53 protein-coding genes and 1 tRNA gene (1 of these 54 running past the window's edge) are annotated in these 56571 nt (G+C 71.7%); 36 read left to right on the forward strand and 18 right to left on the reverse strand.

Annotated elements, in window-relative coordinates:
- Positions 1-51: 51 nt before the first annotated feature.
- From ACFV46_RS18765 to ACFV46_RS18795, 7 genes are all read left to right on the forward strand, one after another.
- Positions 52-1203: a uroporphyrinogen-III synthase gene (locus ACFV46_RS18765; RefSeq protein WP_376726796.1), complete on the forward strand. Its 1152-nt coding sequence runs from the start codon at positions 52-54 to the stop codon at positions 1201-1203.
- A 219-nt stretch (positions 1204-1422) separates the two neighbouring features.
- Positions 1423-2022 (forward strand): CGNR zinc finger domain-containing protein, encoded by a 600-nt coding sequence (locus ACFV46_RS18770; RefSeq protein ID WP_385498912.1) that lies wholly within the window; start codon positions 1423-1425, stop codon positions 2020-2022.
- A 319-nt stretch (positions 2023-2341) separates the two neighbouring features.
- On the forward strand, positions 2342-2863 hold the full coding sequence (locus tag ACFV46_RS18775; RefSeq protein ID WP_010039908.1) for a sigma-70 family RNA polymerase sigma factor: 522 nt from the start codon (positions 2342-2344) through the stop codon (positions 2861-2863).
- 59 nt (positions 2864-2922) lie between these two features.
- Entirely contained in the window at positions 2923-3705 is a 783-nt protein-coding gene (locus ACFV46_RS18780) for a zf-HC2 domain-containing protein (RefSeq protein WP_361924460.1), read from the forward strand.
- A gap of 84 nt (positions 3706-3789) precedes the next feature.
- Positions 3790-6147: a HelD family protein gene (locus tag ACFV46_RS18785; protein ID WP_385498913.1), complete on the forward strand. Its 2358-nt coding sequence runs from the start codon at positions 3790-3792 to the stop codon at positions 6145-6147.
- Between the two features lie 318 nt (positions 6148-6465).
- On the forward strand, positions 6466-7887 hold the full coding sequence (locus tag ACFV46_RS18790) for an NAD-dependent malic enzyme (RefSeq protein WP_361924464.1): 1422 nt from the start codon (positions 6466-6468) through the stop codon (positions 7885-7887).
- A gap of 352 nt (positions 7888-8239) precedes the next feature.
- The gene (locus ACFV46_RS18795; RefSeq protein ID WP_007498188.1) at positions 8240-8521 is read left to right on the forward strand and encodes an HU family DNA-binding protein; all 282 of its coding nucleotides are present in this window, start codon (positions 8240-8242) and stop codon (positions 8519-8521) included.
- An 84-nt stretch (positions 8522-8605) separates the two neighbouring features.
- Here ACFV46_RS18795 and murA read toward each other — a convergent pair whose 3' ends face one another.
- Complete coding sequence (gene murA, locus ACFV46_RS18800) at positions 8606-9952, reverse strand: UDP-N-acetylglucosamine 1-carboxyvinyltransferase (protein WP_062665259.1); 1347 nt, start codon at positions 9950-9952, stop codon at positions 8606-8608.
- Positions 9953-10249: 297 nt separating this feature from the next.
- Here murA and ACFV46_RS18805 point away from each other — a divergent pair, with 297 nt between their 5' ends.
- The 10 genes from ACFV46_RS18805 (at position 10250) to ACFV46_RS18850 (ending at position 22421) form a co-directional block, all read left to right on the forward strand.
- Entirely contained in the window at positions 10250-10822 is a 573-nt protein-coding gene (locus tag ACFV46_RS18805; protein ID WP_164492302.1) for a YqgE/AlgH family protein, read from the forward strand.
- Between the two features lie 29 nt (positions 10823-10851).
- Positions 10852-11139, forward strand: a complete 288-nt coding sequence (locus tag ACFV46_RS18810; protein WP_361924466.1) for a DUF3039 domain-containing protein — start codon at positions 10852-10854, stop codon at positions 11137-11139.
- A 216-nt stretch (positions 11140-11355) separates the two neighbouring features.
- Positions 11356-12669, forward strand: coding sequence for an extracellular solute-binding protein (locus tag ACFV46_RS18815; RefSeq protein ID WP_385498914.1), 1314 nt, complete (start codon positions 11356-11358; stop codon positions 12667-12669).
- Complete coding sequence (locus ACFV46_RS18820) at positions 12666-13571, forward strand: sugar ABC transporter permease (RefSeq protein WP_361924468.1); 906 nt, start codon at positions 12666-12668, stop codon at positions 13569-13571. The genes ACFV46_RS18815 and ACFV46_RS18820 overlap by 4 nt, the downstream gene beginning before the upstream one ends.
- Positions 13572-13576: 5 nt before the next feature.
- Entirely contained in the window at positions 13577-14419 is an 843-nt protein-coding gene (locus ACFV46_RS18825) for a carbohydrate ABC transporter permease (RefSeq protein WP_385498915.1), read from the forward strand.
- Between the two features lie 10 nt (positions 14420-14429).
- A complete protein-coding gene (locus ACFV46_RS18830; RefSeq protein WP_385498939.1) occupies positions 14430-16085 on the forward strand; it encodes a beta-N-acetylhexosaminidase in 1656 nt (551 codons plus the stop codon).
- Between the two features lie 224 nt (positions 16086-16309).
- Positions 16310-17203, forward strand: a complete 894-nt coding sequence (locus ACFV46_RS18835; protein ID WP_376726791.1) for an FAD binding domain-containing protein — start codon at positions 16310-16312, stop codon at positions 17201-17203.
- A complete protein-coding gene (locus tag ACFV46_RS18840; RefSeq protein WP_385498916.1) occupies positions 17200-18663 on the forward strand; it encodes a 2Fe-2S iron-sulfur cluster-binding protein in 1464 nt (487 codons plus the stop codon). Before ACFV46_RS18835 ends, ACFV46_RS18840 begins: the two co-directional genes overlap by 4 nt.
- Positions 18660-20969, forward strand: coding sequence for a xanthine dehydrogenase family protein molybdopterin-binding subunit (locus tag ACFV46_RS18845; protein WP_385498917.1), 2310 nt, complete (start codon positions 18660-18662; stop codon positions 20967-20969). Before ACFV46_RS18840 ends, ACFV46_RS18845 begins: the two co-directional genes overlap by 4 nt.
- A gap of 264 nt (positions 20970-21233) precedes the next feature.
- Positions 21234-22421: an SUKH-4 family immunity protein gene (locus ACFV46_RS18850; protein WP_385498918.1), complete on the forward strand. Its 1188-nt coding sequence runs from the start codon at positions 21234-21236 to the stop codon at positions 22419-22421.
- Positions 22422-22564: 143 nt separating this feature from the next.
- Here ACFV46_RS18850 and ACFV46_RS18855 read toward each other — a convergent pair whose 3' ends face one another.
- The 6 genes from ACFV46_RS18855 to ACFV46_RS18880 form a co-directional block, all read right to left on the reverse strand.
- Positions 22565-23794, reverse strand: coding sequence for an LPXTG cell wall anchor domain-containing protein (locus ACFV46_RS18855; protein ID WP_385498919.1), 1230 nt, complete (start codon positions 23792-23794; stop codon positions 22565-22567).
- Between the two features lie 169 nt (positions 23795-23963).
- Positions 23964-24620, reverse strand: coding sequence for a hypothetical protein (locus tag ACFV46_RS18860; RefSeq protein ID WP_385498920.1), 657 nt, complete (start codon positions 24618-24620; stop codon positions 23964-23966).
- Between the two features lie 165 nt (positions 24621-24785).
- The gene (locus ACFV46_RS18865; protein WP_361924483.1) at positions 24786-25058 is read right to left on the reverse strand and encodes a hypothetical protein; all 273 of its coding nucleotides are present in this window, start codon (positions 25056-25058) and stop codon (positions 24786-24788) included.
- 21 nt (positions 25059-25079) lie between these two features.
- Positions 25080-25766 (reverse strand): DUF6313 family protein, encoded by a 687-nt coding sequence (locus ACFV46_RS18870; RefSeq protein ID WP_385498921.1) that lies wholly within the window; start codon positions 25764-25766, stop codon positions 25080-25082.
- Positions 25767-26075: 309 nt separating this feature from the next.
- Positions 26076-26360 (reverse strand): hypothetical protein, encoded by a 285-nt coding sequence (locus ACFV46_RS18875; protein WP_385498922.1) that lies wholly within the window; start codon positions 26358-26360, stop codon positions 26076-26078.
- Positions 26361-26860: 500 nt separating this feature from the next.
- A tRNA-Cys gene (locus ACFV46_RS18880) sits at positions 26861-26935 on the reverse strand.
- 221 nt (positions 26936-27156) lie between these two features.
- Here ACFV46_RS18880 and ACFV46_RS18885 point away from each other — a divergent pair.
- From ACFV46_RS18885 to ACFV46_RS18910, 6 genes are all read left to right on the forward strand, one after another.
- Positions 27157-28611 (forward strand): MFS transporter, encoded by a 1455-nt coding sequence (locus tag ACFV46_RS18885; RefSeq protein ID WP_385498923.1) that lies wholly within the window; start codon positions 27157-27159, stop codon positions 28609-28611.
- Positions 28612-28788: 177 nt separating this feature from the next.
- A complete protein-coding gene (locus ACFV46_RS18890) occupies positions 28789-30579 on the forward strand; it encodes a DEAD/DEAH box helicase (protein WP_361924488.1) in 1791 nt (596 codons plus the stop codon).
- Positions 30580-30962: 383 nt separating this feature from the next.
- Entirely contained in the window at positions 30963-31604 is a 642-nt protein-coding gene (locus ACFV46_RS18895; RefSeq protein ID WP_055624649.1) for an IclR family transcriptional regulator, read from the forward strand.
- A gap of 72 nt (positions 31605-31676) precedes the next feature.
- Positions 31677-32459: a chorismate synthase gene (locus ACFV46_RS18900; RefSeq protein ID WP_385498924.1), complete on the forward strand. Its 783-nt coding sequence runs from the start codon at positions 31677-31679 to the stop codon at positions 32457-32459.
- Entirely contained in the window at positions 32456-33565 is a 1110-nt protein-coding gene (gene menC / locus ACFV46_RS18905) for an o-succinylbenzoate synthase (protein WP_385498925.1), read from the forward strand. The genes ACFV46_RS18900 and menC overlap by 4 nt, the downstream gene beginning before the upstream one ends.
- A gap of 101 nt (positions 33566-33666) precedes the next feature.
- Entirely contained in the window at positions 33667-34458 is a 792-nt protein-coding gene (locus ACFV46_RS18910) for a S16 family serine protease (protein ID WP_361924496.1), read from the forward strand.
- 11 nt (positions 34459-34469) lie between these two features.
- Here ACFV46_RS18910 and ACFV46_RS18915 read toward each other — a convergent pair whose 3' ends face one another.
- From ACFV46_RS18915 to ACFV46_RS18935, 5 genes are read right to left on the reverse strand one after another with little or no spacing between them, the layout of a single operon-like run.
- Complete coding sequence (locus ACFV46_RS18915) at positions 34470-35429, reverse strand: glycine betaine ABC transporter substrate-binding protein (RefSeq protein WP_376726783.1); 960 nt, start codon at positions 35427-35429, stop codon at positions 34470-34472.
- 35 nt (positions 35430-35464) lie between these two features.
- Positions 35465-36295 (reverse strand): ABC transporter permease, encoded by an 831-nt coding sequence (locus ACFV46_RS18920; RefSeq protein ID WP_376726782.1) that lies wholly within the window; start codon positions 36293-36295, stop codon positions 35465-35467.
- Positions 36292-37530, reverse strand: coding sequence for a betaine/proline/choline family ABC transporter ATP-binding protein (locus tag ACFV46_RS18925; RefSeq protein WP_361924500.1), 1239 nt, complete (start codon positions 37528-37530; stop codon positions 36292-36294). Before ACFV46_RS18925 ends, ACFV46_RS18920 begins: the two co-directional genes overlap by 4 nt.
- Complete coding sequence (locus ACFV46_RS18930; RefSeq protein ID WP_361924502.1) at positions 37523-38170, reverse strand: ABC transporter permease; 648 nt, start codon at positions 38168-38170, stop codon at positions 37523-37525. The genes ACFV46_RS18925 and ACFV46_RS18930 overlap by 8 nt, the downstream gene beginning before the upstream one ends.
- Positions 38171-38198: 28 nt before the next feature.
- Positions 38199-38678 carry an Lrp/AsnC family transcriptional regulator gene (locus ACFV46_RS18935; protein WP_283293047.1) on the reverse strand — a complete coding sequence of 160 codons (480 nt, stop codon included), beginning with the start codon at positions 38676-38678 and terminating at the stop codon, positions 38199-38201.
- 126 nt (positions 38679-38804) lie between these two features.
- On the opposite strand from ACFV46_RS18935, the gene hppD reads away from it, so the two are divergent.
- Complete coding sequence (hppD, locus tag ACFV46_RS18940) at positions 38805-39950, forward strand: 4-hydroxyphenylpyruvate dioxygenase (protein WP_361924504.1); 1146 nt, start codon at positions 38805-38807, stop codon at positions 39948-39950.
- Between the two features lie 22 nt (positions 39951-39972).
- Here the strand turns inward: hppD and ACFV46_RS18945 are convergent, their stop codons facing one another.
- The gene (locus ACFV46_RS18945) at positions 39973-41409 is read right to left on the reverse strand and encodes a tetratricopeptide repeat protein (protein ID WP_385498940.1); all 1437 of its coding nucleotides are present in this window, start codon (positions 41407-41409) and stop codon (positions 39973-39975) included.
- A 102-nt stretch (positions 41410-41511) separates the two neighbouring features.
- On the opposite strand from ACFV46_RS18945, the gene ACFV46_RS18950 reads away from it, so the two are divergent.
- Positions 41512-42918 carry an FAD-binding oxidoreductase gene (locus ACFV46_RS18950; RefSeq protein WP_385498926.1) on the forward strand — a complete coding sequence of 469 codons (1407 nt, stop codon included), beginning with the start codon at positions 41512-41514 and terminating at the stop codon, positions 42916-42918.
- A gap of 19 nt (positions 42919-42937) precedes the next feature.
- Here ACFV46_RS18950 and ACFV46_RS18955 read toward each other — a convergent pair whose 3' ends face one another.
- Entirely contained in the window at positions 42938-43354 is a 417-nt protein-coding gene (locus ACFV46_RS18955; RefSeq protein WP_385498927.1) for an SsgA family sporulation/cell division regulator, read from the reverse strand.
- A gap of 260 nt (positions 43355-43614) precedes the next feature.
- On the opposite strand from ACFV46_RS18955, the gene ACFV46_RS18960 reads away from it, so the two are divergent.
- Positions 43615-45048: an RDD family protein gene (locus ACFV46_RS18960; RefSeq protein ID WP_385498928.1), complete on the forward strand. Its 1434-nt coding sequence runs from the start codon at positions 43615-43617 to the stop codon at positions 45046-45048.
- 89 nt (positions 45049-45137) lie between these two features.
- The gene (locus ACFV46_RS18965; protein ID WP_385498929.1) at positions 45138-45866 is read left to right on the forward strand and encodes an RDD family protein; all 729 of its coding nucleotides are present in this window, start codon (positions 45138-45140) and stop codon (positions 45864-45866) included.
- 7 nt (positions 45867-45873) lie between these two features.
- Here the strand turns inward: ACFV46_RS18965 and ACFV46_RS18970 are convergent, their stop codons facing one another.
- Positions 45874-46125, reverse strand: a complete 252-nt coding sequence (locus tag ACFV46_RS18970) for a hypothetical protein (protein WP_385498930.1) — start codon at positions 46123-46125, stop codon at positions 45874-45876.
- 395 nt (positions 46126-46520) lie between these two features.
- Here ACFV46_RS18970 and ACFV46_RS18975 point away from each other — a divergent pair, with 395 nt between their 5' ends.
- Both ACFV46_RS18975 and ACFV46_RS18980 read left to right on the forward strand, forming a co-directional pair.
- Positions 46521-48866 (forward strand): immune inhibitor A domain-containing protein, encoded by a 2346-nt coding sequence (locus ACFV46_RS18975; protein ID WP_376726778.1) that lies wholly within the window; start codon positions 46521-46523, stop codon positions 48864-48866.
- 158 nt (positions 48867-49024) lie between these two features.
- A complete protein-coding gene (locus ACFV46_RS18980; protein ID WP_361924518.1) occupies positions 49025-49390 on the forward strand; it encodes a hypothetical protein in 366 nt (121 codons plus the stop codon).
- A gap of 24 nt (positions 49391-49414) precedes the next feature.
- Here the strand turns inward: ACFV46_RS18980 and ACFV46_RS18985 are convergent, their stop codons facing one another.
- Positions 49415-50005 carry an isochorismatase family protein gene (locus ACFV46_RS18985; RefSeq protein WP_062665208.1) on the reverse strand — a complete coding sequence of 197 codons (591 nt, stop codon included), beginning with the start codon at positions 50003-50005 and terminating at the stop codon, positions 49415-49417.
- Positions 50006-50140: 135 nt separating this feature from the next.
- On the reverse strand, positions 50141-51499 hold the full coding sequence (locus ACFV46_RS18990; protein WP_361924522.1) for a nicotinate phosphoribosyltransferase: 1359 nt from the start codon (positions 51497-51499) through the stop codon (positions 50141-50143).
- 91 nt (positions 51500-51590) lie between these two features.
- Here ACFV46_RS18990 and clpS point away from each other — a divergent pair, with 91 nt between their 5' ends.
- The 7 genes from clpS (at position 51591) to ACFV46_RS19025 (ending at position 56462) form a co-directional block, all read left to right on the forward strand.
- Positions 51591-51908 carry an ATP-dependent Clp protease adapter ClpS gene (clpS, locus tag ACFV46_RS18995; RefSeq protein WP_055623360.1) on the forward strand — a complete coding sequence of 106 codons (318 nt, stop codon included), beginning with the start codon at positions 51591-51593 and terminating at the stop codon, positions 51906-51908.
- A gap of 12 nt (positions 51909-51920) precedes the next feature.
- The gene (locus ACFV46_RS19000; protein ID WP_361924524.1) at positions 51921-52529 is read left to right on the forward strand and encodes a DUF2017 domain-containing protein; all 609 of its coding nucleotides are present in this window, start codon (positions 51921-51923) and stop codon (positions 52527-52529) included.
- Between the two features lie 351 nt (positions 52530-52880).
- Complete coding sequence (locus ACFV46_RS19005) at positions 52881-54320, forward strand: amino acid permease (protein ID WP_361924526.1); 1440 nt, start codon at positions 52881-52883, stop codon at positions 54318-54320.
- 159 nt (positions 54321-54479) lie between these two features.
- Positions 54480-54902, forward strand: a complete 423-nt coding sequence (locus tag ACFV46_RS19010; RefSeq protein ID WP_151784224.1) for a Mov34/MPN/PAD-1 family protein — start codon at positions 54480-54482, stop codon at positions 54900-54902.
- A gap of 116 nt (positions 54903-55018) precedes the next feature.
- On the forward strand, positions 55019-55114 hold the full coding sequence (locus ACFV46_RS19015; protein WP_309544746.1) for a putative leader peptide: 96 nt from the start codon (positions 55019-55021) through the stop codon (positions 55112-55114).
- 113 nt (positions 55115-55227) lie between these two features.
- A complete protein-coding gene (locus tag ACFV46_RS19020; RefSeq protein WP_361924530.1) occupies positions 55228-55506 on the forward strand; it encodes a MoaD/ThiS family protein in 279 nt (92 codons plus the stop codon).
- Positions 55507-55511: 5 nt separating this feature from the next.
- Positions 55512-56462: a cysteine synthase gene (locus tag ACFV46_RS19025; protein ID WP_361924532.1), complete on the forward strand. Its 951-nt coding sequence runs from the start codon at positions 55512-55514 to the stop codon at positions 56460-56462.
- Between the two features lie 12 nt (positions 56463-56474).
- On the opposite strand, the gene ACFV46_RS19030 is transcribed toward ACFV46_RS19025, so the two are convergent.
- On the reverse strand, positions 56475-56571 hold the 3' end of the coding sequence (locus tag ACFV46_RS19030; protein ID WP_385498931.1) for a type II toxin-antitoxin system PemK/MazF family toxin. It continues 371 nt past the right edge of the window; only the last 97 of its 468 coding nucleotides appear in the window; its start codon lies off the right edge, out of view; the stop codon is at positions 56475-56477.

Raw genomic sequence — 56571 nt, forward strand, 5'->3', positions numbered from 1 at the left:
CTGTGCGGGCGTCCGGCGCAGGCACCACGACTCGAGTGCGGAACGAGAGTTATGTACGACGAACAGCAGCAACCCGAACACGGACCCCTCGCCGGGTTCACCGTGGGCGTCACCGCCGCGCGCCGTGCCGACGAGCTCGGGGCGCTGCTCCAGCGGCGCGGCGCCGCCGTCGTGCACGCCCCTGCGCTGCGCATCGTGCCGCTGTCCGACGACAGCGAACTGCTCGCCGCCACCAAGGAGATCATCCAGCGGCACCCGGACGTCGTGGTCGCCACGACCGCGATCGGCTTCCGGGGCTGGATCGAGGCCGCCGACGGCTGGGGCCTCGGCGAGGACCTGCTGAACCGGCTGCGCGAGGTCGAACTGCTCGCGCGCGGGCCCAAGGTGAAGGGCGCGGTGCGGGCGGCCGGACTGACCGAGGAGTGGTCGCCGTCCAGCGAGTCCATGGCCGAGGTGCTGGACCGGCTGCTGGAGGAGGGCGTCGACGGCCGCCGGATCGCCGTCCAGCTGCACGGCGAGCCGCTGCCCGGCTTCGTGGAGGCGCTCAGGGCGGGCGGGGCGGAGGTGCTCGGCGTGCCCGTGTACCGGTGGCTGCCGCCGGTGGACATCGGCCCCGTGGACCGGTTGCTGGACGCGGCCGTCTCCCGTTCCCTGGACGCCGTGACCTTCACCAGCGCCCCGGCCGCCGCGTCCCTGCTGACGCGGGCCGGGGAACGCGGACTGCTCGACGAACTGCTGGCCGCGCTCGGGCACGACGTCCTGCCGGCCTGCGTGGGCCCGGTCACCGCCCTGCCGTTGCAGGCGCGGGGGGTCGACACCGTGCAGCCCGAACGCTTCCGGCTCGGCCCGCTCGTGCAGTTGCTCTGCCGCGAACTGCCGGGCCGCGCGCGGACGTTGCCGATCGCCGGGCACCGGGTGGAGATCCGCGGCCACGCGGTACTGGTGGACGGGGAGCTGCGGCCGGTGCCGCCCGCCGGGATGTCCCTGCTGCGGGCCCTGGCCCGGCGGCCGGGCTGGGTGGTGTCCCGCGCCGACCTGCTGCGCGCGCTGCCCGGCGCCGGGCGGGACGAGCACGCCGTGGAGACGGCGATGGCACGGCTGCGTACGGCGCTGGGGGCGCCGAAGCTGATCCAGACGGTGGTGAAACGGGGGTATCGGCTGGCGCTGGATCCGGCCGCCGATGCGAAGTATGGGGGCGAGTGAGGGCGTTCTGGTTGCCCTCAGTCGGGCTGCACTCGGCGTACAGGAGCCGTCCTTCGGGGGCTGGCCGCCCCCGGACCCCCGCTGTCGGCCCTGGACGGGCCTCGTCCTCAAGCGCCGGACGGGCTGGATGTGCCCGGCACGAGGGGTTCCGGAGCCGGGCCTCTGCGGGCACTGTGAGAGGGAACGGTTCCCCAGCCTCCGCTAGGCGGTGACAGGCACATGGCACCGGGTACGGCCACGGTCGCGTACGACCTGCGCTTCGGCGCGGGGCGGGTGAGTCTCGACCTTCTCGCGACCGCGCATCCCTGTGAACGGATCGTGTCCGTCGAGGTGTTGTGCGCGTGGATCGGCGGGAGCGGGCTCGTGCCGCCGCACACGCCGCTGGGGCACGCCGACGCCTCCTGGGTCGCCGGGTTCCGTGAAGTACGCGCTTGCTTGGATCAGTTGGTGCGGGGGGCGCTGGCGGGGCCGGCGCCCCGGCCGTCGTACGACAGGGCGCTGGAGCGGGTGAACGACCTCGCCCGTGCCGCGCCGCCCGCCCCGCGGGCCGTGCGAGGCGGGGACGGCACGCTGGTGAGGCGGCTGGAGCGGCCGCCCGCTTGCGCGGAGTTGCTCGGCGCCCTCGCGCGGGACGTGCTGGAGCTGCTCACCGATCCCGTCGCGCGGGCGGGGCTGAGAGAGTGCGAAGGGGACAATTGCCCTCTCGTGTACCTCGACACCTCCCGGGGCCGCCGGAGGCGCTGGTGCTCCAGCGAGGTCTGCGGGAACCGCGAAAGAGTGGCCCGGCACCGCCGCCGTGCGGCCCTCACGCGGACCTGACCGCCCGTTATGCCCCTTACGTGTCACGGTCGTCGAAGTGATTTCGATTACACGTTGTTTACCTACGCCACCGTAGGGAAGCGTGAAGACGATCTTGCCGATGTGACGGAAATGTAAAGATCGCACGGTGGGAATGTGGCGCCATGTCCCCCTCGTCACGTCACTCCGAAGAAAACTGTCGCCTCACGTTGAACACGCAACGCGCCGTCTGCGTACGGGTGGTCGAGCGACCGACTGGGGGAACCCCCGGACATCGGAGGTGGGCGTGCGCAAGGATTCCGTCGTGGCCAATGAACGTGGATCGAGGGCCCGACATCGCATGTCCCAGCCCTCGGAACCTGATGAGGAGCTGATGCGTGCGCTGTACAGAGAGCACGCCGGACCCCTCCTTGCGTATGTCCTCCGTCTGGTCGCCGGTGATCGGCAACGAGCAGAGGACGTCGTGCAGGAGACGCTCATCCGTGCCTGGAAGAACGCCGGACAGCTCAATCGAGCGACCGGATCGGTACGCCCCTGGCTGGTGACGGTCGCCCGGCGCATCGTCATCGACGGCCACCGCAGCCGGCAGGCCCGGCCGCAGGAGGTCGATCCGTCGCCGCTGGAGGTCATCCCCGCGGAGGACGAGATCGACAAGGCGCTGTGGTTGATGACGCTGTCGGACGCGCTCGACGACCTGACCCCCGCCCACCGGGAGGTGCTCGTCGAGACGTACTTCAAGGGGCGTACGGTCAATGAGGCGGCCGAGACTTTGGGCATACCCAGCGGAACCGTCCGCTCAAGGGTTTTCTACGCCTTGCGGTCGATGAAGCTGGCTCTGGAGGAGCGGGGGGTGACGGCGTGATGAGCGGGTACGGGGGAAACCAGGGATTCGGCATGGGCGGGTCGGGTATGTCTGGGTCCATGAGCCCCACGCAGGGACGACCGGGCCCCAGTGAGCACGAGACCGTCGGCGCCTACGCCCTCGGGATTCTCGACGACGCCGAGGCAACCGCTTTCGAGGCTCATCTGGCCACCTGCGAATGGTGCGCCCAGCAGCTCGACGAACTCGCCGGAATGGAACCGATGCTGGCCGCCCTCGCGGACCTGCCCGGTGCCGGCACACCCGCCATCGGCGACTCGCTGTCGGCGAAGCCCAGCCCGCGTCTGGTGAACAAGCTGGTCGACGAGGTCGCCGAGCGCCGCGCCCAGAAGCGCCGGCGCGGCTTCTACCTGGTGGCCGCGGCCGCCGCGCTGATCATCGGCGGTCCCGTCGTGGCCGTCGCGACGAACGGCGACGGCGGAGGCGGCGGCACCGAGGGGAACCGGACCGTGCAGGCGGCCAACCCCGCCAAGGAGCTGTTCGCCGGCATCAAGGACAAGGTCACGGGCACCGACTCGTCGACCGGCGTCACCGCGACCGTCGGCCTGAGCGAGAAGCTCTGGGGCACGGAGACCGGCCTGGAGCTCAAGGGCGTCAAGGGCCCGCTGAAGTGCTCCATGGTCTTCGTCAGCAAGGACGGCGCGCGCGAGACGGCGGCCTCCTGGTCCGTGCCGAAGTGGGGCTACGGCCTCCCGGACGCGAAGACCGAGCAGGCGAAGAACCCGCTCTACGTCAGCGGCGGAGTCGCCATGTCCCCGGACAAGATCGACCACGTCGAGATCATCGACTTCGACGGGAACAAGCTCGTCCAGGTCGACGTGTAGGAGACATCCGCCAGGCCCGTCGTAGCGCCACGGGCCCCCTTCGCGTACGGTTGACGGCTGCCCAGCACGTCAGAAGGGGGCCCGGTGGCCGCTCAGGCGCAGGACAGTGCGCTCGACTCCCTGCGAGACCGAGAGATCGGCGTCGAACAGGAACACCTCGACCGGGTGTACCGGCGTCTCGAGGAGAAGATCCACGAGGCCGAGTTCCTCATGAACGACGCGGCCCAGCGCGGCCAGGTCGGCACACCCGGAGCGCTCGCCGAACGGGACGCGCAGGTCTTCCGGGCCGGCGTCCACCTCAACCGGCTCAACAACGAGTTCGAGGACTTCCTCTTCGGCCGGATCGACCTGCTCCTCGGCAAGGACGGCAAGAAGGGGCCCGACGGCGCCTACACCGCGGTCGAGCCCGCCGAGGGCGCGGTGCGCGAGGACAACACCGCCGACATCGCCGAGACCCTGCACATCGGGCGCATCGGCGTGCTCGACCAGGACTACGCCCCGCTGGTCATCGACTGGCGGGCCCCGGCCGCCGCGCCCTTCTACCGCTCCACGCCGGTCGACCCCGGCCGGGTCGTACGGCGCCGCGTCATCCGCTCCAAGGGCCGCAAGGTCCTCGGTGTCGAGGACGACCTGATGCGCCCCGAACTCACGGCGCACCTCGACGGGCGGGAGCTGCCCGTCATCGGCGACGGCGCCCTCATGGCCGCCCTCGGCCAGGCCCGCACCCACACCATGCGGGACATCGTGGCGTCCATCCAGGCCGAGCAGGACATGGTGATCCGCGCCCCCGCCGCCTCCGTCACCTACGTCGAGGGCGGCCCCGGCACCGGCAAGACCGCCGTCGCCCTGCACCGCGCCGCCTACCTGCTCTACCAGGACCGGCGCCGGTACGCGGGCGGCATCCTCATCGTCTCGCCGACCCCGCTGCTGGTGGCGTACACCGAGGGCGTGCTCCCGTCGCTCGGCGAGGAGGGCCAGGTCGCCATCCGCGCGATCGGCTCCCTGGTCGACGGCGCCGAGGCCACGCTGTACGACTCCCCGGCCACCGCCCGCGCCAAGGGCTCGTACCGGATGCTCAAGGTGCTGCGGAAGGCGGCGCGCGGCGCACTGGAGCTGGGCGCGGGCTCCCGCGCGGGAGGCGGCGACCGCGGCGGGCAGCTGGCGTTCGGCGACGACCCCGCCCCGGTGCCCGCGGGCCCCCCGACCCGGCTGCGCGTGGTCGCCTTCGGGCGCCGGCTGGAGCTGGAGGCCGACGCCCTCGACCGCGTCCGGCGCACCGCGCTCGGCGGGACCGCCCCGGTGAACCTGCTGCGCCCGCGCGCCCGCAAGCTGCTGCTCGACGCCCTCTGGGAGCAGTCCGGCGGCGCCAAACGGCACAGCGACCCCGAGCTCGCCGCCGAGCTGCGCTCCTCCTTCGACGAGGACGTGACCTCGGAGGACAGCTTCATCGCGTTCCTGGACGCCTGGTGGCCCGAGCTCACCCCGGCCGCCGTCCTCACGGCGATGGCCGACGAGCGCCGGCTCGGCCGCTGGGCCCGCCGGGTCCTCAACCCCGGCGAGGTCCGCAAGGTCGCCCGCTCGCTGCGCCGCGACGGCCTGTCCGTGCACGACATCGCCCTGCTGGACGAGCTCCAGGCGATCCTCGGCACCCCGGCCCGCCCCCGCCGCAGACGCGAACTGGACCCGCTCGACCAGCTGACCGGCCTCGAGGAGCTGATGCCGGTGCGCGAGGAGTCGCAGCGCGAGCGCGCCGAACGGCTGGCGGCCGAACGCACCGAGTACGCGCACGTCATCGTCGACGAGGCGCAGGACCTCACGCCGATGCAGTGGCGCATGGTCGGCCGCCGCGGCCGGCACGCCACCTGGACGGTCGTCGGCGACCCGGCGCAGTCCTCCTGGTCCGACCCGGACGAGGCCGCCGAGGCCCGTGACGAGGCCCTGGGCAGCCGGCCCCGCCGCCGCTTCCAGCTCACCGTGAACTACCGCAACCCCGCCGAGATCGCCGAGCTGGCCGCGAAGGTGCTCGCGCTCGCCATGCCGGGCTCCGCCTCCCCGTCGGCGGTGCGTTCGACCGGTGTCCGGCCCCGCTTCTCGGTGGTGGAGGACTCCCTCGCCGGGACGGTCCGCGCGGAGGCGGCCCGGCTGCTGGAGCAGGTCGACGGCACCGTCGGCGTGGTCGTCGCCATGCAGCGGCGCGAGGAGGCGGCCCGCTGGCTGGCCGGGCTGGGCGACCGGGTCGTCGCGCTCGGCAGCCTGGAGGCCAAGGGCCTGGAGTACGACGCCACGGTGGTGGTCTCCCCGGCGGAGATCGCCGACGAGTCCCCGGCCGGACTGCGCGTGCTCTACGTGGCGCTGACCCGGGCGACGCAGCAGCTCACGGTGGTGTCGGGGGAGCGCGACGAGCCGGACGCCGCCGGCGTGCCGGACCTGCTGAGGGACTGATGAGAAGGAACACCGCCGGAGGGAATGGCCTCACGGCATCCGTTTGTTAGCCTGGACGTGACACCGGCTCGATCCAAGCCCCCGGGCCCAACCTTCGTCGCTACGAGCGACCACTTGCCGCGAGGCGAGCATGGCGGGTCGGTGTCACCTACGTAGGGGAGAGGCCCGCGTCACGGATGTGACGCGGGCCTCTTCTCCTTTTGAAGACGTGGCGAACAAAACGTTCGCAATCCCGGCCCGGCTAACTCCTACTCGACGGTAGGTGCGACGATCGGACGGCAGATCGCAGCTATACGGTGAAAGCAGAGGAAGTCGGCCATGGCAACGGCGCCCAGCGTCTCCTACTCGATGACGGTCCGGCTGGAGGTGCCCGCGAGCGGAACCGCGGTCTCCCAGCTCACCACGGCCGTGGAGTCCCACGGAGGCTCGGTGACCGGCCTCGACGTGACCGCGTCCGGCCACGAGAAGCTCCGGATCGACGTCACCATCGCCGCGACCTCCACCGCGCACGCCGACGAGATCGTCGAACAGCTGCGCCAGATCGAGGGTGTCACGCTCGGCAAGGTCTCCGACCGTACGTTCCTGATGCACCTCGGCGGCAAGATCGAGATGGCGTCCAAGCACCCCATCCGCAACCGTGACGACCTCTCCATGGTCTACACGCCCGGCGTGGCCCGGGTGTGCATGGCGATCGCCGAGAACCCCGAGGACGCCCGCCGGCTGACCATCAAGCGCAACTCCGTCGCGGTCGTCACCGACGGCTCCGCGGTCCTCGGCCTCGGCAACATCGGCCCGAAGGCCGCGCTGCCGGTCATGGAGGGCAAGGCGGCCCTGTTCAAGCGGTTCGCGGGCATCGACGCCTGGCCGATCTGCCTGGACACCCAGGACACCGACGCGATCGTCGAGATCGTCAAGGCGATCGCCCCCGGCTTCGCGGGCATCAACCTGGAGGACATCTCCGCGCCCCGCTGCTTCGAGATCGAGGCGCGGCTGCGCGAGGCCCTGGACATCCCGGTCTTCCACGACGACCAGCACGGCACGGCGATCGTCGTCCTGGCGGCGCTCACCAACGCCCTCCGGGTCACGGGCAAGGCGATCGAGAACATCCGCGTGGTGATGTCCGGCGCCGGCGCCGCCGGTACGGCCATCCTCAAACTGCTGCTCGCGGCGGGCGTGAAGAACGCCGTCGTGGCCGACATCCACGGTGTCGTGCACACGGGCCGTGAGGACCTGCGTGAGGCTCCCGCGGACTCGCCGCTGCGCTGGATCGCCGACAACACCAACCCGGAGAATCTGACCGGCACCCTCAAGGAGGCCGTGCGCGGCGCCGACGTCTTCATCGGTGTCTCGGCCCCCAACGTGCTCGACGGGGACGACGTGGCCGCCATGGCCGAAGGCGCGATCGTGTTCGCGCTCGCGAACCCGGACCCCGAGGTCGACCCCGCGATCGCCCGTCAGACGGCGGCAGTTGTGGCCACCGGCCGCTCGGACTTCCCGAACCAGATCAACAACGTGCTGGTCTTCCCCGGTGTGTTCCGCGGCCTGCTCGACGCGCAGTCCCGCACCGTCAACACGGACATGATGCTCGCGGCCGCGAAGGCGCTGGCGGACGTGGTGACGGAGGACGAGCTCAACCCGAACTACATCGTCCCCAGCGTCTTCAACGACAAGGTGGCGGGCGCCGTCGCCGGCGCGGTCCGTGAGGCCGCGAAGGCGGCGACCGCCGCCGAAGGGGCGTAAGCCCCGTGCGGCGGGGTAACCGGCACAGGTGACCGGGCTGTGAGGATCGCCACGGCAAGCCCTTGTGACGGCGCGTCGCGGAACCTGGCGCCTGTTTTCGCCGTTTATCGTGACGGCCAGGCTCAGGCCCTCTCTTCGTGTGACTCCCAAGGGTGTTCTCACGACTCCTCCGGGTGCCGGATTGGCTTTCCCGCCGCAGGTAGGGGCAGGATGCGTCCCTGGGCGCGAGGGTCTGGCCACGGACCCGGTCCGGGGACCGACCGAGGACCCTGGCAGCATCGACACCGCTGTGCCCGACATGCGGCTCCGCCGCGTGGCACGCCTCAAGGCAATTGAACACGGGAGTAAGAACATGAACCGCAGTGAGCTGGTGGCCGCGCTGGCCGACCGCGCCGAGGTGACCCGCAAGGACGCCGACGCCGTGCTGGCCGCGTTCGCCGAGACCGTCGGCGAGGTCGTCGCCAAGGGCGACGAGAAGGTCACCATCCCTGGCTTCCTGACCTTCGAGCGCACCCACCGTGCCGCTCGCACCGCCCGCAACCCGCAGACCGGCGACCCGATCCAGATCCCCGCCGGCTACAGCGTGAAGGTCTCCGCGGGCTCCAAGCTCAAGGAAGCCGCCAAGGGCAAGTAAGCGCTCCGCCTCGAGCGAGAGACGCCGAAGGGGCGGTCACCCGATTCCGGGTGACCGCCCCTTCGCCATGAGCCTCGGAGGGCGTCAGCCGAGCGCCTTGCCCGGCAGTTCGACCTTCGCGCCCAGCTCCACGAGCTTCTCCATGAAGTTCTCGTAGCCGCGGTTGATCAGTTCGATGCCGTGGACCCGGGACGTGCCCTGGGCCGCCAGCGCGGCGATGAGGTACGAGAAGCCGCCGCGCAGGTCGGGGATGACCAGGTCGGCGCCCTGGAGCTTGGTGGGGCCCGAGACGACGGCGGAGTGCAGGAAGTTGCGCTGGCCGAAGCGGCAGTCGGAGCCGCCCAGGCACTCGCGGTACAGCTGGATGTGCGCGCCCATCTGGTTCAGGGCGGACGTGAAGCCGAGCCGGGACTCGTAGACCGTCTCGTGGATGATGGACAGGCCCGTCGCCTGCGTCAGCGCGACCACCAGGGGCTGCTGCCAGTCGGTCTGGAAGCCCGGGTGCACGTCGGTCTCCAGCGCGATGGACTTCAACTGGCCGCCGGGGTGCCAGAAACGGATGCCCTCGTCGTCGATCTCGAAGGCCCCGCCCACCTTCCGGTAGGTGTTGAGGAACGTCATCATCGAACGCTGCTGAGCGCCGCGGACGTAGATGTTGCCCTCGGTCGCGAGCGCCGCGGACGCCCAGGAGGCGGCCTCCAGGCGGTCCGGCAGGGCGCGGTGGGCGTAACCGCCGAGCTTGTCCACACCGGTGATGCGGATCGTGCGGTCGGTGTCCATCGCGATGATGGCGCCCATCTTCTGCAGGACGCAGATGAGGTCCTCGATCTCCGGCTCGACGGCCGCGTTCGAGAGCTCGGTGACACCCTCCGCGAGGACGGCCGTCAGCAGCACCTGCTCGGTGGCGCCGACGGACGGGTACGGCAGCCGGATCTTGGTGCCGCGCAGCCGCTGCGGGGCCTCCAGGTACTGCCCGTCGGCCCGCTTCTCGATCCGCGCGCCGAACTGCCGCAGCACCTCGAAGTGGAAGTCGATGGGCCGGCCGCCGATGTCGCAGCCGCCGAGGCCCGGGATGAAGGCGTGGCCGAGGCGGTGCAGCAGCGGGCCGCAGAACAGGATCGGGATGCGGCTCGATCCCGCGTGGGCATCGATGTCAGCGACGTTGGCGCTCTCGACGTGCGACGGGTCCATCACCAGCTCGCCGGGCTCCTCGCCCGGTCGGACGGTGACACCGTGCAGTTGGAGCAGGCCGCGGACGACCCGGACGTCCCGGATGTCGGGGACGTTGCGCAGTCGGCTGGGGCCACTGCCCAGGAGGGCGGCGACCATGGCCTTCGGTACGAGGTTCTTCGCACCGCGGACACGGATCTCGCCCTCGAGCGGGGTTCCGCCGTGGACAAGCAGTACATCGTCATTGCCGTTGACGGTCATGTATCTCGCGTTCCGATGAGTTGGGCAGGGGCCAGAAGGGAAAGGGTAATCGCCGCGCACCCCCCTGGAGTAAGCCCGAGCGGGGCTCAGCAACGTCATAGTCGTGTCACAACACGAACGGTTCCGTGCCGGGCACGAGCGGTCACCGGACCGGCCCTCGCGCGGGGGCCGGCCCCCGCGCCCCAGGGGCCCCGCCGGACCCGGCCCCACCAGGACGCTCGCTCCCGCGCGGCCGCGTTCCCCCGCGAAGCGGCATTGCCTCCCCACACGGGGGGAAGATGCGGGATCATGTCTGGCATGACCGAGGTGTCCTCGCTCACAGGGCGGCTGCTCGTGGCCACGCCCGCCCTGGCGGACCCGAACTTCGACCGCGCGGTGGTGCTCCTTCTCGACCACGACGAGGAGGGCTCCCTCGGTGTCGTCCTCAACCGGCCGACCCCCGTCGACGTGGGCGACATCCTGGAGGGCTGGGCGGATCTCACCGGTGAGCCGGGTGTCGTCTTCCAGGGCGGCCCGGTGTCGCTGGACTCGGCCCTCGGCGTCGCCGTGATCCCGGGCGACGCGGCCGGGGACAGCGCGCCGCTGGGCTGGCGCCGGGTGCACGGCGCGATCGGGCTGGTGGACCTGGAGGCGCCGCCGGAGCTGCTGGCCTCCGCCGTCGGATCGCTGCGGATCTTCGCCGGGTACGCCGGCTGGGGCCCCGGCCAGCTGGAGGACGAACTGGTCGACGGCGCCTGGTACGTCGTCGAGTCCGAGCCCGGTGACGTGTCGTCCCCGGCGCCGGAGCGGCTGTGGCGGGAGGTGCTGCGCCGCCAGCGCAACGAGCTGGCGATGGTGGCGACGTATCCGGACGACCCGTCGCTCAACTGATGGCTGTGAGCTTCAGTACCCTTGGCGGTATGAGCACTCTCGAGCCCGAGCGCGGGACTGGTACGGGGACCCTCGTCGAGCCCACGCCGCAGACTTCCCACGGCGACGGCGACCACGAGCGCTTCGCCCACTACGTCCAGAAGGACAAGATCATGGCGAGCGCCCTCGACGGCACCCCCGTCGTGGCGCTCTGCGGCAAGGTGTGGGTGCCCGGCCGCGATCCCAAGAAGTATCCCGTGTGTCCCATGTGCAAGGAGATCTACGAGTCCATGGGCGCCGGCGGCGACGACAAGGGCAAGGGCAAGGGCGACCAGTAGGACCGTCCTCCCCGGGCCGGCGTGACCGAGGCCCCCAGGTGTGTTTCGCGCACCTTGGGGGCCTTTGTGCTGTCCGGGCGTTGCACGGAGTGCGTCCGCCGGTCACAGAGTGGTTGAGACCTCTTGTGGTCGTGTTCATGAACTCCCTAGCCTCCCGGTGTTGTGCACAGCGAAACCGTCATTGCGCATGATGCAACGCCTCATCGGAGGAGTGCCATGAACACCCGGAAGCCAGCTGTCCGTGCCCTCGGGGCCACGGCCCTCGCGGCCGCCACCCTGATCGTCTCCGCCTGCGCCCCCCAGACCACCGGCGACTCCTCCTCCGACAAGGACGAGAAGACCGGCACCCTGCGGGTCTGGCTGTTCCAGGAGGTCGGCAACAAGCCCAAGGAGAAGGTCGTCGACGCGGTCGTCGCCGGCTTCGAGAAGGAGCACGAGGGCACCGAGGTCGACGTCGAGTACATCCCCGTCGAGACCCGCGCCCAGCGCGTCAAGGCCGCCTTCAACGACCCGAAGTCCGCCCCGGACCTCATGGAGTACGGCAACACCGACACCGCCGGCTATGTGAAGGACGGCGGACTCCTCGACGTCAGCGAGGAGTTCGCGGCCTGGGACGAGGCGAAGGACACCGACCCCACCGCCCGCCAGTCCGTCACCGTCGACGGCAAGGTCTACGGGGCGCCCTTCTACGTCGGCGTCCGCGCCCTGTACTACCGCACCGACGTCTTCGACGAGCTCGGCCTGGAAGTGCCGAGGACGATGGACGAGTTGGCGTCCACCGCCCGCAGGATCCGTGCCGAGAAGCCCGAGTTGTACGGCCTGGTCGTCGGCGGCGCCTACACCTACGGCGCCATGCCGTTCGTGTGGGCCAACGGCGGGGAGCTCGCCGAGGGCAAGGGCGGCTCGTACGCCTCCGCGATCGACAGCGCCCAGGCCCAGAAGGGCATCAAGGCCTACACCTCCCTCTTCTCCGACGACAACTGCCCCGCCGCCAAGTGCGCCGGCATGGGCGGCAACGACACCGTCACCGCGTTCGCCGCCGGCAAGGCGGGCATGGCCATCGGCGGCGACTTCAGCCACGCCGCGGTCGAGGCCGGCAAGGTCAAGGGCAAGTACGGCGTCGTCCCCCTGCCCGGCGTGAAGGCCGGCACGGTCGCACCCGCGTTCGCGGGCGGCAACAACATCGGCGTCCTGAAGAGCACGTCCCACCGCACGCTGGCCGTCGAGCTGATGGAGCGGCTGGCCGCGAAGGACACCCAGGAGTCGATGTTCGAGGCGATGGGCTTCCTGCCGACGTTCGCCGACGTGCGCCGGCAGGCCGCGGCGAAGAAGCCGTACGTGAAGCCGTTCGTCGAGACGCTGGCCGCCGGGACCAAGTTCGTGCCCGCCTCGCCCGCCTGGGCCCAGATCGACTCGTCGCTGGTCCTGCCGACCATGTTCCAGGAGGTCATCAGCGGCAAGAAGGACGTCGCCGGGGCCTCGCGCGACGCGGCGAAGAAGATGGACGCGGCGTTCGGCTCCGCCGGATGACAGCGCCCGCCCGGCCGCGGGCCCGCCGCCCGCGGAGCACCACACCCTGGCTCTACCTGGCCCCCGCCCTCGTCGTCATCGGCGGACTGCTCGTCTACCCCGTCTACCAGCTCGGCCTGATCTCGTTCTTCGAGTACACCCAGGCCCAGGTCAGCGGCGGCGAGCCGACCACGTTCCAGGGGTTCGGGAACTACACGGAGCTGTTCTCCGACGAGCAGTTCTGGCAGGTGCTGCTCGCCACCGTCGCCTTCGCGGCGGCCTGCGTCCTCTCGACGCTGGCCGTCGGCTGCGCCCTCGCCGTCCTGCTCACCCGGGTGCGGGCCGTGCCGCGGCTGGCGCTCATGCTGGCCGCGCTCGGCGCCTGGGCCACCCCCGCCATCACCGGCTCCACGGTCTGGCTGTTCCTGTTCGACCCGGACTTCGGGCCGGTGAACCGCCTGCTCGGGCTCGGCGACCACTCGTGGACGTACGGCCGCTTCAGCGCCTTCTTCCTGGTCCTGCTCGAAGTGGTGTGGTGCTCCTTCCCGTTCGTGATGGTGACGGTCTACGCCGGCATCCGGGCCGTCCCGGCCGAGGTGCTGGAGGCCGCCGCCCTGGACGGCGCCTCGCAGTGGCGGATCTGGCGCTCGGTGCTCGCGCCGATGCTGCGGCCGATCCTCGTGGTCGTCACCATCCAGTCGGTGATATGGGACTTCAAGGTCTTCACCCAGATCTACGTCATGACGGGCGGCGGCGGCATCGCCGGCCAGAACCTGGTGCTGAACGTGTACGCCTACCAGAAGGCCTTCGCCTCCTCGCAGTACAGCCTGGGCTCGGCGATCGGCGTCGTGATGCTGCTGATCCTGCTGGCGGTCACGCTCGTGTACCTGCGGCTGCTGCGGCGGCAGGGAGAGGAACTGTGAGGCCGATGAACGCGACGCGCCTCGTACGGCGTCCCTGGCGGCTGCTCGCGGAGGCCACCGCGCTGCTGATCGCCGTGCTGGTCGCCTTCCCGCTGTACTGGATGGTGCTCGGCGCCTTCAAACCGGCCGGGGAGATCGAGTCCACCGAACCGCGGCCGTGGACCCTGTCGCCCTCCCTGGATTCCTTCCGGAGGGTCTTCGAGCAGAACGAATTCGGCCGCTACTTCGTCAACAGTCTCGTCGTCGCGTGCACGGTCGTGGTCGTCTCCGCGCTCATCGCGTTTCTCGCCGCCACCGCGGTGACACGATTCCGGTTCCGCTTCCGCACCACCCTGCTCATCATGTTTCTGGTGGCCCAGATGGTGCCCGTGGAGGCCCTGACGATCCCGCTGTTCTTCCTCATGCGGGACTTCGGCCAGCTGAACACGCTCGGGTCGCTGATCCTGCCCCACATCGCCTTCTCGCTGCCCTTCGCGATCTGGATGCTGCGGGGGTTCGTGAAGGCCGTTCCGGAGGCCCTGGAGGAGGCGGCCTACATGGACGGCGCGAGCCGGTCGCGATTCCTGTGGCAGATCCTTTTCCCGCTGGTCTTCCCGGGCCTCGTGGCCACGAGCGTGTTTTCCTTCATCTCCGCCTGGAACGACTTCCTGTTCGCCAAGTCGTTCATCATCAGCGACACCTCCCAGTCGACCCTTCCGATGGCCCTGCTCGTCTTCTACAAACCCGACGAGCCGGACTGGGGCGGCGTGATGGCGGCGTCCACGGTGATGACGATTCCGGTGCTGATCTTCTTCGTCCTCGTACAGCGGCGACTCGTGTCGGGGCTGGGCGGGGCGGTAAAGGAATGACGTGACTGATCTGACTTCCGCGAGGGAACTGATTCCGGCGCCGCGCGTGGCCGAGGGCCCGGGAGGCGGCCCCGGAGAGGCACCGGGGGAGCGCACCCTCACCCTCGACGCGGACACCACCCTGTGGGCGGCCGACGGCACCGGCACCACGGAACGCTGGCTGCGCGCCACCCTCGGCGCGGCGTTCGGCCTGCCCCTGCGACCTGGGTCGCCGGACGCGCCGGGCGCCGTCAGGCTGCTGCTCGACGGCACCCTGGACGCGGAGGCGTACCGGCTCACCGCCGGCCCGGACGGCGGCGTGGAGATCCGCGGAGGCGACGGCGCCGGCGTCTTCTGGGGCGCCCAGACCCTGCGTCAGCTCCTCGGCCCCGACGCGTTCCGCCGCGCCCCGATCCGGCCCGGCGCCCTTCCCGTCCTCGCGCCCGGGACCGTCGAGGACGCCCCCCGATTCCGCTGGCGCGGCCTCATGCTCGACGTGGCACGGCACTTCATGCCCAAGGACGGCGTCCTGCGCTACCTGGACCTGATGGCCGCCCACAAACTCAACGTCTTCCACTTCCATCTGACGGACGACCAGGGCTGGCGCGTCGAGATCAGGAAGTACCCGGGGCTCACCGGGACCGGGTCCTGGCGGGCGCGCACCAAATTCGGCCACCGCGCCTCCCCGCTCTGGGAGGAGAAGCCGCACGGTGGCTTCTACACCCAGGACGACATCCGGGAGATCGTGGCGTACGCCGCCGAGCGGCATATCACCGTCGTCCCGGAAATCGACGTCCCCGGCCACTCGCAGGCCGCGATCGCCGCGTACCCGGAACTCGGCAACACCGACGTCGTCGACACCAGCGCCCTCTCCGTCTGGGACTCCTGGGGGATCTCCCCGAACGTACTCGCCCCCACCGACACCACCCTGCGCTTCTACGAGGGGGTGTTCGAGGAAGTCCTGGAACTGTTCCCGGGCGAGTTCGTGCATGTCGGCGGTGACGAATGCCTCAAGGACCAGTGGCGGGGCTCACCCGCCGCGCAGGAACGCATCCGGGAACTCGGCCTGAAGGACGAGGACGGTCTCCAGGCGTGGTTCATCGGCCATTTCGACCGGTGGCTGTCCGCGCGCGGGCGCCGGCTCATCGGCTGGGACGAGATCCTCGAGGGCGGACTCGCGCCGGGTGCCGCCGTGTCGTCCTGGCGCGGCTACGCGGGCGGCGTCGCGGCGGCCCGCGCGGGCCACGACGTCGTCATGTGCCCCGAGCAGCAGGTGTACCTGGACCACCGGCAGGACGCGGGCGCCGACGAGCCGGTGCCGATCGGGTACGTGCGCACCCTGGAGGACGTCTACCGGTTCGAGCCGGTGCCCGGGGAGTTGACGCCCGAGGAGTCCCGGCACGTGCTCGGCACGCAGGCCAACGTGTGGACCGAGGTGATGGAGGACGCCGGGCGCGTCGACTACCAGGTGTTCCCGCGGCTGGCCGCCTTCGCCGAGGTCGCCTGGAGCGGCCTGCCCGCCCCGGCCGAGCGGGACTTCGCCGGTTTCGAGCGGCGGATGACGGCCCACTACGCGCGCCTGGACGCCCTCGGCGTCGCCTACCGGCCGCCGGCCGGGCCCCGGCCCTGGCAGCGGCGCCCCGGGGTGCTGGGCCGTCCCATCGACGGACCGCCACCGAACAGATGAGGGAAAAACCGGCGACGGGTCACCGAAGAGTGTCAATCGGCACTCATCGGTGAAGCCGTCCCAAATCGGACCATCTCCCCGATGAGGTGGGCGAATGCCTCCTAGCGGACCCGTGTCCGCGTGCCCTGGGAAGATGTGCCAGAGTTGCCACGTCCGCCCTGTCAGCACGTACCGTACGGCAACACAGGTGGGACCAGGTGGGGCAGCGGGAAGGGGCAGCCGGTTTGACCACGCACGCACCGCAGGCGGCGCAGGCCGTCACGCTGCCCACGACGCTGGACGAGGCCGTGGCGGCGCTCACCGCCATGCCCGCGGCCGTGCCCGTCGCGGGCGGCACCGACCTCATGGCCGCCGTCAACTCCGGGCAGCTGCGGCCCGCGGCCCTCGTCGGCCTCGGCAAGATCACCGAGATCCGCGGCTGGCAGTACCAGGACGGCCACGCCCTGCTCGGCGCCGGACTCACCCACGCGCGGATGGGCCGCCCCGACTTCGCCGCCCTGATCCCGGCGCTCGCGGCCGCCGCGCGCGCCGCCGGCCCGCCGCAGATCCGCAACGCCGGCACCCTCGGCGGCAACGTGGCCTCCGCGTCCCACACCGGTGACGCGCTGCCGGTCCTCGCCGCCCTGGAGGCGACCCTGATCATCGCGGGCCCGGGCGGGGCCCGCCGCGAGATCCCCGTGTCGCACCTGCTGGCGGGCGTGGACACGCTGCGCGCCGGTGAACTCATCGGCTACGTGCGCGTGCCGCTGCTGCACGCCCCGCAGGTCTTCCTCAAGGCCACCGGCCGCACCGGCCCCGGGCGGGCCCTCGCGTCCGTCGCGGTCGTCCTCGACCCGGCCCGGCGCGGCATCCGCTGCGCGGTCGGCGCCATAGCGCCGATGCCGCTGCGGCCCCTGGAGGCCGAGCAGTGGGTCGCCCAGCTGATCGACTGGGACAACAGCCGCGCGATCGTCCCCGAGGCCCTGCAGGCCTTCGGCGAGTACGTCGCCGCGGCCTGCATCCCCGACCCCGCCCCGGCCGAGGACGGGACCGTGACCCAGCATCCGCCCGCCGTTCTGCACCTGCGGCGCACCGTCGCCGCGCTGGCCCGACGAGCACTGGGGAGGGCGCTGTCGTGACCGACGACCGGCACGGAGAGGGCGCGCCCCGCGGCAACGGCCGCTGGGACCCGCTGCCCCAGGGCGAGTACGACGACAGCGCCACGGCCTTCGTGGAGCTGCCCGAAGGCGGCATCGACGCCCTCCTCGCCTCCTCCGACAGCCCGCTCGCCGCCCCCGGCCAGGGGTACGTGCCGCCGCGGATCACCGCCGCGCCCGGCACCACCGACCCGGCCGCCCCCGGCGGCTGGCCCGCCGCGGGCACGCCCGGCGAGGGCGGCGGGTGGCCCGACCCGAACGCCGCGCCCCAGGACAGCGGCGACCGGTTCACGTACAACCCCGCGGCCACCCAGCAGTGGAACCTCCCGGACGCCCAGAGCCGGCCGCCCGGGCAGGACGTCACCGGGCAGTGGTCGATCCCGCTCGCCGGAGGTGACCTTCCGGACGAGTCGGGCGAGTTCACCACCTCCTCCCTCGTCGAGCAGTGGGGCGGCGGCGCCCCGGCCACACTGCCGGGCGGCGCCCCCGCCCCGTGGGCGCCCCAGGCGCCCGAGCAGCCCTGGGAGCGGCCCGCGGCACCCGGCGAGCCCCTGGCCGACGACCCGGGCGACGCCCGCGCGTCCGCCCCCGGGCAGCGGTCCGCGCCCGACCCCGCAGAGGCCGCCGAGAACGCCGCGCACGCCGCCCAGGCCGCCCGTGAGGCGGGCGAGGCGGCCGCGGCCGCAGAGGACGCCCAGGACGCCGCGGAGGCCGCCCAGAGCCCCGCGGAGCCCTCCGCCGACCCCGTCGCGAGCGACACCGACGGCGCCCGCGACGAGGAGCCCGGCGAGACGCCCCCGCCCACCGGCGAGGAACACCCCCTCGCCTCCTACGTCCTGCGCGTCAACGGCGTCGACCGGCCCGTCTCCGACGCCTGGATCGGCGAGTCGCTGCTGTACGTGCTGCGCGAGCGGCTCGGCCTCGCGGGCGCCAAGGACGGCTGCTCGCAGGGCGAGTGCGGCGCCTGCAACGTCCAGGTCGACGGCCGGCTCGTCGCGTCCTGCCTGGTCCCGGCCGTGACCGCCGCCGGCAGCGAGGTGCGCACCGTCGAGGGGCTCGCCGAGGACGGGCATCCCTCCGACGTGCAGCGCGCGCTCGCCCGCTGCGGCGCCGTCCAGTGCGGCTTCTGCGTACCGGGCATGGCGATGACCGTGCACGACCTGCTGGAGGGCAACCCGGCCCCGAACGAGCTGGAGACCCGCCAGGCCCTGTGCGGCAACCTCTGCCGCTGCTCCGGCTACCGGGGCGTCGTCCGGGCCGTCCAGGAGGTCGTCGCCGAACGCGCGGCCCACGTGGCCGAGGCCCCCGACGGGGACGAGGACGAGCCGCGCATCCCGCACCAGGCGGGCCCGGGAGCCGGCGGCGTCCACGCCTCGGCGTTCGAGGCACCCGGCGCCATGGGACCGCATGACCCGTACGGCCAGGACGGAGGCCAGGCGTGAGCAACGAAGCCGCCACCGCGACCACCGCCGCGGAGGCAGCCCCCGCCCCCGAGCAGGTCCCGCACGGCCTCGGCGCCTCCCTGCCGGCCGCCGACGCCCGCGCCAAGACCGAGGGCACCTTCCCGTACGCGGCCGACCTGTGGGCCGAGGGCCTGCTCTGGGCGGCCGTCCTGCGCTCCCCGCACCCGCACGCGCGCATCACGTCCATCGACACCTCCCACGCGCGGGAGATGCCCGGCGTCCGCGCCGTCGTCACCCACGAGGACGTCCCCGGCAGCCCGCTGCTCGGCCGCGGCCGGGCCGACCGGCCCGTCTTCGCCTCCGACGTCGTACGCCACCACGGCGAGCCCATCGCCGCCGTGGCCGCCGACCACCCCGACACCGCCCGCCTGGCCGCCGCCGCCGTCATCGTCGAGTACGAGGTGCTCGACCCGGTGACCGACCCCGAGCAGGCCTTCGAGGCCGAGCCGCTGCACCCCGACGGCAACCTGATCCGGCACATCCCGCTGCGCCACGGCGACCCCGACGCGGCCGGCGACATCGTCGTCGAGGGCCTGTACCGCATCGGACGCCAGGACCCGGCCCCCATCGGCGCCGAGGCCGGACTCGCCGTGCCCCGCCCCGACGGGGGCGTGGAGCTCTACCTCGCCTCCACCGACCCGCACACCGACCGCGACCGCGCCGCCGCCTGCTTCGGCCTGGAGCCCGAGCGCGTCAAGGTCGTCGTCACCGGCGTCCCCGGCGCCACCGCCGACCGCGAGGACCAGGGCTTCCAGCTGCCCCTCGGGCTGCTCGCGCTCAAGACCGGTTGCCCGGTGAAGCTCACCGCCACCCGCGAGGAGTCCTTCCTCGGCCACACCCACCGGCACCCCACCCTGCTGCGCTACCGCCACCACGCGGACGCCGACGGCAAGCTGGTCAAGGTCGAGGCGCAGATCCTGCTGGACGCCGGCGCCTACGCCGACACCTCCTCCGAGGCGCTGGCCGCCGCGGTCGCCTTCGCCTGCGGCCCGTACGTCGTCCCCAACGCCTTCATCGAGGGCTGGGCCGTACGCACCAACAACCCGCCCTCCGGCCATGTGCGCGGCGAGGGCGCCATGCAGGTGTGCGCCGCGTACGAGGCGCAGATGGACAAGCTGGCCAAGAAGCTCGGCGTGGACCCGGCCGAACTGCGCCTGCGCAACGCGCTCGCCACCGGCGACGTCCTGCCGACCGGCCAGACCGTCACCTGCCCGGCCCCGGTCGCCGAACTGCTCCAGGCCGTACGGGACCACCCGCTTCCGCCGCTGCCCAAGGACACCCCCGAGGACGAGTGGCTGCTGCCCGGCGGCCCCGAGGGTGCGGGCGAACCAGGCGCCGTGCGCCGGGGCGTGGGCTACGGCCTCGGCATGGTGCACATGCTCGGCGCCGAGGGCGCCGACGAGGTGTCCACGGCCACCGTGAAGGTCCACGACGGCGTCGCGACGGTGCTGTGCGCCGCCGTGGAGACCGGTCAGGGCTTCACCACGCTCGCCCGCCAGATCGTCCAGGAGACCCTGGGCGTCGACGAGGTGCACGTGGCACCGGTCGACACCGACCAGCCCCCGGCCGGAGCGGGCTGCCGCGGCCGGCACACCTGGGTGTCCGGCGGCGCCGTCGAGCGGGCCGCCAAGATGGTCCGCACCCAGCTGCTGCAACCCCTGGCGCACAAGTTCGGCATGTCCACCGAGCTGCTCCAGATCACCGACGGCAAGATCACCTCGTACGACGGCGTCCTGTCGACCACCGTCACCGAGGCGCTGGAGGGCAAGGAGCTGTGGGCCACGGCCCAGTGCCGGCCCCACCCGACCGAGCCGCTGGACGGCGCCGGCCAGGGCGACGCGTTCGTGGGCCTGTCCTTCTGCGCGATCCGCGCGGTCGTCGACGTGGACATCGAGCTGGGCTCGGTGCGCGTGGTCGAGCTGGCGCTCGCCCAGGACGTCGGCCGGGTGCTCAACCCCGCCCAGCTGGAGGCGCGCATCGAGGCGGGCGTCACGCAGGGCGTGGGCATAGCGCTCACGGAGAACCTGCGTTCCGCGCGCGGGCTGATCCGCCACCCCGACCTGACCGGTTACGCGCTGCCCACTGCGCTGGACGCCCCCGACATCCAGATCGTGAAGCTGGTCGAGGAGCGGGACGTCGTCGCGCCGTTCGGCGCCAAGGCGGTGAGCGCGGTGCCGGTGGTGACGTCGCCCGCGGCCGTCGCCTCGGCCGTGCGCGCCGCGACCGGCCGCCCGGTGAACCGCCTGCCGATCCGCCCCCAGGCGGCGGTCGTCCACACCCGGTGACCGGGCCCGGCGCAGGCGCCGCCGGGCCCGGGTCGGACGTGAATCCTGCATGAACCGGCCGCGAATTCGGCGCGTTGTGGGAACGTACCCGGGGTGCTCCGGCGTCTACTGAGGTGAAGCGCTCTCCGTGGCCGTGCCACGCCCGGTGCGATGTCAGTGGTGGCGCGTAGTGTTCTGGGCAGTGGGGACGACGGCCGGATGCGGTGGCCGGCCGGACAGGCGTGTCGTGCCCAGGGGCGGTGAGCAAGCGCATGCGGGGGAGCCATGAGCACGACGATCACGACCCAGGCGGGTGACCGGACGATCACCCTGTCCGAGCCCGAACTCGACCCTTATGTCACCCACGCGTCCACGCGGCGCTGGCTGACCGGCCCAGGACTCCCCGGCGGCAACTCGGTGCTGAGCTTCGCCGAGCTGTCCCGCGCCGGCCTGCGCACGGTCGCCGACTCCACCGGGGACGCGGGCAGGCTCGCGTCCGGGCTGCGCGACCAGCTGGTGATAGGCGGACTGCTCGGCCCCGGCGGCCGGGAGACCGAGTCCGTCCTCCTCGACGGCGCGACCGGCGAGGTCTCCACGACCCATCTGCTGCACGACCGGCCCGACCTGATGGACCGCCGCGCCCTGGCGCCCTCCCTGCGCACCCTGGTCCGCTTCGCCGAGGCCACGGACGAACTGGCGGGCCTGCGCGGCCAGTTCGCCTCCTACGCCGGGCGGTACGGCACCAAGGCGGTCGCGGAGGCGTCCCGGCATCTGCTGTCGGTGTTCGAGGAGGGCACGGACGGCGAGCCCGCCCCGTTCTGGAAGATGGCGGCGCTGATCCGGCCGCTGGCGCTCGTCGCGGGCCGCGCCGGGCAGTCCGGGCTGGCGCTGGACCTGCCGCCGCGGCTGCTGGACGAGGAGTTCGGCCGGCGCGCGGTCGTCCGCTTCGAGGAGGTCGACTTCCCGGCCGCCCTCGGCCACGAGCCGACCCGCCGCTTCCTGCGCGAAGTGGGCCTGCCCGAGGGCGGATTCCTGTTCACCCTGGACACGGACGCGCCGCTGGCCACCCTGGACGAGTACGACGCCGAGTGCGACGCCCCGGCCGAACTGCCGCTGTGCGCCGAGTTCTTGATCCGTCTCGGTGATCTCGCGGAGGACGACAGCCTCGTCCTCGACGGCATGACCGGCGCGGTCCTGCACTGGAGCGAGCGCGAGGCGCGCCTGTACCCGCTGAACACGGACGTCTCGACGCTCGCCTTCACCCTCTGGCTGCTGCACCGCGAGCGGGCGATCGACGCGGCGTCGAACCACGCGCTGACGACCGCCACCTACGACCAGCTGGCGATGACGATGCTCCAGGTCCTGTCCACGGTCGACCCGACGGGCACCGCCGGGGACGGCGCTGCCCGCCACTACTGGACCGAGGCGTTCCAGGACGAGACGGTCGGCGTCCTGGAGTCCTGCGCCCGTTAGCTCGACTCGGCGGCGCGACGCCGGCGGACGGCCAGAAAGAAGCTTTCACGCCGACTTGGCCGTCGGCGTACCGGAGCCCTGAGCCCCGGCCGACTCGACGCGGGTTGCTCCCGGGACCGACAGCCCCGGGAGCGGGTGCCCCGTCAGGCGGCGTCGGATCCGGCGGCGCGACGCCTGCGCACGGCCAGGAAGAGGCCGGCGCCCAGGGCCGCGGCGGCGGCAGCGGCGCCCGCGATCAGGGGGGTGCCGTCCGAGCCGGTGCTCGCGAGGTTCCCGTCGACGGAACCGGTCGTGGAGCCGCCTGTGGATGCCCCCCCGTTGCTGCTGCCGGAGCCGCCGGTGGTCTGCCCGGACGGGTCGTTGCCGCCACCGGTGGAGCCGCCGTCGGCGGAGCCGCCCCCGGTCGAAGGCGAGCCGGAGGGCGTCGGCTCGGGCTCGTTGTCGGTCGGGATGGCGACGCGGATGACGTCCTTGTCGTTGGCGGGGTTCTTGTCGAAGGCGGGGTGGATGTCGTACACCGACGTCGCCTTCACCTCACCCGTCGTCGTCTTCGTGTTCTTGCCGATCTCCAGCATGAACGTGAACAGCGCCTCCTCGCCGACGTCGAGCGTGTTGTCGTCCGGCTGGCAGACGTACGTCGACTTGCCCGGCGTCCCACCCGGCCCGTTCGGACCGTCGATGCCGAACGGCGCGCACGCCTTCGGCACCGTGGAGGCGGTGGTGCCCTTGGGGATGCGGACCATCAGCGCCGTCTGGTCGTCGCTCACCTGGTTCTGGATCCAGCCGGGCCCGTCGTTGCGCAGCCGCACGGTGATCGACTGCCGGTCGCCCGCCAGGGCCTCGGTGTCCTCCCCGACGGCCGCCAGGTCGGCCGAGCTGTCCGCCGTCAGCGTGAGCCGGCGGTGGCTGTCGTCGTACCCCTCGCCCGGGGCCTCACCGGTGGCGGAGGTGCCGTACTCGACGGCCTCCATCAGGGCCTTGGGCAGCGCCTTGAACCGCACGGGCGTCTCGATGGAGGCGCCCGGCTCGATGACTTCGTCGATCTCGCACAGCGCCTGACGGACCTGGTCCTCGACAGTCGTGTAGGTGCAGCCCGGCACCTGCGACGGGAAGTCCAGCCCACGGGTCAGCCGGACCCGGAAGGTGAGTCCGTCCGCGGCGGCGGTGCCCTTGTTGGTGACGACGACGTTCTCGTCGTACACCTCGCCCGGCTCGGGAGACGTCTCGGGCAGCTCCGATATGACCAGATCGGCCGCACCCTCCTCCGCATACGCCGAGGGAGCGGCGAGCACGGGAACGGCGGCGGCGATCGCGGCGGCGGCCACGAGGGCGGCCGAGGTACGAAGGTGCGAGGTGCGGATGCGCTGGCGCACGGGTGGGTCTCCTCGGTGAACAGAAAGCACGGCCGGCCGAGGCCAGAACCCCGACACCAAGACGACCCCCGGCGGCGGCGGAGGGTTGTGCTCCTGTTTGGGGAGGGACGGGGGAGGAGTTGTGGGGCGCCGGTCCGGCCGACGTGGCCGCGAGCGTCCGGAAGCTTCCTCAGCTCAAATGAATGTTGGGGTGTGCCGGTTGGCGCTCGGCGCCGCGCATGAGCTCGAGCACACGTTCATGCGTGTCGCCGACTCGGTCCACGACACGTAACCGCACATACACATCTCTGACCTCTGCCATTGCCGCCTCGGTAAACCACCCCACATATAAGCGCCTGTCGGCTGTGATGGGCTGACCAGGGCTGATGAGGTTCAGATGGAAATGGGAGCCGCTTGTCAGCCCCCGTCCTTCCATGGCAGAAGTCGCATATTCCGTGCTCGTCCACCTGCCCGAGTCAGAGACGGGATCCCCGGTGAGGACGACCTGATAACCGACGTCGGACACCGTGCACGAATCCTGTGCGCCATTCACTGCGTAGCAGATCCAGGCCAGCCGACCGGCCGGAGCAGCATCGGCGGTGACACGACCGAACCAGCCGATGCTCGGCCTGACCGCGCGCGCGTACTGCCCTCGTGCAAGTATCGCTCCAGTCGTCCCCAGGACGGCGGTAGTGGCGCTCTGAACGTCCAGCAACTGAGGCAACTCGTCTTGTTGATTCGACCAGATGACGGCGTATATCAGCAGACCGAAGGCGACAGCTGCCACGGCGATCAGTGCTCGTGAATAGGGTGTGCTGCGTCGAACAACCCGTTGATCGGTGTCCACATTTCCCCCTCGACACTTCTGGTCCTGCTAGTGACGGGACAGGCTTGGGCCGGTGTCTCCGAGCCACGGGACACCGGCGCTTGAAGCGCGGCGAACCAGAGGACTAGCTGTGTCGGACGGGCAGAAACATGGCATCCCTTGACTCAGGCCGGACGGGGCTCATGGTCAGCCCCGTTGCGAGGGCGCACGCCAGGTCCGTGTCGTGCCACGTACCTCAGCGGCCGCGAGGACGTCGTCCGGTACCTGCTGCTCGCCGGATGCCCTGGCCAGATCCAGGTACATGAGAGCTGCTGCTGAACTACCGAGCTCAGTTCCATGCCCCTCGACCCCCCAGCGGGCGAGGTGGCGCGCCCCGGCGTCGAGGCCGTCCTCGGTGGCGTTGGGAAAGATTTCGCTCAGGGCGGCGCGGGCGATCTCCACGGCGCTTCGTGTCTGCATCGGAACCGTCCTTCCGGAGGGTCATGGTTGGTTGGCGCGTGCCGTGCACACGAGGCACTTGTCCTGGTATCCGGTCATGAACATCACGGCGCGGGCGAAGCTCTCGGCGGATTCGAGTGCTTCGTTGCGGTCCAGCTCCGCGAGTTCAACCGTGCAGAGCACGTCTCGGACGAGGATTTCCCAATGGTCCTGAGCCTTCTTCCAGTCTCCCCAATGAGCCCGCCTCACATAACGGTCCAGAAACTCCTGGTCCTCCGCACTTTTCGCATGGAGCGACTCCAGGAAGGTGATCTTTCCAGGTAGCTTGAAACGGCGTTTGAGGCTTCGCCGTTGGAAGAGGTGATTGGTGGCGATGTCTTTGACCCGCTGCATCCGGGCCGCGATGACATGACCTGCCACGCCACCGATCAAGGCAGGTACCAGCAACCAGCCCAGTATCGACGCGCCCCAGGCGACTGCGTGCGCGGGCGGGTCGACGAGTGTGAACACCCGATAGATGCCGCTCCAGCCCGTCTCGGATCGGCTGGCACCCAGCACCCAGACGACGCCGATGATCAGGGCGATCGGGACACCCCAGTCGATGAACCATTGGGTGACGCCCGACAAGGCCTTGCGTGAGCGGAACGTACGACGTAGCCACACCACCGCGGACTGCCCTTGCAGCGGGTGCAGGGACGGCGGCAGAGGCGGCTGAGGCGGTACCGACAACGGCGCCCTCCTCGAGAGTGACAGGGCTCGGTCACCGCATGTGACGCCTGCATGCTCTTCGTGGTTGCACGCCGACGGTCAATTACCCGCAGGCCGGGCGCAGAAGCCAGACCCGCCGCGGACGTTGCCAGTGAGCGAACGCACACTGCCTGCATGAGCGCCTCTTCACCCATCGCAACCGATGCGTCCCACACCTCCCCTGCCTGGGTGGAGTCGATGAGGGACCTTTGATCGTCGTCGATGTCTCCCCCCTGGTTGCATGGCGCGGCTGCGCCGAGCGCGGGGTCATGGTCGGAGACGCCACCGCTCCTAGTTCACGGCCTTGCCGCCCAGTAGGCCGACCATGGCGCCGAAGCCGAGGTTCGCGAGCGTGGAGCATGTGTCCATTGCAGACTTCGCAGCCTCCGTGGGCTTCTCCACGAAAATGCCTATATACAGGCTGGCGGCGAGGGTGAGCACGGTAATCACCGTGACGCTGATGAAGACCAACTTGAAATGTGCGCTCACTGTGGTGACGGCTGCGGTATCGGTAGCCGGCGGTGGCGATTGCGGTGCGTCGACGCTCGCGCCCGGGTTGGCCAGGCCGTCACTCATCTGACTCAGCCCTCACGACGCGCTGGGCGCTGTCCTCTGAGGATGTCTGAGGGGCATCCGCTGACGGGGACCTCCTTGCGGACTCGCGCCACTCCCTGAGAAGAGCCTCTGCCTGCGCTTGGCTCAGGTTCGCTGGCCCTCTGATCTCGATAACTCGCGTTCCGTCGGGCTCTTTTACCAGCAGAGACGTCTCTCTGGGTCTCCGGAAAATGGTGCGCAGGATGCTGCGTAGCTTGTCGCTGATCAACAGAGCTGCAGCAGACGCTCCGAACGCGCCAAAGAGCGAGATCCACTCCGGATCCATCCTCACCTCCCCCGTGGCGTGCGTTGGCAACGCCAGGTGCTGATTGTGCTACGCCGCACCCGTTCCGGGGAGCGTTTCGCGTCTAGCACGGTTGAGGGAAGGGAAGCACCTGCAACTGAGACGGGAAGTGAGACGGGTGGCCACAGGGCGGCACCCCGCGGTGGGTGCTGCCCTGTTGTCCTGCCTGGCCGGGCGGTGGAGGCCGTGGCGGGAATCGAACCCGCGTAACTCGCTTTGCAGGCGAGTCCCTGAGCCACTCGGGCACACGGCCGTTCGCAGGTCCGGTGGGCCGGGCCTGGTCGGTGGTTCGACCGTACGGGCGGGGCCCTCCGGGGCTCAAGGGAAGCGCGCTCAGTGCAATGTGACTGCCATGCCGCGTTCATGAAGGGACATGAAGGGGAGGGGGAGCGGGGGGTCGTACGACCAAGGTCCCAGACGCGGTGAGGCCCCCGACAGGGGTCAATGTCGGTCACGGCCCTTACTCTGGCGACCATGACTGCCCTCGAGCCGCGCGACGCCGATGTCGCCAAGACGTCCGCCGTTCCCTCTGCCGCCGTTCCGGAGGAGAGCGTGCTGGGGCGGTCGTACCGGGCGCTCAGTATCGGGATCGTCTCCGTCGTGCTGCTCATCGCCTTCGAGGCGACCGCCGTCGGGACGGCGATGCCGGTCGCCGCGCGCGAGCTGAACGGGGTGTCGCTGTACGCCTTCGCGTTCTCCGGGTACTTCACCACCAGCCTCTTCGGCATGGTCCTGTCGGGTCAGTGGTCCGACCGGCGCGGGCCGCTCGCGCCGCTGACCACCGGCATCGCCGCGTTCGGGGCGGGGCTCCTGCTGTCCGGCACCGCCGGGGCCATGTGGCTGTTCATCCTCGGGCGGGCCGTCCAGGGCCTCGGCGGCGGACTCGTCATCGTCGCCCTGTACGTCGTCGTCGGCCGCGCCTACCCCGAGCGGCTGCGCCCGGCGATCATGGCGGCGTTCGCCGCGAGCTGGGTCGTGCCGTCGATCGTGGGCCCGCTGGCCTCCGGCGCGGTCACCGAGCACCTGGGCTGGCGGTGGGTGTTCGTCGGCATCCCCGTGCTGGTGCTCCTGCCGCTCGCCCTCGCCCTGCCGCAGATACGCCGCCGCGCCGCCGGACCCGTGCCGGGCGCCGGGAGCGACGCCGCCTTCGACCGGCGCCGCATCCGGCTCGCCCTCGCGATCTCCTTCGGTGCCGGGCTGCTGCAGTACGCCGCCCAGGACCTCAGGTGGATCTCCCTCGTCCCCGGCGCCCTGGGCGCCGCGCTCCTCGTGCCCGCCGCGCTCGGCCTGCTCCCGCGCGGCACCTACCGCGCGGCGCGGGGCCTGCCGTCCGTGGTCCTGCTGCGGGGCGTGGCCGCGGGGTCCTTCATCGCGGCCGAGTCCTTCGTGCCGCTGATGCTGGTCACCCAGCGGGGCCTGTCGCCGACGCTCGCCGGGTTCTCGCTCGCGGCCGGCGGAGTCACCTGGGCGCTGGGTTCCTGGGTCCAGTCCCGGCCGCGCGTGGAGCCGTACCGGGAGCGGCTGACGACCGCCGGGATGGTGCTGGTCGCCGCGGCCGTCGCGGCGGCGCCGAGCGTGCTGATCCCGTCCGTGCCCGCCTGGACGCTCGCCGTCGCCTGGGCCTTCGGCTGCTTCGGGATGGGCCTGGTGATCTCCTCCACCAGCGTGCTGCTGCTCAAGCTCTCCGCCCCCGAGGAGGCCGGCACCAACTCCGCCGCCCTCCAGATCTCCGACGCCCTGTCGAACGTCGTCCTGCTCGCGGCGGGCGGCGCCGCCTTCGCCGCGCTGGGCGGCGGCGCGCTGAGCCACGCCCCGCTCGACGCGTCCGGTGCCGGTTCGCACCCGGCGGCGTTCGCGGTGGTGTTCCTGCCGATGGCGGCGGTTGCCCTGGTGGGCGCCTGGGTGACCACCCGGCTCCGGGAGCACTGAGCCCACCCCCCGGGGACCTCTCCCGCTGTGACGTCAGTCCCACCCGCGTGTGACCCGGCCCCGTCCGAGCCGGGCGGGTGCCGGGCCGCCGGTAGGGTGGCCCGGTTGTCATACGCAGGCCGAGCCGCCCGCCCCGCGGACCGGTGCGGCCCTTGAACCGACCCCCGTACGGAGACCGTGACTACCACCGCCGCCTCCTCCCACCACCTTTCCCCCGCCTTCCCCGGACGGGCCCCCTGGGGCACCGCGAGCAAGCTGCGCGCCTGGCAGCAGGGCGCGATGGAGAAGTACATCCAGGAGCAGCCGCGCGACTTCCTCGCGGTCGCCACGCCCGGCGCCGGAAAGACGACCTTCGCCCTCACCCTCGCCTCCTGGCTGCTGCACCACCACGTCGTGCAGCAGGTCACCGTGGTCGCGCCGACCGAGCACCTGAAGAAGCAGTGGGCGGAGGCCGCGGCGCGCATAGGCATCAAGTTGGACCCCGAGTACAGCGCCGGCCCGCTCGGCAAGGACTACCACGGCGTCGCCGTGACGTACGCGGGTGTCGGCGTGCGCCCCATGCTGCACCGCAACCGCGTCGAGCAGCGCAAGACCCTCGTCATCCTCGACGAGATCCACCACGCCGGTGACTCGAAGTCCTGGGGCGAGGCGTGCCTGGAGGCCTTCGAGCCGGCCACCCGCCGGCTCTGCCTGACCGGTACGCCCTTCCGGTCCGACACCAACCCCATCCCGTTCGTCACGTACGAGGAGGGGAACGACGGCATCCGCCGGTCCGCCGCCGACTACACCTACGGCTACGGCTCCGCGCTCTCCGACGGCGTCGTGCGGCCCGTCATCTTCCTCTCCTACAGCGGCAACATGCGCTGGCGCACCAAGGCCGGCGACGAGATCGCCGCCCGCCTCGGCGAGCCGATGACCAAGGACGCCGTGTCCCAGGCGTGGCGCACCGCCCTCGATCCGCGCGGCGACTGGATGCCGTCCGTGCTGCGCGCCGCCGACCAGCGGCTGACCGAGGTGCGCAAGGCGATCCCGGACGCCGGGGCCCTCGTCATCGCCTCCGACCAGGACTCGGCCCGCGCCTACGCCAAGCTGATCCGCGACATCACCGGGCACAAGGCGACCCTCGTGCTGTCCGACGACGCCGGCGCCTCCCGGCGGATCGACGACTTCAGCGGCAGCGACGACCGCTGGATGGTGGCCGTCAGGATGGTGTCCGAGGGCGTCGACGTGCCCCGGCTCGCCGTCGGCGTGTACGCCACCACCATCTCCACGCCGCTCTTCTTCGCGCAGGCCGTCGGCCGTTTCGTACGGTCCAGGCGGCGCGGCGAGACGGCCTCCGTGTTCCTGCCGACCGTGCCCGACCTGCTCACCTTCGCCAACGAGATGGAGGTCGAGCGCGACCACGCCCTCGACAAGCCGAAGAAGGAGGGCGAGGAGGACCCGTACGCCGAGTCCGAGAAGGAGATGGAGGAGGCGAACAAGGAGCAGGACGAGGACACCGGCGAGCAGGACATGCTGCCCTTCGAGGCGCTGGAGTCCGACGCCGTCTTCGACCGGGTCCTCTACGACGGCGCCGAGTTCGGCATGCAGGCCCACCCGGGCAGCGAGGAGGAGCAGGACTACCTCGGCATCCCCGGACTGCTCGAGCCGGACCAGGTGCAGCTGCTGCTGCAGAAGCGGCAGGCCCGGCAGATCGCGCACAGCCGCAAGAAGCCGGACTCCGAGGCCGACCTGCTCGAGCTGCCCGCCGAGCGGCGCCCGGTCGTCTCGCACAAGGAGATGATGGAGCTGCGCAAGCAGCTCAACACGATGGTCTCCGCCTACGTCCACCAGAGCGGCAAGCCGCACGGCGTCATCCACACGGAGCTGCGGCGCGTGTGCGGGGGACCGCCGAGCGCCGAGGCGACGGCCGGACAGCTGCGCCAGCGGATCGCCAAGGTGCAGGAGTGGGCCACCCGGATGCGGTGACCCTTGCGCGCGCCACCGGATGCGGTGACCCCGGCGCGCGCCCGTCCCCGCCTCACGCCCCACCGGACACCGCACGCCCCACCGGACACCGCACGCCCCTCCCGTAACTCGGTGCACCGTACATATACGGGCGAACCCGTGCGGTCCGTACCAGCGCGCGCCCGGATTCTGGACGGAGCCTTCCGCTCAGCGAACCGGCTTCGCTAATGTCCGCCTACGCACACGCCCCGTGGCAGCGCCGCCGCGGAGCGCAGCCGTGAAGCGACGCGGTCCGGAAGGCCGGACCGCCGGCCGATCGGCGGCCTCTGAAGCGCGTGACCGACGGGACTCGGTGACGCCCGCCGCGACGAGGCCGTCGACCTCACCACTAAGGAGTGGGCGTCGTGACCGCGGAGACCTCTCAGACGCTCGACAGGGGACTGCGCGTCCTCAAGCTGCTGGCCGATACGGACCACGGACTGACCGTCACCGAGCTATCCACCAAACTGGGCGTGAACCGGACCGTCGTGTACCGGCTGCTCGCCACGCTCGAACAGCACGCCCTCGTACGCCGCGACCTCGGTGGCCGCGCCCGCGTCGGGCTCGGTGTGCTGCGGCTCGGCCGCCAGGTGCATCCGCTGGTGCGCGAGGCCGCGCTGCCCGCGCTGCGCTCCCTGGCCGAGGACATAGGCGCGACGGCCCATCTCACGCTCGTGGACGGCTCCGAGGCGCTGGCCGTCGCCGTGGTGGAGCCGACCTGGACCGACTACCACGTGGCCTACCGGGCGGGCTTCCGGCACCCCCTGGACCGCGGGGCCGCGGGCCGCGCCATCCTCGCCGCCCGGAAGCAGCCCCCCGAGGGCCCCGGGTACACCCTGACGCACGGCGAGCTGGAGGCCGGGGCGAGCGGAGCCGCCGCCCCGCTGATCGGGGTCACCGGCGTCGAGGGCAGCGTGGGCGTCGTGATGCTGGCCGACGCCGTACCGGAGCGGGTCGGGCAGCGGGTCGTGGACGCGGCCCGGGAGGTCGCCGAAGCACTCCGCTGACGGACACGGCGGCCGCACGGCATGGCGCGCCGCACTCTAGGCAGCCCCCGCGCCACCTCCGACACTCGTGTCATGACCTCAGTGAGCATCCGCACCGTCCACGACACCGCCGGGTTCGCCGCCGTCGCCGACTACTTCAGTGACGTGTGGCAGACCCCGCGCAGCGCGCCGCCGCTGCTGCCCGAGACGCTGAACAGCCTCGCCCACGCGGGCGGTGCGGTGCACGCCGCGTACGACGGGGAGCGCGTCGTCGGCGGCTGCGTCGCCGTGTTCGGGCCGCCGGCGGCCAGAGAGACGTACTCGCTGCTCGCCGCCGCCGAGCGAGGGCTCGGGCCACGGCTCAAGGAGGCACAGCGGGCGTGGGCGGCGGGGCTCGGGGCGCGCACCATGCGCTGGACCTTCGATCCGCTGGTCGGCCGCAACGCCCGCTTCAACTTCGTCAAGCTGGGCGCCGAGGGCACGGGATACCTCGTCGACTTCTACGGCCCGATGGCCGACGGCGTGAACGACGGTGACGAGAGCGACCGGCTGGAGGTCACCTGGGACCTGACCGGCGACCGGCGCCCGCCCGCCGGAACGACCGCCGACACGACCGCCGCGCGGGAGGCCGCCCCCGTCACCCACCCGGCGCCGGACGGCGGGCCGCTCGCCCGCCGCGACCCCGGGGACCGGTACGTGTGGTGCCGGGTGCCGGACGACGTCGTGGCGTTACGGGCCACGGACGCCGAACGGGCCCTCGGCTGGCGGCGGGCCGTGCGCGAGGTGTTCACCAAGGCGTTCGCCGAGGGGTTCACGGCGACGGACATGTCCCGCGACGGCTGGTACACGCTCACCCGCCGGGAGGACACCCCGTGAAGCTCGAACGCGTCGAATTGGTCCGGGTCGCGATCCCCCTCGTGACCCCGTTCCGTACGTCCTTCGGCACGATGACGACGAAGGACACCTTTCTGCTGCGCGTCGTCACCGACAGCGCCGAGGGCTGGTCGGAGTTCGCCGGCGACCCCGAGCCGCTCTACTGCTCGGAGTTCGTGGCCGGCGCCGAGATCGTGCTGCGGGACGTCCTGCTGCCCCGGGCCGCCGCCCTGCCCGCGCTCACCGCCCCGGCCCTCGGCCCGGCGCTGGGCGGGGTGAAGGGGCACGAGCTGGCGAAGGCGGCCCTGGAGACGGCGGTCCTCGACGCGGAGCTGCGGTCGTACGGCATGTCGCTGGCCACGTATCTCGGGGCGGTGCGCGAGCGGGTGCCCGCCGGGGTGTCCGTCGGGATCCGGCCGACCGTCGGGGAGCTTCTGGACGACGTGGAGGGGTACCTCGCCGAGGGGTACGTGCGGATCAAGCTGAAGATCGAGCCCGGCTGGGACCTGGAGCCGGTCCGCGCGGTACGGGAGCGCTTCGGGGAGGCGGTGCCGCTCCAGGTCGACGCGAACGCCGCCTACACGCTCGCGGACGCCGAGCATCTGCGGCGGCTCGACGCGTTCGGGCTGCTGCTGGTCGAGGAGCCCCTCGTGGGAGGCGACCTGTACGCCCACGCCCGGCTCCAGCAGCGCCTCGCGACACCCGTCTGCCTGGACGAGTCGCTGCACAACGCCCGCGACACCGCGTCCGCGATCGCGCTGGACGCCTGCCGGGCGGTGAACGTGAAGCCGGCCCGGGTCGGCGGCTACCTGGAGGCGCGGCGCGTCCACGACGTGGCGCACGCGCACGGGGTGCCGGTGTGGTGCGGCGGCATGCTGGAGACGGGCATCGGGCGCGCGGCCAACCTGGCCCTGGCGGCACTTCCCGGCTGCACCCTGCCGGGCGACACCTCGGCGTCCGCCCGCTACTTCGCCGAGGACATCACGGAGCCGTTCGTCCTCGCCGACGGCCACCTGCCGGTACCCCGCGGCCCGGGCATCGGCGTCCGTCCCCTGCCGGAGGTGCTACGCCGCTTCACAACGGGCCGCAAGGACCTGTACCGCGCGTGAAACGCCGCCCGCAGGCACCCGCGCGACCCGTAGCCGCCCCTGCCCCCGGGGGGCGCCCCCGCCCCGTCCGGGTCGGCACCGCGCCACGTTAGATTTGACCCGTGCTCTCACGCCTCACGCGCCCCCGGGCCCTCGCCGTCTGTGCGCTGCCGGTGGTGGCTCTGCTCGCCACCGCCGCCTTCGCGCCCCTGCCGTTCTCGTTGACGCAGCCCGGGCTGACGGCGAACGTGCTCGGCGACAACCGGGGCGAGCCGGTCATCACGATCTCCGGGGCGCCGACCCGGGACACCAGCGGCGAGCTGCGCATGACGACGATCGAGGCCACGTCGCCCGACACCACGGTGCGGCTCGGTGACGTGATCGACGCCTGGTTCCGCACCGACCAGGCGGTCATGCCGCGCGACTCGGTCTATCCCAGCGGGCAGAGCACCCGGGAGATCGAGCAGTTCAACACCCGGCAGATGAAGGAGTCCCAGGACGACGCCACCGAGGCCGCCCTGAACTACCTCGACCTCGACGGCAAGGACGTCGAGGTCACCCTAAAGCTCGCGGACGTCGGCGGCCCGAGCGCCGGTCTGCTCTTCTCGCTCGGCATCGTCGACAAGCTCGACGGCGACGGCAGCGGCGGCGACCTCACCGGCGGCCGCACCATCGCCGGCACCGGCACCATCGACGCGAACGGCAAGGTCGGCGCGGTCGGCGGGGTCTCCCTGAAGACGCAGGCCGCCCGCCGGGACGGCGCGACCGTGTTCCTGGTGCCGAAGGACGAGTGCGGCGACGCCAAGGCGGAGCTCCCCGAGGGCCTGCGCCTGGTCCCGGTGACCACCCTGAAGGGCGCGATCGGCGCGCTCGACGCGCTCAGGACGGGCAAGGGCACGGTCCCCGCCTGCTGAGAACGGGAGCGCTACTTCACGAAGCCCTCCTGCTTCAGCCAGTCCAGCGCGACCTGGTGCGGGTCCTCCCCGTCGACGTCCACCCTCGCGTTCAGCTCCTGCGCCACCGCGTTGTCCAGCTTCTTCGTGATCGGGTCCAGGACGTCCGGGATGGCCGGCCACTTCTTCAGGGCCTTGGTGTTGATCATCGGCGCGGCGTTGTAGTTGGGGAAGAAGTGCTTGTCGTCGTCCATCACGACCAGGTGCATCGACTTGATCCGGCCGTCGGTGGTGAAGACCTCGCCGTAGGTGCAACTCCCCTTCGCCGTCTGGGTGTAGATGATTCCGGTGTCCATCTGCGTGATGTTCCGCGACGGCACGTCCATGCCGTACGTCTTCTCCATGCCCCGCAGCCCGTCGGCCCGGTTGGCGAACTCGACCTCCACGCACAGCGTCACCGCGGACGGGTCGGACTTCGACAGGGCGGCCACCTCGGAGAGGGTGTTCGTGCGGTACTTGCGGTGGTTGGCCTGGTTCATGGCCAGCGCGTAGGTGTTGTCCAGCCGGGACGGCGGCAGCCAGGTCACCCCGTTGCCCGCGTCCTCCTTCTTCACCGCCTCCCACTGCTCGTGCGGGTCGACGATCGGATCGCTGTGCCCGAGATACGTGATCCAGGCCGTGCCCGTGTACTCGTACCCGGCGTCCGCCTCCCCCTTCACCACGGCCTCCCGGCTGCCGATGGAGCCCTGGATGCCGGTGCGGTCCACCACCTCGGCACCCGCCGCCTCGAAGGCGATGCCCATGATCGCGCCGAGGATCAGCTGCTCGGTGAACGACTTCGACGTCACCGTCAGCTTGGCGCCCTTCAGCGGTTCGCCCCGCCCGATCGTGCCCGGCTCCACGTCGTCGACCATGGGGGAGCCGCTGGTCAGCCCGCAGGCCGCCGCCGTCATCAGCAGTCCCGCCGCCAGCAGGGCGGCCGGCCGCCTCACCGGTCCGCTCCGGCCCACCGCGCCTCCCACCCGCCTCACAGGTCCAGCCCCCTCGGCCGCAGCAGCACCTCGGCCAGCGACGCCAGCCAGTCCACCAGCAGCGCCAGCGACACGGTGAGGATCGAGCCCAGCACCAGCACCGGCATCCGCTGGTTGGTGATGCCGGCCGTGATCAGCACGCCCAGCCCGCCGCCGCCGCCGAACACCGCGAGGGTCGCCGTACCGACGTTGAGGACGAGGGCCGTGCGCACGCCCGCCAGGATCAGCGGTACCGCCAGCGGCAGTTCCACCCGGGTCAGCACGCCCGCCGGGGACATCCCGATGCCGCGCGCCGCCTCCAGCAGCGTCGGGTCGTTCGCCTTGAGACCGGCGATCGTGTTGGACAGCACCGGCAGGACGGCGTAGATGATGATGCCGATCAGCGCGGCCCTGCGGCCGATGCCCAGCCAGATCACCAGCAGGGCGAGCAGCCCGATCGCCGGGGTCGCCTGGCCCATGTTGGCGAAGGCCAGCGCCACCGGGGTGGCCTTGCGGAAGGCCCGCCGGGTCAGCAGGATGCCCAGCGGGATCGCGATGATCAGTACGAAGAACGTGGAGATCACGGTCAGTTCGATGTGCTCCCACAGGGCCTGCGAGACCTGGCCGTTGGACAGCGCGTTCTCGGAGACCGGGTCGAGGTCGGCCTGCCGGAACCACAGCCAGGTCGCCAGCAGCAGCACCACCAGCATCGCCGGCACGATGGTGAGCTTCTGCCAGCTCAGCTTGCGCGGCGGCCGTCTGGAGGGCGGGGGAGGGGGCGCCTCGTCGTCCTCGGGAACGGGGGGTTCCTCCCGCGCCGGCGCGCCCGGGGCCCGGGGCGTGCTCACGCCTTCTGCCCTTCCGTGCCGCCCTCCTGCTCGGCGTGGGTGACCCCGCTGCGCTGGCCCTCCAGCTCGTGCTGCGCCTCCAGCGCCTCCAGCCGGTCGGCCTCCAGCAGTTCGTGCACGGAGTTGATCAGCGTCTCCATGTCGACGACGCCCGTGTACTCGCCGCGCCGCCCGGTCACCGCGACGCGCCCCGCGTTGTCGGTGAGGACCGCCTCCAGGGCGTCCCGCAGGGTGGCGTCCCGGGTCACGGTGTCGCTGACCAGCGTCCCGGCGCGGGCCAGCGAACCGCGGGCCCGCATCAGGTCGCCGCGCCGCACCCACTTGTAGGGGCGGCGCCGCTTGTCGAGCAGCAGGATCTCGTTGGTGCCGCTGGAGCGCAGCCGGTTGAAGATCTCCTGGAGCGGGTCGTCGACGGTCACCGTCGGGTAGTCGGTGATCTCCACGTCCCGCACCCGGGTCAGGTTCAGCCGCTTCAGCGCCGCGCCAGCGCCGACGAACCCGGAGACGAAGTCGTCGGCCGGGTTGGTGAGGATGGCCTCCGGGGTGTCGAACTGGGCGATGTGGGAGCGTTCGCGCAGCACCGCGATCCGGTCGCCGATCTTGATGGCCTCGTCGAAGTCGTGGGTGACGAACACGATGGTCTTGTGCAGCTCGTGCTGGAGCCGGATCAGCTCGTCCTGGAGGTGGTCCCGGGTGATCGGGTCGACGGCGCCGAACGGCTCGTCCATCAGCAGCACGGGCGGGTCGGCGGCCAGCGCCCGTGCCACGCCGACCCGCTGCTGCTGCCCGCCGGAGAGCTGACGGGGGTAGCGGCCGTGGAACTCGCCGGGGTCGAGGCCCACCAGGTCGAGCAGTTCCTCGACGCGGGAGGCGATCCGGGCCTTGGACCAGCCGATCATCTTCGGTACGAGGCCGATGTTCTGGGCGACCGTCATGTGCGGGAACAGCCCGGCGGACTGGATGGCGTAGCCGAGGCGCCGGCGCAGCTTCACCGGGTCCATGTCGGTGACGTCCTCGCCGCCGATGCGGATACGGCCGCCGGTCGGCTCGATCAGCCGGTTGATCATCTTCAGGGTCGTGGACTTCCCGCACCCGGAGGGCCCGACGAAGATCACGACCTCGCCCGCCCTGATCTCCATGTTCACGTTGTCGACGGCCGGCTGCGGGCTGCCGGGGTAGCGCTTGGTCAGGTTCTCCAGCTCGATGGAGGCACCGTGGTGCTCGCTGTCAGACACGGATCCCCCTGGGAATGGTCAGCCGTCCGAGGACGACGTACGCGGCGTCGAACAGCAGCGCGAGGATGATGATCCCGATGGTGCCCGCGAGCACCTGGTTGAGCGCGTTGGCGCTGCCCAGCGAGGCGAGCCCCCGGAAGATCACGTTGCCGAGGCCGGGGCCGGAGGCGTACGCGGCGATCGCGGCGATGCCCATCAGCATCTGGGTGGCGACCCGGATGCCGGTCAGGATCGGAGGCCAGGCGAGCGGCAGCTCCACCCGCAGCAGCTGCGCGAGCCGGGACATCCCGATCCCGCGGGCCGCGTCCACCAGCGAGGGGTCGACCCCGCGCAGGCCGACGATGCAGTTGCGCACGATCGGCAGCAGTCCGTACAGGGTCAGCGCGATCACCGTCGGCGCCACGCCCAGCCCCACGATCGGGATGAGCAGGCCGATCATGGCGAGCGACGGGATGGTCAGGATGCCCGAGGTGGTCAGCGTGGCCAGGTTCCCCGCCCACTCGCTGCGGTACGTCAGCACCCCGATCAGCACCCCGATGAGGGTCGCCACCACCATGCACTGCAGGACCGCGCTGGCGTGCTGCAGGGCGTCGGCGAACAACTGCTGGTGGCGGTTGCCCAGGTACTCCCAGAAGCTCACGAGGACTCACCCCCAGCTGATCGCGCCGCTAGCCGTGCTCCCGGTCCTCCGCCGCCTGTTCCACCAGCGGGATGACCCGCAGCGGAACGGGGTTCTCCATGACGATCGCGGTGGAGGCCCGGACGATCCCATCGAAACCGACGACCCGGTCGATCACACGTTGAAGATCGGCGTTCGAGCGCGCCACCAGCCGGCACAGCATGTCCCCGGTGCCGGTGGTGGTGTGCAGCTCCAGCACCTCCGGCACGGACGCCAAGTGCGCCCGTACGTCGGCTCCTTGACCCTGCCGGATCTGCAGCGTGGCGAACGCCGTGACCGGGTAGCCGAGGGCCGCCGGATCGACCTCGGGCCCAAAACCGCGGATGACTCCGTTCGACTGAAGACGGTCCAGCCGCGCCTGCGCGGTCCCGCGGGCCACCCCCAGCCGCCGGGACATCTCCAGCACCCCGATCCGCGGCTCGCGCGCCAGCAGCGCGATGATCCGCCCGTCCAGCCGGTCGATCGCCATAACGACCCCCTTCCGGGGTGGTCATCCTGTACAGAAAGTCCGCGTGCACCGCCCTGGTGCTATGCAGAATGCCCAGCGGAGAACGAAACTATTGCGCACCTTGCCGTGCCGGGCGAGGCTGCGCCTATGACGCAGACCACACACCACACTCCCGACACCGCACGGCAGGCCGACCCCTTCCCGGTCAAGGGAATGGACGCGGTCGTCTTCGCCGTGGGCAACGCCAAGCAGGCGGCGCACTACTACTCCACCGCCTTCGGCATGCAGCTGGTCGCCTACTCCGGACCGGAGAACGGCAACCGCGAGACCGCCTCGTACGTGCTGGAGAGCGGCTCGGCCCGCTTCGTCCTCACCTCCGTGATCAAGCGGTCCACCGAGTGGGGCGCCTTCCTCGAGGACCACGTGGCCGCGCACGGCGACGGCGTGTACGACCTCGCCATCGAGGTCCCGGACGCCCGCGCCGCCTACGCCTACGCGATCGAGCACGGCGCCACCTCGGTCGCCGAGCCGTACGAGCTGAAGGACGAGCACGGCACCGTCGTCCTCGCCGCCATCGCCACCTACGGCAAGACCCGCCACACGCTGGTCGAGCGCACCGGCTACGACGGCCCGTACCTGCCGGGCTACGTCGCCGCCGCCCCGATCGTCGAGCCGCCGGCCAAGCGCTCCTTCCAGGCCGTCGACCACTGCGTCGGCAATGTCGAGCTCGGCCGGATGAACGAGTGGGTCGAGTTCTACAACAAGGTCATGGGCTTCACGAACATGAAGGAGTTCGTGGGCGACGACATCGCGACCGAGTACAGCGCGCTGATGTCGAAGGTCGTGGCCGACGGCACGCTCAAGGTCAAGTTCCCGATCAACGAGCCCGCCATCGCCAAGAAGAAGTCCCAGATCGACGAGTACCTGGAGTTCTACGGCGGCGCCGGTGTCCAGCACATCGCGCTGAACACCAACGACATCGTCCACACGGTCCGCCAGATGCGCGCCGCCGGCGTGCAGTTCCTGGACACCCCGGACTCGTACTACGACACCCTCGGCGAGTGGGCGGGCGAGACCCGCGTGCCCGTCGAGACCCTGCGCGAGCTGAAGATCCTCGTCGACCGCGACGAGGACGGCTACCTGCTGCAGATCTTCACCAAGCCGGTCCAGGACCGCCCGACCGTCTTCTTCGAGATGATCGAGCGCCACGGCTCCATGGGCTTCGGCAAGGGCAACTTCAAGGCCCTGTTCGAGGCCATCGAGCGCGAGCAGGCCAAGCGCGGCAACCTCTGACGGCCGGGCCCGCCGGGGAGGCTCACTCCCCGGCGGACCAGTCCTCGAAGTCCGGGGCGTCCTCCACCGACGGCTCCCCTAGCTCCCGCAGCGCCTCCTCGGCCCTCGGCACCAGCGTCGGCGAGAAACGCGGACTGATCCGCAGCGCCTCCTGGAGGTGCCGCCGCGCCGGCCCCTCCCGGCCCAGCTCCCGCTCGATCATCCCCAGGTGGTAGCTGTACAGCGCGCTGCGCACCCCACCCCCCTTGGCCCGGTCTGTGGCCCGCCGGGCGAACCTCAGGGCCTCCTCGTCCTCCCCGGCCCGGTGCAGCGCCCAGCCCAGCGCGTCCGCGACCGCGATCCCCGGCTGGCGCCGCCACTCCGCGCGCAGCCGCCGTACCGCCGACTCCGCGTCCCCGTGGTCCGCCTCGAACCGGCCCAGGACCAGCTCCTCGTCCACCCCGGCCGCCGCGGCCCGCGCCGCCCGCTCGCGCAGCAGGTCGTACTGCACGCGCGCCGCCTGCCCGAGCCCCAGCGACTCGTACAGCTCGCCCAGCTCCAGCGCGTACTCCGGACACGGCTGCCGCGCGAGGGCCGCCCGGTAGGCGGTCAGCGCCTCCGTGGTGCGGCCCAGCGCGGCCAGCGCCCGGCCCTGCCCGGCCAGCGCCGCCCGCTGGTCCGGGTCGAGCCGCACCGCCTCCTGGAAGTGCCGCAGGGCCGCCTCCACGTCACCGCCCTCGAAGGCCAGCTGCCCGGCCCGCTCCAGATAGGCCGCCCGCTCGGCCGGGGCCGCGGCCCCGGCCGCCGCGTCGGACAGCGCCGCCGCCGCGTCCTCGCGCCGCCCCCGGTCCCGGTACACGGCCGCCGCCCGCGCCCGCACCGCCGGGCCCGAGCGCAGCGCCAGCAGCCGGTCCAGGGCCCGACCCGCCGCCTTGTAGTGCCCGAGGCCGGTGTGCGCGTCGATCAGCTGGGGGTACGCCGTCCAGCGCTTCGGGTCCGCCTTCACCGCCGCCTCCGCCCAGGTCAGCGCCGCACCGAAGTCCCGCCGGGCGTTCGCCAGGGCCGCCATGCCGCTCAGCGCCCCGGCGTCGCGGGACCGGACCTCCAGCGAGGCCCGCAGCGCCTTCTCCGCCTTCGGGTAGTACGCCGGCTCCCCTGTCCGCCGCCCCTGCTCGACGTACGCGGCCCCCAGAACCGCCCACGACACGGCGTCCCGGGGGTGCGTCCGCACTCGCCGCTCGCGCCGCTCGATCAGCGCCGCCAGCTCGGGCAGCGCCGCCGGCACCCCCGAGGTCACCGCGGTCAGCGCCCGCGCCCCCGGCGCCGGCGCGGGCGGCCGCACCGGCGCAGGCCCGGACGGCAGCAGCGCCAGCGCCCCGCCGAGCACGGCACACCCCGCCACCGACGCGATCAGGACCCGGCGCCGCAGGCGCCGCCGGCCGGTCGCGTCCTGTCCCTGGTCCACGGCCTCGTTCTCCATGGCGTCACTGTGCGCGAAACGGGGCGTGGACACGACGACCACACCCGCCCGGCCACGGGTGCCGCGCACGGGGTTCACACCGATGGCCCCGGGTGTCACGCTGTGATAATGAGCCGTACCGAAGCCGCACCCGACCAGGCCCTGGGTGACCTCACCGAGCGGCTGCTCGCCGGTCTGCCCGCCGAGGCCGTCGTCACCGACACCGACGTCACCGCCTCCTACGCGCACGACATGGCCGGCTTCTGCCCGGCCGGCGTCCCCGCCGTCGTCGTGCTCCCGCGCACCGTCGAAGAGGTCCAGCACGTGATGCGCACCGCCACCGCGCTGCGCGTCCCCGTCGTCCCGCAGGGAGCCCGCACGGGCCTGTCGGGCGGCGCCAACGCCTCCGACGGCTGCATCGTGCTGTCCCTGACGAAGATGGACCGCATCCTCGAGATCAACCCGGTCGACCGGATCGCCGTCGTGGAGCCCGGCGTCGTCAACGCGACGCTCTCCCGCGCGGTGGGCGAGCACGGCCTGTACTACCCGCCGGACCCCTCCAGCTGGGAGATGTGCACCATCGGCGGGAACATCGGCACGGCCTCGGGCGGGCTGTGCTGTGTGAAGTACGGGGTGACGGCCGAGTACGTCCTCGGCCTCGACGTCGTCCTCGCCGACGGACGCCTGATGAGCACCGGCCGCCGCACCGCCAAGGGCGTGGCGGGCTACGACCTGACGCGGCTGTTCGTCGGCTCCGAGGGCTCGCTCGGCATCGTCGTGCGGGCGGTGCTCGCGCTGCGTCCCAAGCCGCCCCAGCAGCTCGTCCTGGCCGCCGAGTTCGCGTCCGCGGCCGCCGCCTGCGACGCGGTGTGCCGGATCATGGCCGGCGGCCATGTGCCGTCCCTGCTGGAGCTGATGGACCGCACGACGGTCGCGGCCGTCAACTCCATGGCGAGGATGGGCCTGCCGGAGACCACCGAGGCCCTGCTGCTGGCCGCCTTCGACACCCCCGACCCGGCCGCCGACCTCGCCGCCGTGGGCGCGCTGTGCGAGGCGGCCGGCGCCACCCAGGTGGTCCCGGCGGACGACGCCGCCGAGTCCGAACTCCTCCTCCAGGCACGCAGGCTGTCCCTGACCGCGCTGGAGGCGGTCCGGGGCGTCACCATGATCGACGACGTGTGCGTGCCGCGCTCCCGGCTCGGCGACCTGATCGAGGGCGTCGAGCGGATCGCGGAGAGGCACCGGCTCACCATCGGGGTCGTCGCGCACGCGGGCGACGGCAACACCCACCCCACCGTCTGCTTCGACGCCGCCGACCCCGACGAGTCCCGGCGCGCCCGTGCGTCGTTCGACGAGATCATGGCGCTCGGCCTGGAACTCGGCGGCACGATCACGGGCGAACACGGCGTGGGCCTGCTGAAGAAGGAGTGGATGGCGCGCGAGATCGGCCCCGTCGGCATCGAGATGCAGCGCGGGATCAAGCGGGTCTTCGACCCGCTGGACCTCCTCAACCCCGGCAAGCTGTTCTGACCCGTCCCCCGGGCGCCCGTCACCGGGCGAGCAGCTCGTCGAGCGCGTCGTCGATCCCGAGCCGCCCGGCCTCGGTGCCGGGCGGCACCGCCCGCAGCGTCCGCTCCAGCCACGCCGACACCTGCGCGGCGGGCGCCTCCAGCAGGGCGTCCCCGTCGGGCGAGCTCAGCGCCATCAGCACCACGCCGCGGCCGTCCGACTTCGTCGGCCACACCCGCACGTCCCCGTGCCCGCACGGCCGGAACACCCCCTCGACCAGCAGATCCCGGGAGAACGTCCAGTGCACGGGCTGCGCGGAGCCGATGTGGAAGGTGACGTGGACGGCGTACGGGTCGTCGCTGTGGTAGCCCAGCCGGGCCGGGACGGGGACGCTGCGCTCGGGCGACAGGATGAGCCGCAGCTCCAGTTCGCGCTCGACGACGACGGTGTGGGACATGGCAGGGTTCCTCTCTCGTGACACGTACGGGTTCCCCGGGTGGGCCCGTACGAGTGGAGAGGGGCGGCCCCGCGCCGCATTACGCGACTCGGGCGGACTTTTTCCGGCCCGGCCCCCCGCCGGGCTTTCGTACCTGTGACGTACGTGCACGAGGTTGCCCGGAAAGGGGCGGGACCTGTGGGACCGGCGGTGGCGGGTGCGTCCGTCTGATAGATGTGGAGCCCCCGTAGTGACCCACGAGCAGATACCGGACGACGGACATGAGCGCCCCAACCCCGGCCCCCGGTGACGACCGGCCCCGCGAAGGGTATTACCCGGACCCGTCCATTCCTGGATATGTCCGGTACTGGAACGGCGCCTCCTGGGTGCCGGGCACGAGCCGTCCCGCCCCGACCGACGGCGAGCCGCTCGCCCCGCCGCCGGGCGCCCGGCCGGCCGACGCGCCCGCCCCGGTCGAGGAGACCGGCCCGCACTTCTTCGACGAGGACCCGGTCGCCCGGCCCGCCCCGGGCGACGCCCAGCACGGCAGCCGCCCCGAACCCGCCTCCGCCTGGGGTGCCGACCGCTCCCGGCAGACCGGGTTCGGCGGCGACCAGGACCGCCGGGTCTCCTGGGGCGCCCAGCAGGAGGGCGCCGACCCGCGCGTCCCGGCGCCCGCCGAGCCGGAGACGGAGTCCGGCGGCGGGGCCGCGCCCGACACCTTCCTGATGCGCCGGCCCGTGACGGACGGCGGGGGAGCGCGGTCCGCCGCCGCCCCCGACCCGGGCACGATGGCCATCCGCGCGGTGAACCCGCGCGGCGGCACTCAGGAACCGCCCGCCCCCGCGCCCGGCACGGCCGCGAACGCCCCGCAGGGCCCCGGCTTCAGCGCCGGCAAGGCCGCCGCGGCCCCTTCTCCGGCCCCCTCGCCGGCCCAGGCGACGCCCGCGGCCCAGCCCGCTCCCACGCCGCCCTCCGGCCCCCAGCAGGCCGGGCCCGGCATCCCCCAGCAGTCCGGCGGACCGCAGCCCGCGCCCGCCGCCCCCGCCGCGTCCGGGGCTCCGATCGCGCCGGGTCCCGGCGGCGGCCAGTCCTCCTGGGCGCAGCAGGTCCACCGGCTCGCGGAGCCGGATGCCGACGTCCGGCCCCCGGTCGCCGAGGGCCGGCCCCCGGTCGCCCCGTGGAAGCCCGTGCGGGAGGACCCGTTCGCGGCGGCCGCCCTGCGGCAGGCCGCCGCCCGGCCCGCCGGCCTCGGCAAGCGGCTGGCGGCCCGGCTGGTGGACACCGTGGTGCTCGCCGCCGTCACGGCGGTCGCGGCCGTCCCGCTCGGCACCAAGGCGCTCGACCACGTCGACGACAAGATCGAGGCGGCCAAGCTCTCCGGACGGACCGTCACCGTCTGGCTGCTGGACGGCACCACGTCGGTCTACCTCGGCATCATCCTGGCCGTGCTGCTGGTCGTCGGCGGGCTCTACGAGGCCCTGCCCACCGCCAAGTGGGGCCGCACACTGGGCAAGAAGCTGTTCGGCCTGGAGGTGCGCGACATCGAGGCGCACGAGCCGCCGGAGTACGGCGCGGCGGTGCGCCGCTGGCTGGTGTACAGCGTGCCGGGCGTGCTCCTGGTCGGGGTGGTCGGGGTGCTGTGGTGCCTGTTCGACCGGCCCTGGCACCAGTGCCTGCACGACAAGGCGGCGCGTACGTTCGTCGCCGGATGAGCGGGTCCGCCGTCCGGCCCGGATGATCCGGTACTCCGGACGGCCCCGCGCCGGATGCGCGGCGGTGCGGTTCGCGGTCGACTCGGGCCATGAGCAGCGAACCGCCTCCCGGCCCCGGCCAGCCCCCGGACGACGACCCGTTCCGGAAGCAGCCCCCGCCCGGCGGCGGCCCGTCCGGGCCGTACGGCGACCAGCCGCCCCAGGGCGGGCAGCCCCCGCCCCCACCCGGCGGTGAGGGCGGCCCCTACGGCGGACAGCCGCCCCCGCCCCCGCCCGGCGGCGGTGGCCCCTACGGCGGTGGCCCCTACGGCGGTGGTCCCTATGGAGGCGACCCGTACGGCGGCGGGCCGGCCGACCCGCTGGCCGGGATGCCGCCGCTCGCCGACAGCGGCAAGCGCACGCTGGCCCGGCTCATCGACCTGATCCTGGTGGCGGTCGTCGTCTGGCTGATCACCTGGGGGTTCGGGGTCACCGAGCTCGACGTGGACACCGACAAGGTGCAGTACGGCAAGTCCTTCGCGCAGTCGCTGGTCGCCGCCGTGCTCTTCGTCGGCTACGACACGGTCATGATCTCCCGGACCGGTCAGACGATCGGCAAGAAGCTGCTGCACCTGCGGGTCGCCAACCTCGACAACGGGGCCACGCCCTCGGTGCAGACCACGCTGATCCGCTCGCTGGTGCTGTGGATCCCGTTCGCCTTCTGCTGCGCCTGCATCTGGACCGCGATCGCCGGCGGCTGGAGCTTCTTCGACCGGCCCTACAAGCAGGGCCTGCACGACAAGGCGGCGAAGACCGTGGTCGTCAGCACGGACGCGTGAGGGCGGGTCAGGACTTGCTGAGGGCGGGCTCCTCGGTCTTCTCCCGCTCCGCCGCGGCGGAGCGGCCCACCGTCACCCCACGGGACCCGCGCGGCACGGGCACCGTCATGGCGACCAGGAGTCCGAGCAGCATCGCGGCCAAGGCGATGACCGCGATCCCGGCGCCCGAACCGGTCTGTGACAGCAGCAGCATGGCGAGCGTGGAGAAGACCACGGTGCACGAGCCGTAGGCGAGCTGTGCGGCAGTCGGACGAGGCATGGTCATCGTGTCCTCGGAATCGGGGGTGCACGGGGGATTCGGCCTGGCTTTGCGCCGACGTCCGGGCGTTCCGCCATCCGACTCTATCGGCGTCCATGCCCGAGAGGAACGTTCGGTAAGCGTGACCTGACCAACAGTGCCGGTGCACGGGGGGCGCACGGATTCATGGCGTCCACCAGGTGGACGGCGGTGCGCGCCCGCCCTCCGGCCGCCGTTCGGTAACTGGACGGCGACTCCGCATAGTGCAATTGACCTGTTCAAGTCAAGGTCTGTTTTTTCTGCTTAACCTCTAGTCAAATGACGTCACTTGACTACACGCGTTGATCACGCGCGCGCGGATCCTATGTTGACCAGGACCCTCCTTCCGCGCGCCCGAACGCGGGGGAGGATCTCAAGTGACCAGTAGACCCTGGACGTTCCGTACGGCGGCGACCGCCGTCGCGCTCGCGACAGCCGCGGCGACGTTCTCGACCTTCGCGGTGGCTCAGGCCGACGAAGGCGCACCGGCCTCCGTGGACCGTCGTGACCCGGCGGACCGGCAGCACGCCGACCACGACCTCGAAGGCCCCCTGAGCAAGACCGTGGAGGCGCAGCGGCAGGAAGCGCTCAACCAGGTCATCTCGGGCAAGACCAAGGTGAAGAACCGCGGTGGCTCGCAGGTCGTCGAGCTCAAGAGCAAGAAGGGCGACAGCAAGTACGTCGAGCTGGGCCGTGAGAAGACCGACAAGATCTTCACGATCCTGGTCGAGTTCGGGGACCAGATCAGCCAGTTCGGCGGCACGCCCGGCCCGCTGCACAACCAGATAGCCAAGCCGGACCCGAAGAAGGACAACTCGACGGCCTGGAAGGCGGACTACAACCGCAAGCACTTCCAGGACATGTACTTCGGCACCGGCAAGAACACCGAGTCGGTCAAGAAGTACTACGAGAAGCAGTCCTCGGGCCGCTACTCGGTCGACGGCGAGGTCTCGGACTGGGTCAAGGTGCCCTACAACGAGGCCCGTTACGGCAACAACGCCTGCGGCGACACGAACTGCTCCAGCGTCTGGAACATCGTCAGCGACGGCCTGAACTCCTGGGTCGCGCAGCAGAAGGCGGCCGGCCGCACCGACGCGCAGATCAAGGCCGACGTCGCCCAGTTCGACCAGTGGGACCGCTACGACTTCGACGGCGACGGCGACTTCAACGAGCCGGACGGCTACATCGACCACTTCCAGATCGTCCACGCCGGTGAGGACGAGTCCGCGGGCGGCGGCGTCCAGGGCACGGACGCCATCTGGGCGCACCGCTGGTACGCGTTCGGCACGGACGCCGGTGCCACCGGCCCCGCGCAGAACAAGCTGGGCGGCGCGCAGATCGGCGACACCGGGATCTGGGTCGGCGACTACACCGTGCAGCCGGAGAACGGCGGCCTCGGCGTCTACGCGCACGAGTACGGCCACGACCTCGGTCTGCCGGACCTCTACGACACGCAGGGCGGCGAGAACTCCACCGGGTTCTGGACGCTGATGTCCTCCGGTTCCTGGCTGGGCACCGGCAAGAAGGAGATCGGTGACCTCCCCGGCGACATGACCGCCTGGGACAAGCTGCAGCTGGGCTGGCTGAAGTACGACACGGCCAAGGCCGCCACGAGCTCGTGGCACAAGCTGGGTGTCGCCGAGTACAACACCAAGCACAAGCAGGCCCTCGTGGTCGAGCTGCCCAAGAAGAAGGTCACCACCGAGATCGTCCAGCCGGCGCAGGGCGAGAACCAGTGGTGGAGCGGCAGCGGTGACAGCCTCTCCAACACGCTGACCCGTTCGGTCGACCTGACCGGCAAGTCGGCCGCCTCGCTGACGCTCGACGGCTGGTGGGACATCGAGGCCGGTTACGACTACCTCTACACCGAGGTGTCCACCGACGGTGGCGCCAACTGGACCGCTCTGGACGGCACCGCCGACGGCACCGCCCTCGGCAAGGACGCCAGCGGCAAGCCGGCGATCGACGGCACCTCCGGCGCCTGGAAGAAGCTGGTCTTCCCGCTCGACGCCTACGCGGGCAAGAAGTTCGACCTGCGCTTCCGCTACCAGACGGACGGCGGCGTGGCCCAGAAGGGCTTCGCGGCCGACAACATCGCGGTGACCGCCGACGGTTCGGCGGTGTTCTCGGACGACGCCGAGACCGCCGACGACGCCTGGACGAAGAAGGGCTTCTCGCGCATCGGCGCGTCCATCACGGACGACTACGCCCAGTACTACATCGCCGAGAACCGCCAGTACGTGTCGTACGACAAGACGCTGAAGACGGGCCCGTACAACTTCGGCTTCTCGACGACCCGTCCGGACTGGGTGGAGCACTACGCCTACCAGAACGGTCTGCTCATCTGGAAGTGGGACACCTCGCAGCTGGACAACAACACCAGCCAGCACCCGGGCGCCGGCCTGATCCTGCCGATCGACTCGCACCCGACCCAGCTGAAGTGGACGAACGGCACGCTGATGCGCAACCGCATCCAGGCCTACGACTCCCCGTTCAGCACCTTCCGCACGGACGGCATGACGCTGCACAACGCGGACGTCGCGGCGAAGATCCCGTCGCGTCCGGGTGTGTCGGTCTTCAACGACCGCACCAACACCTACTACGACGCGTCGAACCCCTCCGCCGGTGTCAAGATCACTGACACCAACACCAAGATCAAGATCGTCAAGGAGGCCAAGGACGGCTCCACGATCGAGCTCGAAGTGGGCCCCGCGGCGAAGTAAGAAGTAAAACTGCAGGTCAGAGCATGATCGGCGGCAGCCCCCTGGCGGGGTTGCCGCCGGTCGTGTTTAGGTGCACCCTGTGCTTCCGTTATTGACACCGGCTCCGGCACCGGAGGCGGACCCGACCTCGACACCGCATCGCACGGGGGTGTGACCGTATGGCCGCAGGAGGTTTCTGCAAGCTGCCGACCGGCAGCGTGGTGGTGGCGCTGAACCTGCCCAGACCCACCCCCGACGGCACGGGCAGCGTCCGTGTCCTGGTGCACGCCCGCAATCGCGCCCGAGCCCTGACCAGGCTCCGCAACCTGGGCCTGCGCGCCGTCTACCTGCGGGGGAACGCCGCCCCGCCGACCCCGGACGAGATCACCGCGGTCCTGCACCACCCGGACGGGCTGATATGGCGCACGGCCCCCTGCCCCGACGTCGTCCCCGCCGTGCCGGGCCTCGTCCCCGGACCGGCCCAGGAGCTCTGGCACCCGATCCGGGCCCTGATGCGCCGCCCCGCCGCCCCCGCCCAGCCGTAGCGGACCTCGCGGCCCCTCGGACGGCTACGCCACCACGGGCTTGCCGGTCAGCTCCACGCCGGCCTCGCGCAGCTCCTCCAGCGCCCGCTCGGTGGTCTCCGCGGCCACGCCGGCGGTCAGGTCCAGCAGCACCTGCGTACGGAAGCCCTCGCGCGCCGCGTCCAGCGCGGTGGCCCGCACACAGTGGTCGGTGGCGATGCCCACCACGTCCACCTCGGTGACCTCCCGGGCCCGCAGCCAGTCCGCGAGCCGCACGCCGTTCTCGTCGGCGCCCTCGAACCCGCTGTACGCCGCGGCGTACGCCCCCTTGTCGAAGACGGCGTCGATCGCGCCGGAGGCCACCGCGGGCGCGAAGTTCGGGTGGAAGCCCACGCCCTCGGTGCCCGCCACACAGTGCGCCGGCCACGACTGGACGAAGTCCGGGTGGGCGGAGAAGTGCCCGCCCGGCGCGATGTGGTGGTCGCGCGTGGCCACGACGTGCTGGTAGCCGGACCCGGCCGCCTGACCGATCAGCTCCGTGACGGCGGCGGCCACGTCGGCGCCGCCCGCCACCGCGAGGCTGCCCCCCTCGCAGAAGTCGTTCTGCACGTCTACGACGATCAAGGCGCGGCGCATGGTCGGTGTCCTTCGGTTATGGACGCTGAGGTCGGGACGGTGGATCGGTGTGGGCCCGGCCGTGAACCTCCGAGCCTAGAGACTTCGCGTGCGGTGCGGGAGGGGGCATGGGGCGGGCACTGCGGGCGCGCCCGTTCACGCCCCCGTCTGGCTACCCGGGCGCGTGTGGACGTACTCCGTCGGAATGACGGGTTCCCCCCGGGAGAGCTGCATCGCGGACAGCGGCAGGTTGGCGCGGGCCGCCGCGTGCCGGTCCCGGACGGCGTCCAGGGGCTCGCGCGCCACGACGTCCCCTCCCTTGACGAGCTGGGTCAGCAGCCGCCGGTCGGCGAGGTCCTCGGGCACCGGACCGGTGCCGATCACCTCGGCCTCCGCGACCCCGTCGGCGTCGAGCCGGCGCGCCGCCCACTTGCGTCCGCCGACGGACGTCTTCCCGCCGGTCGACCTCTTCGCCACCGGCACCAGCGGCGCCCCGGCGTCGGCGGACTCGGCGCGGGCGACCAGCTTGTAGACCATGGAGGCCGTCGGGTGCCCGGAGCCGGTCACCAGCTGGGTGCCGACGCCGTACGCGTCCACGGGCGCCGCCGCCAGCGAGGCGATGGCGTACTCGTCCAGGTCGGACGTGACGAGGATCCGCGTGCCGGTCGCGCCCAGCTCGTCCAGCTGCTGGCGGACCCGGTGCGCGACCAGCAGCAGGTCGCCCGAGTCGATGCGGACGGCGCCCAGCTCGGGTCCGGCGACCTCCACGGCCGTACGGACGGCCTCGGTGACGTCGTAGGTGTCGACCAGCAGGGTCGTGCCGCGGCCCATGGAGTCCACCTGGGCCCGGAAGGCGTCCCGCTCGCGGTCGTGCAGCAGCGTGAAGGCGTGGGCGCTGGTGCCCACGGTCGGGATGCCGTACCGGAAGCCGGCGGCCAGGTCGGAGGTGGAGGTGAAGCCGCCGATGTAGGCGGCGCGCGAGGCGGCCACCGCGGCCAGCTCGTGGGTGCGGCGGGCCCCCATCTCGATCAGCGGGCGGTCCCCGGCGGCCGCGGACATCCGCGAGGCGGCCGCGGCGATCGCCGAGTCGTGGTTGAGGATGGAGAGGATCACCGTCTCCAGCAGCACGCACTCGGCGAAGCTGCCCTCCACCCGCAGGATCGGCGAGCCCGGGAAGTAGACCTCGCCCTCCGGATAGCCCCAGATGTCCCCGGAGAACCGGTAGTCCGCCAGCCAGCGCAGCGTCGGCTCGTCGACGACGCCCCGCTCGCGCAGGAAGCCGAGGACGTCCGCGTCGAAGCGGAAGTTCTCCACGGCGTCCAGGACGCGTCCGGTGCCGGCCACCACGCCGTAGCGCCGGCCGTGCGGCAGCCGCCGGGTGAAGACCTCGAACACGCTGCGCCGCTCGGCGGTGCCCGCGCGCAGCGCGGCCTGCAGCATCGTCAGCTCGTACTGGTCCGTGAAGAGCGCCGTCGAGGGGACTTCCACCGGCAGCCCAAGGTCCGCTGTGTTCATGGCCACGCATCGTACCCCCATTTCGTCAGTCTGACGATTTGGGGGCGGTCGGGGCCGGGGATTTGTGCGACCACCCCCCTGCGGTGGCAGCATGGGCACTGTGACGTCACCCGCTCCCCTAGAGATCGAACGCACCGAGTCGGCGGAGGAAGTGTTCGCCGTCCCCGAGCCCGACGTCCCCTGGGTCACGATCGTCCACAACGACCCGGTCAACCTCATGAGCTACGTGACGTACGTCTTCCAGACGTATTTCGGGTACAGCAAGGACAAGGCCACCAAGCTCATGCTCGACGTCCACCACAAGGGCCGGGCGGTCGTCTCCAGCGGATCCCGCGAGGAGATGGAACGCGACGTGCAGGCCATGCACGGCTACGGCCTGTGGGCCACCCTCCAGCAGGACCGGAAGTAGCGAATCGTCTCCATGCCAGGAACCTTCGAACCCGTCCCCGGCGGCGGCGCCGCCGTCGCTCTCGACGACGTCGAGATCTCCATCATCCGGTCGCTGGCCGTCCAGCTGCTGGAGCTCATCGGACCCGGCCCGGCCGGCGACGCCTCCGACGACCCGCTCGCCGAGCTGTTCGCCGAGGGCCCCAGCGAGCCGCCCTCCGACCCCGTGCTCAAGCGCCTGTTCCCCGACGCCTACAGCGACCCCGAGGGCACCCCGCAGGCCGAGGAGGCCGAGGAACAGCGGGCGTACTCCGCCGAGTTCCGCCGCTACACGGAGAACGACCTGCGCGCCGGCAAGCGGGAGAACGCGCTCGCGGTGGTGCGCACCCTGGACGCGCTCAGCGCCGAGAGCGCCGGTGACGGCGCCGCGGTGCTCAAGCTGTCCGCCGAGGAGTCCCAGCAGTGGCTCAGCGCCCTCAACGACCTGCGCCTGGCCATCGGTTCCCGGCTGGAGATCACCGACGAGGACGACACCGATCTGCTGTTCCGCCTCCCCGACGAGGACTCCCGCAAGCCGATGGTGATGGCCTATCTGTGGCTCGGCGGCCTCCAGGAGACCCTGGTCGCCACCCTCATGCCCTGATCCATCCGCTCTCGCGACCTTTCCGTGCCGATATGTGAGGGTTCTGTGTTCGCTCAGCGGACGCTCAAATCCGGATAACGATCCCGTCACCGCCGCCACCCGCTATGCGGGGCGGCGGTGATTTTGTCCGGTTCTCCCTGTGGGATGCGCCACACACGCCCCCGCCGATCACCGTTGCGGCCGTGATAAATCTTCACGACCGCCCGCCGAGCACCACCCGAATGTTCGGCCGGGTGCGCCACAGGGCCGGCGGACCGCCGGCCGGGCACAGCTCCAGCAATCCGGGGGGATCGAGACCCGATCCGCGGCCGACGAAAGGCCCGGGTCGGCATGGAGAAAGGCGCACAAGACATGACCTCTGGGAAGGTCACCGACACGACGGCCACGGGTGCCCCCGAAGAGGGGTACGAGCGCGGCCTCGGCAGCCGTCAGGTCCAGATGATCGCGATCGGCGGCGCCATCGGCGTCGGCCTGTTCATGGGTGCCGGTGCGAACATCGCAAAGGCCGGACCCAGCATCATCCTCATGTACGCCCTCGCGGGCGTCGTCATCTTCTTCATCATGCGGGCCCTGGGCGAGCTGCTCCTGTACCGGCCCGTCTCCGGCTCCTTCGCCGAGTACGCCCGGGAGTTCCTGGGCCCCTTCTTCGGCTTCGTCACGGGCTGGACGTACTGGCTCATGTGGGTGGTCACCGGCATGGCCGAGCTGACGGCCGCCGCGATCTACATCCACTTCTGGTTCCCGGACATCCCGCAGTGGGTCAGCGCCCTGGTGTTCCTCGTGGTGCTCTTCGGCGTCAACCTGATCTCCGTCAAGATCTTCGGCGAGGTCGAGTTCTGGTTCTCGATGGTCAAGGTCACGGCCATCATCGGCATGATCGTCATCGGCCTCGGCGTGCTCACCCTGGGCTTCTCGGACGCCGGTGACACCGCCGCCGTCTCCAACCTCTGGTCGCACGGCGGGTTCTTCCCCAACGGCATCGGCTCCAGCCTGATGACGCTCCAGGGCGTCATGTTCGCCTACCTCGCCGTCGAGCTGGTCGGCGTCACCGCGGGCGAGTCCGAGAACCCCGAGAAGACCCTGCCCAAGGCCATCAACACGCTGCCCTGGCGCATCATCGTCTTCTACGTCGGCGCCCTCCTGGTGATCCTCTCCGTCGTGAAGTGGACCGAGTTCTCCGCCGGTGAGAGCCCCTTCGTGCACGCCTTCGGCAAGATCGGCATCCCGCTCGCCGCGGGCATCGTCAACTTCGTGGTCCTCACCGCGGCCCTGTCGTCCTGCAACTCCGGCATGTACTCCACCGGCCGCATGCTGCGCGACCTGGCCGCCAACAGCGAGGCCCCGCAGGCGTTCGGCAAGCTCAACAGCCGCAAGACGCCGGCCATCGGCATCACCGTCTCCGTGGCGCTCATGGGCATCGGCGTGATCCTCAACTACGTCGTCCCGGAGAAGGCGTTCCTCTATGTCACCTCCGTCGCCACCGCGGCCGGCATCTGGACCTGGATGATGATCCTCGTCAGCCACATCCGCTACCGCGCCGCCGTCGACGCGGGCCGGCTGCGCGCCTCGTCCTTCCCCGCCCCCGGCGGCGCCCTGTTCAGCTGGGTCGCGCTGCTCTTCCTCATCCTCGTGACCTGCATGATCGCGTACGACAAGGACGCGCGGGTCTGCCTGTACGTCGCCGCCGGCTGGGCCGTCGCCCTCGGTGTCGGCTGGTCGGTCCTCAAGAGCCGCAACCCCGGCATCGCCACGCGCGGCGGCGAGGAGCCGGAGCTGGAGAAGGTCGGCTGAGCCACGCGCGGACGTCCGGTCGCGGGGAGCGCTCGTGGTGCCCCCCGCGCCCGCCGCTCAGGACGTCCGCGCCTCCCGGGACGTGACCGCACGTCCGGCATGTGGGCCGCCCCGTACCAACCCTCGGTACGGGGTGGCCCCTCTGCTTATCCTGACCGCATGCTGACCATCACCCAGGCCCTCGTCGACCAGATCGTCGCCCACGCGCGCAAGGACCACCCCGACGAGGCGTGCGGAGTCGTCGCGGGCCCGGCCGGCTCGGACCGCCCCGAACGCTTCATCCCGATGCTGAACGCGGCGATGTCCCCCACGTTCTACGAGTTCGACTCCGGCGACCTGCTCAAGCTCTACCGCGACATGGACGACCGCGACGAGGAGCCGGTGATCGTCTACCACTCGCACACCGCCACCGAGGCCTACCCCTCGCGCACCGACATCTCCTACGCCAACGAGCCCGGCGCCCACTACGTCCTCGTCTCCACGGCCGACACCGACGGCCTCGGCGACTTCCAGTTCCGCTCCTTCCGCATCCTCGAGGGCGAGGTCACGGAGGAGGAGGTCAGGATCGTCGAGTCCTACTGACGACCCGGCCCCGTACGACCCGGTCCGCACGGCCCGGTCTCACCAAGCGACCCGTCACCGTCCGCGATGTGGGATCACATTCCAGGACCCGGACCGGGAATCGATACGATGACCCCATGGTTCTCCACGACGTGAGCGGGAAGACGCCGGGCATGCTGCTCGTGGCGCGGCTGCACGTCGACCTGTGCAGGCTCGCCAGCGCCATCTGTTGACGCGACACCCTGCCGCCGTCCGGCCGTGAGCCGCGGCGCCGCACTCACGCACCACGGCTGTCCCAGCGCTGCCGCGCGCCCCCGACCGACTACTCCCGAAGGAGCCCCGACCCATGGCCATCGAGGTCCGCATCCCGACCATCCTCCGCACCTACACCGACGGTCAGAAGGCGGTGGAGGGCAGCGGTGAGACCCTCGCCGACCTGTTCGCCGACCTCGAGAGCCGCCACACGGGCATCCAGGCGCGCATCGTCGACGGCGACCAGCTGCGCCGCTTCGTCAACGTCTACCTGAACGACGAGGACGTCCGCTTCCTCGACGGCATCAACACCAAGCTCAGCGACGGCGACAACGTCACGATCCTGCCGGCCGTGGCCGGCGGCATGGCCTGATCGGGATGCGGTACGACTCCCCCCTCGCCGCGGTCGGCAACACCCCTCTGGTGCGCCTGCCGCGGCTGTCGCCGTCCGACGACGTCCGGATCTGGGCCAAGCTGGAGGACCGCAACCCCACCGGCTCCGTCAAGGACCGGCCCGCCCTGCACATGATCGAGCAGGCGGAGAAGGACGGCCGGCTCACCCCGGGCTGCACGATCCTCGAGCCGACCAGCGGCAACACCGGCATCTCCCTCGCCATGGCCGCCAAGCTCAAGGGCTACCGCATGGTGTGCGTGATGCCCGAGAACACCTCGCAGGAGCGCCGGGACCTGCTCGGCATGTGGGGCGCGGAGATCATCTCCAGCCCCGCCGCGGGCGGCTCCAACACCGCCGTACGGGTCGCCAAGGAGCTCTCCGCCGAGCACCCGGACTGGGTGATGCTCTACCAGTACGGCAACCCGGACAACGCGGGCGCGCACTACGCGACGACCGGCCCGGAGATCCTCGCCGACCTCCCCTCGGTCACCCACTTCGTGGCGGGCCTCGGCACCACCGGCACCCTCATGGGCGTCGGCCGCTACCTGCGCGAGCACAAGCCCGACGTGAGGATCGTCGCCGCCGAGCCGCGCTACGACGACCTCGTCTACGGCCTGCGCAACCTCGACGAGGGCTTCGTGCCGGAGCTGTACGACGCCTCGGTCCTCACCACCCGCTTCTCGGTCGGCTCCGCCGACGCGGTCACCCGCACCCGGGAACTCCTCCAGCAGGAGGGCATCTTCGCGGGCGTCTCCACCGGCGCCGCCCTGCACGCCGCGATCGGCGTCGGGAAGAAGGCGCTGAAGGCGGGGGAGAGCGCCGACATCGTGTTCGTCGTCGCCGACGGCGGCTGGAAGTACCTGTCGACCGGCGTCTACACGGCCGCGACGACGGAGGAAGCCATCGAGACCCTCCACGGCCAGCTCTGGGCCTGACCGCCCCGCGGGCTACTTCGACAGGTGACGGACCTGGTCCCACACGGCCGGGTCCATCACCCCGACCCGCCGCCGGAAGTCCCGCACCGGGACGACCCGCAGCTCGCCC

It is taken from the genome of Streptomyces sp. NPDC059852 (assembly GCF_042731455.1).
Classification (GTDB): Bacteria; Actinomycetota; Actinomycetes; order Streptomycetales; family Streptomycetaceae; genus Streptomyces.

Bases quoted from the DNA above. Each gene is read 5' to 3' on its own strand.
- ACFV46_RS18765 (WP_376726796.1), top strand. From the start codon at position 52: ATGTACGACGAACAGCAGCAACCCGAACACGGACCCCTCGCCGGGTTC.
- ACFV46_RS18770 (WP_385498912.1), top strand. From the start codon at position 1,423: ATGGCACCGGGTACGGCCACGGTCGCGTACGACCTGCGCTTCGGCGCG.
- ACFV46_RS18775 (WP_010039908.1), top strand. From the start codon at position 2,342: ATGTCCCAGCCCTCGGAACCTGATGAGGAGCTGATGCGTGCGCTGTAC.
- ACFV46_RS18780 (WP_361924460.1), top strand. From the start codon at position 2,923: ATGAGCCCCACGCAGGGACGACCGGGCCCCAGTGAGCACGAGACCGTC.
- ACFV46_RS18790 (WP_361924464.1), top strand. From the start codon at position 6,466: ATGGCAACGGCGCCCAGCGTCTCCTACTCGATGACGGTCCGGCTGGAG.
- ACFV46_RS18795 (WP_007498188.1), top strand. From the start codon at position 8,240: ATGAACCGCAGTGAGCTGGTGGCCGCGCTGGCCGACCGCGCCGAGGTG.
- murA (WP_062665259.1), bottom strand. From the start codon at position 9,952: ATGACCGTCAACGGCAATGACGATGTACTGCTTGTCCACGGCGGAACC.
- ACFV46_RS18805 (WP_164492302.1), top strand. From the start codon at position 10,250: ATGACCGAGGTGTCCTCGCTCACAGGGCGGCTGCTCGTGGCCACGCCC.
- ACFV46_RS18810 (WP_361924466.1), top strand. From the start codon at position 10,852: ATGAGCACTCTCGAGCCCGAGCGCGGGACTGGTACGGGGACCCTCGTC.
- ACFV46_RS18815 (WP_385498914.1), top strand. From the start codon at position 11,356: ATGAACACCCGGAAGCCAGCTGTCCGTGCCCTCGGGGCCACGGCCCTC.
- ACFV46_RS18820 (WP_361924468.1), top strand. From the start codon at position 12,666: ATGACAGCGCCCGCCCGGCCGCGGGCCCGCCGCCCGCGGAGCACCACA.
- ACFV46_RS18825 (WP_385498915.1), top strand. From the start codon at position 13,577: ATGAACGCGACGCGCCTCGTACGGCGTCCCTGGCGGCTGCTCGCGGAG.
- ACFV46_RS18850 (WP_385498918.1), top strand. From the start codon at position 21,234: ATGAGCACGACGATCACGACCCAGGCGGGTGACCGGACGATCACCCTG.
- ACFV46_RS18865 (WP_361924483.1), bottom strand. From the start codon at position 25,058: ATGCAGACACGAAGCGCCGTGGAGATCGCCCGCGCCGCCCTGAGCGAA.
- ACFV46_RS18875 (WP_385498922.1), bottom strand. From the start codon at position 26,360: ATGAGTGACGGCCTGGCCAACCCGGGCGCGAGCGTCGACGCACCGCAA.
- ACFV46_RS18885 (WP_385498923.1), top strand. From the start codon at position 27,157: ATGACTGCCCTCGAGCCGCGCGACGCCGATGTCGCCAAGACGTCCGCC.
- ACFV46_RS18900 (WP_385498924.1), top strand. From the start codon at position 31,677: ATGACCTCAGTGAGCATCCGCACCGTCCACGACACCGCCGGGTTCGCC.
- ACFV46_RS18935 (WP_283293047.1), bottom strand. From the start codon at position 38,678: ATGGCGATCGACCGGCTGGACGGGCGGATCATCGCGCTGCTGGCGCGC.
- hppD (WP_361924504.1), top strand. From the start codon at position 38,805: ATGACGCAGACCACACACCACACTCCCGACACCGCACGGCAGGCCGAC.
- ACFV46_RS18945 (WP_385498940.1), bottom strand. From the start codon at position 41,409: ATGGAGAACGAGGCCGTGGACCAGGGACAGGACGCGACCGGCCGGCGG.
- ACFV46_RS18955 (WP_385498927.1), bottom strand. From the start codon at position 43,354: ATGTCCCACACCGTCGTCGTCGAGCGCGAACTGGAGCTGCGGCTCATC.
- ACFV46_RS18960 (WP_385498928.1), top strand. From the start codon at position 43,615: ATGAGCGCCCCAACCCCGGCCCCCGGTGACGACCGGCCCCGCGAAGGG.
- ACFV46_RS18965 (WP_385498929.1), top strand. From the start codon at position 45,138: ATGAGCAGCGAACCGCCTCCCGGCCCCGGCCAGCCCCCGGACGACGAC.
- ACFV46_RS18970 (WP_385498930.1), bottom strand. From the start codon at position 46,125: ATGCCTCGTCCGACTGCCGCACAGCTCGCCTACGGCTCGTGCACCGTG.
- ACFV46_RS18980 (WP_361924518.1), top strand. From the start codon at position 49,025: ATGGCCGCAGGAGGTTTCTGCAAGCTGCCGACCGGCAGCGTGGTGGTG.
- ACFV46_RS18985 (WP_062665208.1), bottom strand. From the start codon at position 50,005: ATGCGCCGCGCCTTGATCGTCGTAGACGTGCAGAACGACTTCTGCGAG.
- ACFV46_RS18990 (WP_361924522.1), bottom strand. From the start codon at position 51,499: ATGAACACAGCGGACCTTGGGCTGCCGGTGGAAGTCCCCTCGACGGCG.
- clpS (WP_055623360.1), top strand. From the start codon at position 51,591: ATGGGCACTGTGACGTCACCCGCTCCCCTAGAGATCGAACGCACCGAG.
- ACFV46_RS19000 (WP_361924524.1), top strand. From the start codon at position 51,921: ATGCCAGGAACCTTCGAACCCGTCCCCGGCGGCGGCGCCGCCGTCGCT.
- ACFV46_RS19005 (WP_361924526.1), top strand. From the start codon at position 52,881: ATGACCTCTGGGAAGGTCACCGACACGACGGCCACGGGTGCCCCCGAA.
- ACFV46_RS19010 (WP_151784224.1), top strand. From the start codon at position 54,480: ATGCTGACCATCACCCAGGCCCTCGTCGACCAGATCGTCGCCCACGCG.
- ACFV46_RS19015 (WP_309544746.1), top strand. From the start codon at position 55,019: ATGGTTCTCCACGACGTGAGCGGGAAGACGCCGGGCATGCTGCTCGTG.
- ACFV46_RS19020 (WP_361924530.1), top strand. From the start codon at position 55,228: ATGGCCATCGAGGTCCGCATCCCGACCATCCTCCGCACCTACACCGAC.
- ACFV46_RS19025 (WP_361924532.1), top strand. From the start codon at position 55,512: ATGCGGTACGACTCCCCCCTCGCCGCGGTCGGCAACACCCCTCTGGTG.